The sequence below is a fragment of the Streptomyces sp. NPDC005722 genome (assembly GCF_040630935.1).
Classification (GTDB): Bacteria; Actinomycetota; Actinomycetes; order Streptomycetales; family Streptomycetaceae; genus Actinacidiphila.
Window position 1 is genome coordinate 1 of sequence record NZ_JBEXYN010000018.1, and the last position, 57,671, is coordinate 57,671.

45 protein-coding genes (1 of these 45 running past the window's edge) are annotated in these 57,671 nt (G+C 72.3%); 21 read left to right on the forward strand and 24 right to left on the reverse strand.

The genetic code is table 11. The features are described 5' to 3' along the window. Positions 1-61: 61 nt before the first annotated feature. The 3 genes from ABZ479_RS21480 to mce all read right to left on the reverse strand — a co-directional run bounded on the left by ABZ479_RS21480 (position 62) and on the right by mce (position 5,601). A complete protein-coding gene (locus ABZ479_RS21480; RefSeq protein ID WP_499602454.1) occupies positions 62-994 on the reverse strand; it encodes a cellulose-binding protein in 933 nt (310 codons plus the stop codon). A gap of 103 nt (positions 995-1,097) precedes the next feature. After that, positions 1,098-4,994: a polarized growth protein Scy gene (gene scy / locus ABZ479_RS21485; RefSeq protein WP_500463081.1), complete on the reverse strand. Its 3,897-nt coding sequence runs from the start codon at positions 4,992-4,994 to the stop codon at positions 1,098-1,100. A gap of 178 nt (positions 4,995-5,172) precedes the next feature. Continuing rightward, complete coding sequence (gene mce / locus ABZ479_RS21490; protein WP_499602451.1) at positions 5,173-5,601, reverse strand: methylmalonyl-CoA epimerase; 429 nt, start codon at positions 5,599-5,601, stop codon at positions 5,173-5,175. Between the two features lie 172 nt (positions 5,602-5,773). Between mce and ABZ479_RS21495 the strand changes: the two genes are divergently transcribed. Both ABZ479_RS21495 and meaB read left to right on the forward strand, forming a co-directional pair. Then, positions 5,774-6,949 (forward strand): acetyl-CoA C-acetyltransferase, encoded by a 1,176-nt coding sequence (locus ABZ479_RS21495; RefSeq protein WP_499602755.1) that lies wholly within the window; start codon positions 5,774-5,776, stop codon positions 6,947-6,949. A gap of 168 nt (positions 6,950-7,117) precedes the next feature. Next, a complete protein-coding gene (gene meaB / locus ABZ479_RS21500) occupies positions 7,118-8,074 on the forward strand; it encodes a methylmalonyl Co-A mutase-associated GTPase MeaB (protein WP_499602449.1) in 957 nt (318 codons plus the stop codon). Positions 8,075-8,109: 35 nt separating this feature from the next. On the opposite strand, the gene ABZ479_RS21505 is transcribed toward meaB, so the two are convergent. The 5 genes from ABZ479_RS21505 to ABZ479_RS21525 all read right to left on the reverse strand — a co-directional run bounded on the left by ABZ479_RS21505 (position 8,110) and on the right by ABZ479_RS21525 (position 11,546). Further along, the gene (locus ABZ479_RS21505; RefSeq protein WP_499602447.1) at positions 8,110-8,586 is read right to left on the reverse strand and encodes a MarR family winged helix-turn-helix transcriptional regulator; all 477 of its coding nucleotides are present in this window, start codon (positions 8,584-8,586) and stop codon (positions 8,110-8,112) included. Positions 8,587-8,650: 64 nt separating this feature from the next. Further along, on the reverse strand, positions 8,651-9,430 hold the full coding sequence (locus ABZ479_RS21510) for an AIM24 family protein (RefSeq protein ID WP_500463082.1): 780 nt from the start codon (positions 9,428-9,430) through the stop codon (positions 8,651-8,653). Then, complete coding sequence (locus ABZ479_RS21515) at positions 9,427-10,077, reverse strand: AIM24 family protein (RefSeq protein WP_499602445.1); 651 nt, start codon at positions 10,075-10,077, stop codon at positions 9,427-9,429. The genes ABZ479_RS21510 and ABZ479_RS21515 overlap by 4 nt, the downstream gene beginning before the upstream one ends. Next, complete coding sequence (locus ABZ479_RS21520) at positions 10,077-10,715, reverse strand: AIM24 family protein (RefSeq protein WP_500463083.1); 639 nt, start codon at positions 10,713-10,715, stop codon at positions 10,077-10,079. The genes ABZ479_RS21515 and ABZ479_RS21520 overlap by 1 nt, the downstream gene beginning before the upstream one ends. Before the next feature lie 3 nt (positions 10,716-10,718). Continuing rightward, positions 10,719-11,546 (reverse strand): DUF2127 domain-containing protein, encoded by an 828-nt coding sequence (locus ABZ479_RS21525; RefSeq protein ID WP_500463084.1) that lies wholly within the window; start codon positions 11,544-11,546, stop codon positions 10,719-10,721. Positions 11,547-11,757: 211 nt separating this feature from the next. On the opposite strand from ABZ479_RS21525, the gene ABZ479_RS21530 reads away from it, so the two are divergent. Beyond that, a complete protein-coding gene (locus ABZ479_RS21530) occupies positions 11,758-12,111 on the forward strand; it encodes a DUF3817 domain-containing protein (RefSeq protein WP_500463085.1) in 354 nt (117 codons plus the stop codon). Next, positions 12,108-12,401 (forward strand): MTH1187 family thiamine-binding protein, encoded by a 294-nt coding sequence (locus ABZ479_RS21535; RefSeq protein ID WP_500463086.1) that lies wholly within the window; start codon positions 12,108-12,110, stop codon positions 12,399-12,401. The genes ABZ479_RS21530 and ABZ479_RS21535 overlap by 4 nt, the downstream gene beginning before the upstream one ends. A gap of 685 nt (positions 12,402-13,086) precedes the next feature. Here the strand turns inward: ABZ479_RS21535 and ABZ479_RS21540 are convergent. Continuing rightward, positions 13,087-14,061, reverse strand: a complete 975-nt coding sequence (locus tag ABZ479_RS21540; protein WP_500463087.1) for an ArsR/SmtB family transcription factor — start codon at positions 14,059-14,061, stop codon at positions 13,087-13,089. Between the two features lie 109 nt (positions 14,062-14,170). Between ABZ479_RS21540 and ABZ479_RS21545 the strand changes: the two genes are divergently transcribed. Next, entirely contained in the window at positions 14,171-15,394 is a 1,224-nt protein-coding gene (locus ABZ479_RS21545; RefSeq protein WP_500463088.1) for an MFS transporter, read from the forward strand. Positions 15,395-15,495: 101 nt separating this feature from the next. Here the strand turns inward: ABZ479_RS21545 and ABZ479_RS21550 are convergent, their stop codons facing one another. Further along, a complete protein-coding gene (locus tag ABZ479_RS21550; RefSeq protein ID WP_500463089.1) occupies positions 15,496-17,121 on the reverse strand; it encodes a M4 family metallopeptidase in 1,626 nt (541 codons plus the stop codon). Positions 17,122-17,538: 417 nt separating this feature from the next. On the opposite strand from ABZ479_RS21550, the gene ABZ479_RS21555 reads away from it, so the two are divergent. The 3 genes from ABZ479_RS21555 to icmA all read left to right on the forward strand — a co-directional run bounded on the left by ABZ479_RS21555 (position 17,539) and on the right by icmA (position 20,293). Next, positions 17,539-18,045, forward strand: a complete 507-nt coding sequence (locus ABZ479_RS21555) for a MarR family winged helix-turn-helix transcriptional regulator (protein ID WP_089225095.1) — start codon at positions 17,539-17,541, stop codon at positions 18,043-18,045. Between the two features lie 59 nt (positions 18,046-18,104). Beyond that, positions 18,105-18,440 carry a DUF3817 domain-containing protein gene (locus tag ABZ479_RS21560; RefSeq protein ID WP_500463090.1) on the forward strand — a complete coding sequence of 112 codons (336 nt, stop codon included), beginning with the start codon at positions 18,105-18,107 and terminating at the stop codon, positions 18,438-18,440. Between the two features lie 152 nt (positions 18,441-18,592). Beyond that, entirely contained in the window at positions 18,593-20,293 is a 1,701-nt protein-coding gene (icmA, locus tag ABZ479_RS21565; RefSeq protein WP_500463091.1) for a coenzyme B12-dependent isobutyryl-CoA mutase large subunit, read from the forward strand. Positions 20,294-20,423: 130 nt separating this feature from the next. Here the strand turns inward: icmA and ABZ479_RS21570 are convergent, their stop codons facing one another. Next, positions 20,424-21,569 carry a DUF3103 family protein gene (locus ABZ479_RS21570; protein WP_500463092.1) on the reverse strand — a complete coding sequence of 382 codons (1,146 nt, stop codon included), beginning with the start codon at positions 21,567-21,569 and terminating at the stop codon, positions 20,424-20,426. 202 nt (positions 21,570-21,771) lie between these two features. Further along, the gene (locus tag ABZ479_RS21575) at positions 21,772-22,389 is read right to left on the reverse strand and encodes a TetR/AcrR family transcriptional regulator (protein ID WP_500463093.1); all 618 of its coding nucleotides are present in this window, start codon (positions 22,387-22,389) and stop codon (positions 21,772-21,774) included. Between the two features lie 189 nt (positions 22,390-22,578). Between ABZ479_RS21575 and ABZ479_RS21580 the strand changes: the two genes are divergently transcribed. The 4 genes from ABZ479_RS21580 (at position 22,579) to ABZ479_RS21595 (ending at position 26,763) form a co-directional block, all read left to right on the forward strand. Then, complete coding sequence (locus ABZ479_RS21580; RefSeq protein WP_500463094.1) at positions 22,579-23,538, forward strand: tetratricopeptide repeat protein; 960 nt, start codon at positions 22,579-22,581, stop codon at positions 23,536-23,538. A 618-nt stretch (positions 23,539-24,156) separates the two neighbouring features. Then, positions 24,157-24,780, forward strand: coding sequence for a DUF6230 family protein (locus ABZ479_RS21585; protein ID WP_500463095.1), 624 nt, complete (start codon positions 24,157-24,159; stop codon positions 24,778-24,780). Positions 24,781-24,872: 92 nt separating this feature from the next. Next, complete coding sequence (locus ABZ479_RS21590; RefSeq protein WP_499602422.1) at positions 24,873-25,496, forward strand: DUF6114 domain-containing protein; 624 nt, start codon at positions 24,873-24,875, stop codon at positions 25,494-25,496. Further along, a complete protein-coding gene (locus ABZ479_RS21595) occupies positions 25,486-26,763 on the forward strand; it encodes a hydrogenase expression protein HypF (protein WP_500463096.1) in 1,278 nt (425 codons plus the stop codon). Before ABZ479_RS21590 ends, ABZ479_RS21595 begins: the two co-directional genes overlap by 11 nt. Positions 26,764-26,890: 127 nt before the next feature. On the opposite strand, the gene pyk is transcribed toward ABZ479_RS21595, so the two are convergent. From pyk to pta, 3 genes are all read right to left on the reverse strand, one after another. Further along, on the reverse strand, positions 26,891-28,315 hold the full coding sequence (gene pyk / locus ABZ479_RS21600; protein ID WP_500463097.1) for a pyruvate kinase: 1,425 nt from the start codon (positions 28,313-28,315) through the stop codon (positions 26,891-26,893). Positions 28,316-28,424: 109 nt separating this feature from the next. Beyond that, positions 28,425-29,576: an acetate kinase gene (locus ABZ479_RS21605; RefSeq protein ID WP_500463098.1), complete on the reverse strand. Its 1,152-nt coding sequence runs from the start codon at positions 29,574-29,576 to the stop codon at positions 28,425-28,427. Positions 29,577-29,599: 23 nt separating this feature from the next. Beyond that, positions 29,600-31,678, reverse strand: a complete 2,079-nt coding sequence (pta, locus tag ABZ479_RS21610; RefSeq protein ID WP_500463099.1) for a phosphate acetyltransferase — start codon at positions 31,676-31,678, stop codon at positions 29,600-29,602. Positions 31,679-31,838: 160 nt separating this feature from the next. On the opposite strand from pta, the gene ABZ479_RS21615 reads away from it, so the two are divergent. Further along, positions 31,839-32,864, forward strand: coding sequence for an ATP-dependent 6-phosphofructokinase (locus ABZ479_RS21615; RefSeq protein WP_499602413.1), 1,026 nt, complete (start codon positions 31,839-31,841; stop codon positions 32,862-32,864). Between the two features lie 61 nt (positions 32,865-32,925). Here the strand turns inward: ABZ479_RS21615 and ABZ479_RS21620 are convergent, their stop codons facing one another. Continuing rightward, on the reverse strand, positions 32,926-33,609 hold the full coding sequence (locus ABZ479_RS21620; RefSeq protein ID WP_500463100.1) for a response regulator: 684 nt from the start codon (positions 33,607-33,609) through the stop codon (positions 32,926-32,928). After that, positions 33,606-35,240, reverse strand: coding sequence for a sensor histidine kinase (locus tag ABZ479_RS21625; RefSeq protein WP_500463101.1), 1,635 nt, complete (start codon positions 35,238-35,240; stop codon positions 33,606-33,608). The genes ABZ479_RS21620 and ABZ479_RS21625 overlap by 4 nt, the downstream gene beginning before the upstream one ends. 143 nt (positions 35,241-35,383) lie before the next feature. Between ABZ479_RS21625 and ABZ479_RS21630 the strand changes: the two genes are divergently transcribed. The 7 genes from ABZ479_RS21630 (at position 35,384) to fxsT (ending at position 46,655) form a co-directional block, all read left to right on the forward strand. Then, the gene (locus tag ABZ479_RS21630; protein WP_499602754.1) at positions 35,384-36,766 is read left to right on the forward strand and encodes a cation:dicarboxylate symporter family transporter; all 1,383 of its coding nucleotides are present in this window, start codon (positions 35,384-35,386) and stop codon (positions 36,764-36,766) included. 499 nt (positions 36,767-37,265) lie between these two features. Then, complete coding sequence (fxsA, locus tag ABZ479_RS21635) at positions 37,266-37,454, forward strand: FxSxx-COOH cyclophane-containing RiPP peptide (RefSeq protein WP_500463102.1); 189 nt, start codon at positions 37,266-37,268, stop codon at positions 37,452-37,454. Between the two features lie 517 nt (positions 37,455-37,971). Further along, positions 37,972-38,121, forward strand: a complete 150-nt coding sequence (gene fxsA, locus ABZ479_RS21640) for an FxSxx-COOH cyclophane-containing RiPP peptide (protein ID WP_500463181.1) — start codon at positions 37,972-37,974, stop codon at positions 38,119-38,121. Positions 38,122-38,159: 38 nt separating this feature from the next. Next, positions 38,160-40,511: an FxsB family cyclophane-forming radical SAM/SPASM peptide maturase gene (locus ABZ479_RS21645; RefSeq protein ID WP_500463103.1), complete on the forward strand. Its 2,352-nt coding sequence runs from the start codon at positions 38,160-38,162 to the stop codon at positions 40,509-40,511. Position 40,512: 1 nt separating this feature from the next. Beyond that, positions 40,513-41,298, forward strand: a complete 786-nt coding sequence (locus ABZ479_RS21650) for an AAC(3) family N-acetyltransferase (protein WP_500463104.1) — start codon at positions 40,513-40,515, stop codon at positions 41,296-41,298. Between the two features lie 121 nt (positions 41,299-41,419). After that, positions 41,420-42,754 carry a TIR-like protein FxsC gene (locus ABZ479_RS21655; RefSeq protein ID WP_500463105.1) on the forward strand — a complete coding sequence of 445 codons (1,335 nt, stop codon included), beginning with the start codon at positions 41,420-41,422 and terminating at the stop codon, positions 42,752-42,754. Then, on the forward strand, positions 42,738-46,655 hold the full coding sequence (gene fxsT, locus ABZ479_RS21660) for an FxSxx-COOH system tetratricopeptide repeat protein (RefSeq protein WP_500463106.1): 3,918 nt from the start codon (positions 42,738-42,740) through the stop codon (positions 46,653-46,655). The genes ABZ479_RS21655 and fxsT overlap by 17 nt, the downstream gene beginning before the upstream one ends. 7 nt (positions 46,656-46,662) lie before the next feature. Here the strand turns inward: fxsT and ABZ479_RS21665 are convergent, their stop codons facing one another. Then, a complete protein-coding gene (locus tag ABZ479_RS21665) occupies positions 46,663-47,553 on the reverse strand; it encodes an alpha/beta fold hydrolase (protein WP_500463107.1) in 891 nt (296 codons plus the stop codon). Between the two features lie 46 nt (positions 47,554-47,599). Then, the gene (locus ABZ479_RS21670) at positions 47,600-48,496 is read right to left on the reverse strand and encodes a DUF4231 domain-containing protein (RefSeq protein WP_499602398.1); all 897 of its coding nucleotides are present in this window, start codon (positions 48,494-48,496) and stop codon (positions 47,600-47,602) included. 183 nt (positions 48,497-48,679) lie between these two features. On the opposite strand from ABZ479_RS21670, the gene ABZ479_RS21675 reads away from it, so the two are divergent. After that, a complete protein-coding gene (locus ABZ479_RS21675; RefSeq protein ID WP_500463108.1) occupies positions 48,680-49,429 on the forward strand; it encodes a metallophosphoesterase family protein in 750 nt (249 codons plus the stop codon). A gap of 51 nt (positions 49,430-49,480) precedes the next feature. Here ABZ479_RS21675 and ABZ479_RS21680 read toward each other — a convergent pair whose 3' ends face one another. The 5 genes from ABZ479_RS21680 to ABZ479_RS21700 all read right to left on the reverse strand — a co-directional run. Further along, positions 49,481-49,969 carry a DUF1877 family protein gene (locus ABZ479_RS21680; RefSeq protein ID WP_500463109.1) on the reverse strand — a complete coding sequence of 163 codons (489 nt, stop codon included), beginning with the start codon at positions 49,967-49,969 and terminating at the stop codon, positions 49,481-49,483. Positions 49,970-50,100: 131 nt separating this feature from the next. Next, the gene (gene glgB / locus ABZ479_RS21685) at positions 50,101-52,728 is read right to left on the reverse strand and encodes a 1,4-alpha-glucan branching enzyme (RefSeq protein ID WP_500463110.1); all 2,628 of its coding nucleotides are present in this window, start codon (positions 52,726-52,728) and stop codon (positions 50,101-50,103) included. 38 nt (positions 52,729-52,766) lie between these two features. After that, positions 52,767-54,224 carry a maltokinase N-terminal cap-like domain-containing protein gene (locus ABZ479_RS21690; protein ID WP_500463111.1) on the reverse strand — a complete coding sequence of 486 codons (1,458 nt, stop codon included), beginning with the start codon at positions 54,222-54,224 and terminating at the stop codon, positions 52,767-52,769. Between the two features lie 253 nt (positions 54,225-54,477). Then, complete coding sequence (gene treS / locus ABZ479_RS21695) at positions 54,478-56,178, reverse strand: maltose alpha-D-glucosyltransferase (RefSeq protein WP_499602389.1); 1,701 nt, start codon at positions 56,176-56,178, stop codon at positions 54,478-54,480. Beyond that, positions 56,175-57,671 carry the 3' portion of an alpha-1,4-glucan--maltose-1-phosphate maltosyltransferase gene (locus ABZ479_RS21700; RefSeq protein WP_500463112.1) on the reverse strand. The gene runs 501 nt beyond the window's last position, so the window shows 1,497 of its 1,998 coding nt (coding positions 502-1,998); its start codon lies beyond the right edge, outside the window — the gene reads right to left on this strand; the stop codon is at positions 56,175-56,177. The genes treS and ABZ479_RS21700 overlap by 4 nt, the downstream gene beginning before the upstream one ends.

Here is a 57,671-nt window from a genome sequence, read left to right on the forward strand (position 1 = left end):
CGGCCTCGGTCGAGTTCGACCCGACCCTGTACGGCATGGCCGCGTCCTACGACGACCAGGCTCAGCGCTGGGCCGGGACGCCGCGCGAGACGGGCTCGTCGTCGGCGGGGGCGCCGGCCGCGGCGACCGCCGCACCGGTCAGCGTGGCCAGCATCTCGCGGACGTTGGTCAGCTGGGCGTTGATGCTGTCGCGGCGGTTGGTGAGCGCCGCCAGCTCGCGCTCGGATTCGCTGCGGATGCGGTCCGCCTTGGCGTTCGCGTCGGCCACGATGTCCTCGGCCTGGCGCTGCGCGGTCTCCACCGTCTGGCGGGCGCGGCGCTCGGCGTCGGTGCGCAGCTTCTCGGCCTCCAGGCGGAGCTGCTCGGCGCGGTGCTCGATCTCGGCGAGGCGCTTCTCGGCCTTGGCCTGACGGGACGCCAGGTCGCGCTCGGACTGCTCACGGCGCTTGGCCAGGTTGGTCTCGAAGTCGGCCGCGGCCTGGGCCGCCTTGGCGCGGGTCTCCTCGAAGAGGGCGTCCGCCTCCTCGCGCTTGGCCTGCGCGTCCTTCTGCGCGTCGGCGCGCAGCTGACCGGCCTCACCCTTGGCCTTCTCGACGATGCGCTCGCCCTCGTCCTCGGCCTTCGACTTCCGCTCGACGGCGTAGGACTCGGCGTCGTTGCGCACCTGGGTGGCGGCGGACTCGGCCAGTTCGCGGTGCTGCTCGGCGGCCCGGCGGGCCTCCTCGCGCAGGTCCTTCGCCTCCTCCTCGGCGAGGCGGAGGATCTTCTCGACGCGCGCGCCGAGACCGGCGTAGGACGGTTCGGCGTCGTTGACCTGGGCCTGCGCGTTCTGGGTCTCGAGGTGGAGCTCCTCGATGCGCTTCTCCAGCGCGTTGATCCGCGCCAGTGCGCTGTCACGGTCGGCGACGAGCTTGGTGATGCGGTCGTCCACCTGCCCGCGGTCGTATCCACGCCGCACGAGCTCGAAGCCGAAGGGGGAGGAAGTGTCGCTCATGGGGTTCCTGTCAATTCAGACCGGGTGGGGTGATAGGGGGAATCCTAGGGGCCCAAGCGGCGTGTCTTACAGTCACTGTCCAGTAACTGTGCACAATGACCGCTCAATCGAGTGGCGCATCATCGGACCGCTTGCTCCCTGTCCGGGTCGTACCGGCCGCTGCACCGGCAGTGACCGCGTTCTTACCGTTCTGTGTGGCGTTCTGACTGGTGCCCTTTCCACCGTCGACCGGCTGCTGGAATGACTCCAGTGCCTCGAGGACATCCTGCACGCGGGTGATCTCCGCGTTGATGTCCTGGCGGCGCCGGCTCAGCACCTCGAGCTCCTTCTTGCCCTCGGTCACGATGCGCTCGGCCTCGACGCGGGCCTCGCTCCGCACCCGCTCCGCCTCGCGCTCCGTGTCGTTCTTCTTCTGCTCGGCCCCCTTGAGCAGCTCCTCCGCCTTCTTCACCGCGGCGATGCGCACCTTGCTCGCCTCGGCGCTGGCGTTGGACCGCGTCTCCTCGGCCCTGGCCTCGGCGTCGGCGACCATCTCGCGGGCCTTCGTCTCCGCCTTCTCCAGCTGCTCCGTGGCGGCCTCGACCAGCTTGTCGACCCGCTCGCCGGCCGACTTCATCGTGGCGGCCGACTCGGTACGGGCCCGCTCGTGCAGCTCCTCGACCTCGGCCTCGACGCGCTGCCGCAGCTCCTGAGCGCGCTCGCGGATGGCGGTGGCGTCCCTGCGCGCCTCCTCCAGCAGGGTGTCGGCGTCCGTACGGGCGCGCTCCACCATGCCGTTGCTCTCCGCGGTGGCCTCGGCGACGATCCGGTCGGCCTCCTTGCGGGCCGCGCCGACCATCGTGTCGGCCTGCTCCTCCGCGGCCGTGCCGATCTTGAGGGCCTCGCTCTGCGCGCCGGAGACGAGCTCGTCCGCCTGCTCGGCGGCCTCGGCGCGGCGCTTGTTGGCGTCCTCGCGCGCCTCGTCGCGGATCCGGTCGGACTCCGTGCGGGCCGCCTCGGCGTCACGCTCGGCGGAGTCCAGGGCGTCCTTGGCCAGGATGCCGAGCCGCTCCGCCTCCGCCCGGGCCTTGGTGATCAGCTGGTCGGCCTGCTGGGCCGCCTCCGTACGGCGCTTGTTGGCCTCGTCGCGCGCCTCGTCCAGGATGCGGCGGGCCTCCGCCTCGGCGACACCCAGCGACTCCTCGGCCGCGCGGCGCCGCTCCTCGGCGTCGCGCTCGGCGGAGTCCAGGGCGTCCTTGGCGAGGATGCCCAGCCGCTCGGCGTCGCGCTGGGCCTTGCCCACGGCCTCCTCGGCCCGGACGGCGGCGTCGGCACGGAGCCGGTCGGCCTCCTCGATGGCCTCGGTGAGCAGCCGGTCGGCCTGCTCGGCGGCATCCACCCGCTGGCGGTTGGCCTCCTCGCGGGTCTCCGCCCGCAGCCGGTCGGCCTCGTCGATCGCCTCGCCGACCGTGCGGTCGGCCAGCTGGCGGGCCTCCTCGGCCTCCTCCTGCGCCTCGCGGCGCATGCGCTGGGCGTCCTCGGTGGCGCGCTCCCGCTCGGCGTTGGCGTCCGAGTGCAGCCGGTCCGCGGCGTCCTGGGCCTCGGACCGCAGTCGCTCCGCGGCATGCTCGGCCGCCGAGCGCAGCCCGGTGATCTCCTCCTCGGCCTGCTCGTGCAGCCCGTTGACCGAGTCCCGCACCTGCTGGGCGGTCTGCTCGGCAGCGCCGACCAGCTCGGCCGCGTGCCGCTCGGCCTCGGCGACCAGCCGCTCCGCCTCGGCGCCGGCCTCCTCGACCCGCTTGCGGGCGGCCGCCAGCAGCTCCTCGCCCTCGCGGCCGGCCTGCGCGCGCTCCTGCTCCGCCTCGCCGCGGGCCGCGCCCAGCAGCTCCTCGGCCTCCCGGCGCCGGCGCGTGGCCTCCTCCTGGGCGGCGGACAGCGCCTCGGCCGCCTCGGCCCGCAGTCGTCCCGCGGTCTCCTGGGCCTCGGCCCGGAGCCGGTCGGCGGTCTCCTGCGCCTCGGTGCGCAGCTGCTCGGCCTCGGCCGCGGCGTCGCCCCGCAGGCGTACGGCGAGCTGCTCGGCCTCGGCCCGGGTCCGCGACGCGTCGGCGGCGGCCTCGTCGCGCAGCCGCGTGGTCTCCTGCTCGGCCTGCTCCTGCAGCCCGCGGACCCGCTCGGCGACCTCGGTACGCAGCGTGGCCGCCTCCTCGGCGGTCTCGCGGCGCAGCCGCTCCGCCTCGGTGCGGGCCTCGCGCAGCGCCTCCTCGGCCGCGTCGATGCGGCGCTCGGCCTCCTCGCGCAGCCGGACCAGATCCGCCTCGGCCTCGTCGCGCAGCCGCTGGGCGGCCCGCTCGGCCTCCTCGCGCAGCAGCAGCCCGGCGCCCTCGGCGTCCTCCTTGACCTGCTCCGCCTGCTGCTCGGCCTCGGCACGGACCTGCTCGGCCTCGCCGCGGGCCCGCTCCAGCAGCTCGTCGGCCTGCTTGCGCAGGCCCGCGGCGCGCTCGATCGCCTCGGTGCGGACCTTCTCGGAGTCGGTGGTGGCCTTCTGCCGGTGCTCCGCGGCGTCGGCCTTCGCCTTGGTCAGCAGCTCCTCGGCGGACCGGGCCGCCTCCTCGATCTGCTGGACCGCCTCGCGCCGTGCCTCGCCGCGGATGCGCTCGCCCTCGGCGACCGCCTCGGCGCGCAGCTGCTCGGCCTCGCCCCGCAGCCTGCGGGCCTCCTCCTGCAGCTCGACCGTCTTGGCGCGGTACTCCTTGGTGTCGTCCTTGGCGGTGCCGAGCAGCTCCTCGGCCGACTCCTCGGCCTGGCCGCGCAGCCGGTCCGCCTCGGTCTCCGCCTCGCGGCGGATGCGCTCGGCCTCCTCGCTCGCCGCGCGGGTGGTGGCGCGGGCGTCCTCGGTGGCCTTGTTGAGGACCTCCTCGGCGGTGCGGGCCGCCTTGGCCAGCGCCGCGGCCGCGTCCTCGGCCGCCTCGGACTTGGCGGTCTCCTGCGCCTGGCTGCGCAGCCGCTCGGCCTCGGTGTTGGCGTCGGCGAGGATCTGCTCGGCCTCGGCCTTGGCGGTCTCGGCCTCCTTGGTCGCCTCGGCGACCAGCCGGGCCACCTCGGCCCTGGCCGTACGGGTGCGCTGCTCGTTGTCGGCGTCGACCGTGGCCAGCCGCTTGGCGGCGTTGGCCGAGGCCTCCTCGCGGAGCCGGTCGGCCTCGCTCTGCGCCTCGCGCAGCTTGTCCTCGGCCTCGCGCAGCTTCTCCTCGGCGGAACGGGACAGCTCGCCGGCCTGGGTGCGGGCGTTGTCCGCGTCGCTCTGCGTGGAGGCACGCAACTGCTCGGCCTGGGTGGTGGCCTCCTGGGCCTGGCTGGCCGCGGCGTTCAGCAGCCGCTCGGCGTCCGCCCGGGCCCGGCGCAGCAGTTGCTCGGCCTCGGCGCGGGCGGCCGTGGAGTCGGCCTCCAGCCGGTCGCGGGCGCCCTCGGCGATCCGCTGCGCCTCGGTGCGGGCGGCGGCCAGCGCGGCCTCCGACTCGGTGCGGGTCTCCTCCATGAGCCGGCGGGCCTGCGACTCGGCGCGGGCGCGCAACTGCTCGGCCCAGGCCACGTTCTCGTTGACGTGGCTCTCGACGTTGGTGCGGCGCTCGGCCAGCTCCTCGTCCAGCCGGCGGCGCCGGGCGACGGCCTCGGCGTGCCACTCGGCCTCGACGCGCGCCTGGTGCTCCGCCTGCTCCTGGAGGAGCCGCTGGGTGGCCGCACGGGCCTCGCGCAGCTCCCGCTCGGCGTCGGCGCGCAGCTGGTCGGCCTGGATCTGCGCGTTGCGCAGCAACTGGTCGGCCTGGTGGCCGAGGTTGTCGTAGGCAGGGCGAGTCGCGAGGTTGCGGCGCGCCTCGTGCAGCTTGGCGCGCAGCACCTCGACCTGGTAGCCGAGGTCTTCGGCATGCTGGACGACCTTGTCCCGCTCCTTACGAAGCCGCTCCATCTCGGCCTCGAACTGCGAGAGGTGGTCGTCCTCAACCTCGTAGCGGTCGTAGCCCCGCACTCCGCGGTCCCATCCGTCTCCTGGTGTACCCACCCGCCAACCGAGTGAGATTCCCCGGGGCCCCGTTCACCGCGGAGCCTTACGGAGAATTGTGTCCGATCCCACGCCGAGGCGCGGGCAGGTACCCCAGCCCACCCCGGGGTCGCCAGGCCACTCTACCGGGGCGAGTCGTCTCCGGTCAGTGGTCCTTGGCCGAGGTGACGAGCTCGGTCAGCACACCGTGGCAGTCCTTGGGGTGCAGGAAGGTGATCCGCGACCCCATGGAACCCTTGCGCGGGCTGTCGTAGAGCACCCGCACGCCCTTGTCGCGGACGGCGGCCGCGTCCGCGTCGACGTCCTCGGTGCCGAAGGCGATGTGGTGCACCCCTTCCCCGTTCTTGGCCAGCCACTTGGCCACCGTGGAGTCCTCACGGGTGGGTTCCAGGAGCTGGAGGTAGGAGGCCCCGCCGTCGGAGGTCTCGTTGATCTTGAGCATCGCCTCGCGCACGCCCTGTTCCTCGTTCACCTCGGTGTGGAACACCTCGAAGCCGTAGGTGGCACGGTAGAACTCGACGGTCTTGTCGAGGTCGAAGCAGGCGATGCCGATGTGGTCGATTCGCGTCAGCATGACTCCAGTGGACCGCCGGACGGCATGGTCACGCAACGTGCGCGCGATCACACCGTCTGCCGGGTGACCGCCGGCCGCACCCCTCAGTACATTGACAGCACCCTCGAAAACCATCGTTAACATTCCCTCCGTGCAAAGGGGCCGCGTCATGACCAGCCAGGCACGAACGTCCGTGATCGTCGCGGGTGCGCGCACCCCCATGGGCCGGCTGCTCGGCTCGCTGCGCACCTTCTCCGGCGCCGAACTCGGCGCCGTCGCCATCAAGGCCGCGCTGGACCGGGCCGGCATCGGCGGCGACCAGGTGCAGTACGTGATCATGGGCCAGGTGCTCCAGGCGGGTGCCGGGCAGATCCCCGCCCGCCAGGCCGCGGTCAAGGCCGGCATCCCGATGAGCGTCCCGGCGCTGACGATCAACAAGGTCTGCCTGTCCGGCCTGGACGCCATCGCGCTGGCCGACCAGTTGATCCGGGCGGGTGAGTTCGACGTCGTCGTGGCCGGCGGCCAGGAGTCGATGACCAACGCCCCGCACCTGCTGCCGAAGTCCCGCGAGGGCTTCAAGTACGGTGCCGTCCAGATGCTGGACGCCATGGCGCACGACGGCCTCACCGACGCCTTCGAGGACATCGCGATGGGCGAGTCGACCGAGAAGCACAACACACGCCTGGGCATCGGCCGCGCCGAGCAGGACGAGATCGCCGCGCTCTCCCACCAGCGGGCCGCCGCCGCGCAGAAGAACGGCCTGTTCGAGGCGGAGATCACCCCGGTGGAGATCCCGCAGCGCAAGGGCGAGCCGGTGGTCTTCGCCAAGGACGAGGGCATCCGCGCCGAGACCACGGTCGAGTCGCTGGCCAAGCTGCGCCCCGCCTTCAGCAGGGACGGCACGATCACCGCGGGCACCTCCTCGCAGATTTCCGACGGCGCCGCCGCGGTGGTCGTGATGAGCAAGGAGAAGGCCGAGGAACTGGGCCTGGAGTGGATCGCCGAGATCGGCGCCCACGGCAACGTGGCCGGCCCGGACAACTCGCTGCAGTCGCAGCCCTCCAACGCCATCGCGCACGCCCTGAAGAAGGACGGGCTGTCCGTGGGCGACCTGGACCTCATCGAGATCAACGAGGCCTTCGCCGCGGTCTCCGTGCAGTCCATGAAGGACCTGGGCGTGACACCTGAAAAGGTGAACGTCAACGGCGGTGCCATCGCCCTCGGTCACCCGATCGGCATGTCCGGCGCCCGCATCGTCCTGCACCTGGCCCTGGAGCTCAAGCGCCGCGGCGGCGGCGTGGGCGCGGCGGCCCTGTGCGGCGGCGGCGGCCAGGGCGACGCCCTGATCATCCGCGTGCCGGGCAAGTAGCCGCACACCGACAAGCAACGGAACGAATGGCGAGTGAGCCGAAGGGGAGCGGCCGGTGTCGAAAGGGAGAGCGCGCGGAGCCTGCGAGGAACGAGCAGGCGAGCACGGTCGACCGTCGACACCGGCTGAGCGAACCGGAGGCGAGCCGAGCCCGAGGAATGAGGAGTCATGGACGTCCCCACCCTGGTGGAGCAGGCGCGGCAGGGCCGCCCGCGGGCGGTCGCCCGGCTGATCTCACTGGTGGAGGGGGCGTCCCCGCAGCTCCGGGAGGTGATGGCCGCGCTCGCGCCGCTGACCGGCGGCGCGTACGTGGTCGGCCTGACCGGCTCGCCGGGGGTCGGCAAGTCGACGTCGACGTCCGCGCTGGTCGCGGCGTACCGGCGGGCCGGCAAGCGGGTCGGCGTTCTGGCCGTGGACCCCTCCTCGCCGTTCAGCGGGGGCGCGCTGCTCGGTGACCGGGTCCGGATGAGCGACCACGCCTCCGACCCCGGTGTCTACATCCGCTCCATGGCCACCCGTGGCCACCTGGGCGGTCTGGCCTGGGCCGCGCCCCAGGCCATCCGGGTGCTCGACGCGGCCGGCTGCGACGTGGTGCTGGTGGAGACCGTCGGCGTCGGCCAGTCCGAGGTGGAGATCGCCGCCCAGGCCGACACCTCCGTGGTGCTGCTGGCCCCGGGCATGGGCGACGGCATCCAGGCGGCGAAGGCGGGCATCCTGGAGATCGGCGACGTGTACGTCGTCAACAAGGCCGACCGGGACGGTGCCGACGCGACCGCCCGCGAGCTGAACCACATGCTGGGCCTGGGCGAGTCCCGCCTGCCGGGCGACTGGCGCCCCCCGATCGTCAAGACGGTCGCCGCACGCGGCGAGGGCGTCGACGAGGTGGTCGAGGCGCTGGAGAAGCACCGCGCCTGGATGGAGGAGCACGGCGTGCTCGCGGAGCGCCGGCTGCGCCGCGCGGCCCTGGAGGTCGAGCACATCGCCGTCACCACCCTGCGCGAGCGCATCGGCGACCTGCACGGCGACCGCCGTCTCGGCGCGCTCGCCGAACGCATCGTCGCCGGCGGGCTGGACCCGTACGCGGCCGCCGACGAGCTCGTCGCGGGCCTCACCGAGCAGGCCTGAGGCCCGCGCCGTCGGGCGCGGGCCGGCGGACGGCGTCAGGCCCTGCCGCGTACCGCGCGCAGATGGTCCGCGACCGGGTCGAGGGCCCTGCGCAGGGCCGCCAGGTCCGCGGCGGGGAGCAGGTCGATGAAGTGCTCCCGTACGGCTCCGACGTGGTGCGGGGCGACCTTGCGCATGGTCTCCCAGCCGTCATCGGTGAGGACGGCGTACAGCCCGCGCCGGTCGGACTCGCAGTTCTCGCGGCGGACCAGGCCCGCGGTCTCCATGCGGCTGATCTGGTGGGACAGCCGGCTCTTGGACTGCAGGGTGGCGCGGGCCAGGTCGCTCATCCGCATGCGGCGCTCGGGCGACTCCGAGAGGTTCACCAGGATCTCGTAGTCGTTGTAGGTCAGACCGTACGGCTGCAGGTCCCGTTCGAGCTGGTGCGTCAGCAACTTGCTGACCTCCAGGTGGATGCGCCAGGTGCGCTGCTCGTCGGCGGTCAGCCAAAGGGTGCCGGTCTCTGTCTCCATGCTGGAATTATACCCAGAAAGTTGAAATCCGGATTATTCGGGGTCCCGATACGTGTCGGTAGGGTCACAGACCGAAGCGGCGCTGCAGGTCCCCGAGCTGACCCGGGAGCCTCGGCGCGCCCTGCGGCATGCCCGGGGCGCCCGCCCCGCCGCCCGGGACGCCGGCCTCGTGCGGCACCGCGCCGGTGGCCTGTTCGGGCATGAGGACCTCGCTCGACTGGAGCAGCACCTGCCCCGCGCCCACGAACTCGAACTGGTGCTCCTCGCCCGAGGTGCCGCCGACGCCGGTCAGCGCCCGCAGCCCGCCCAGGACGCCGCGCATGTACCCGTGGTCGTAGTGGTGGCAGGGGGACGGGCAGTCCGCCCAGCCCACCAGGGCCTGCGGGTCGACGCGCACCGGCGGCTCGACGAAGTGCACCGCGCCGTTGGAGGCCGCCACGAACTTCCCGGTGCCGATCAGGGTCAGGAAGCCCGGGATGATCGACTGCTTGAGCGCCAGCCCCGGCTGGAAGGCCAGCAGGTTCCCCGACCGGATGGTGAGGTTGCCGTCCTCCAGGTCGTAGGAGTTCACGTCGAAGGCGCGGTCGGCGAGGATCATCTTGCCCTGGCCCTCGGCGACCACCCAGTCCGCGGCGTGCAGCGGGGAGTGGAAGTTGGCGCGGATCAGCCCGTCGAGAGCGCCGTGGCCGATGCCGTGGAAGCTGATCTGCCCGTAGTAGGCGATCATCTTCCCCTTCTGCAGGAACCACTGGCCCTTGAGGTCGACGCTGAAGGCGTACGGGTTGACGTTGTCGTCGACCGGCAGCGTGTAGGGGTCGTGGACGACCGGTCCGTTGGGGGTCACAGCTTCTCCTCGCTCGCCTGTACGTAGACCGTGCCGTGCCCCGACAGCTCCAGCTGGAACGCCTCGCCGGAGCCGCGGCCCACCATGTCGCGCCAGCCGAGCGCGGTGGACAGCTTGTTGCGCACGTCACCGCGGTGGGCGACGTACGCCTGGGGGTCGACGTGCACCGGGCGCTGCGGGGTGATCGGCAGCTCGATGACGCCGCCGTGCGCCATCACCGCGACCGCGCCCTGCCCCTGCAGGGTCGTCGTGAACAGCCCCTGGCCGGTGACCTGGCCGCGGATGACGCCCATCACGCCGCCCTGGGACCCCATGAACATCGTGCCCTGCCGCAGCGAGCCGTCGAAGGCCAGCAGCCGGTCCGCCTCGACGTACAGGGTGTCTCCGGTCAGGTCCACGCAGTGGACGTGGTGGCCGCCGTGCCCGAACATCACCGAGCCGTGGCCCTCGACGGTCATCAGCGGGGTCGCCTCGTTGGCGAGCCGGCGGCCGATCATCGAGCCGATGCCGCCCTGGCCGCCCTGCACGTTCGGCGTGAAGGTGACGTTGCCCCGGTAGGCCAGCATCGCGCCGCGCTGGCTGAACAGCCGTTGTCCCGGCAGCACCTGGGCCTCGACCATCTTCGAGTTGATGCGGGTGAACGGCATCAGACCTGCCCCCCGACGGTGTTGCGCTCGCTCGGCTGCACGTAGACCAGGCCGTCGCCCTCGAAGCGGATCTGGAAGGACTCGCCGCCCGACTCGCCGATCATCGTCCGCCAGCTGATGCCGGCCTGGAAGTGCTGCTGGAGGTTGCCGGTGTGCGCCACGTACGCGCCCGGGTCCACCTGGAGCGGCATCCCGGGGGCGACGCGGAGCACCACCGCCGGGCCGTCGGAGGTGATCGCCGCCTGGCCCATGCCCTCCACCGTGGTGGTGAACAGGCCGTTGCCCTGCGAGGCGCCGCGCAGCCCCGTGAAGGTGGTGCCGGTGCGCAGCGTCGCCTCGGTGGCCAGCAGGTTGCTGGCCTCGACGTAGAGCTTCTCGCCGTTCAGCCGTACGAGGTTGATCTCGCTCGCGCGGTCGGCGAAGAAGCAGGTGCCCTGCCCGCGCACCTCCATGACCTCCATCGACTCGCCGGTCAGCCGGCGGGTCACCATGCCGCGCAGACCCTCGCCGCCCCCGGACATCTTCTTGAAGCTCATCTGGCCGTCGTACGCGACCATCGAGCCGTTCTTCGCCTTCACGGCGTCGCCGGCCATGTCCACGGCGAGCACCTTGCTGCCCTGCAATCGAAACTGAGCCACGGGTCAGACCGTATCCGTCCGGGAGGAACCCGTCACCAGGGTCCTCGTCACTTGGTGTCCACCGGTTCCGTGCGGCGCCCCCGCCGCCTCCTCGACCTCCAGCAGCGAGGCGCCGCGGCGCTCGGCCTCGAAGGCCGCGTGGCCGCCGCGCAGCCCGAACAGCCGCTTCGCCAGCAGGATGTAGAGGACGGCGAGGACGTTGAGGACGAGTGTGCCGATCTTGAGGTAGCTCACCTTCTCGGTGAGCTCCCAGACCTCCAGCGGCAGGAAGGCCGCCGTCGCGACCACCGTCAGGTACTCCGCCCACCGCTCGGCCGCCCACAGCCCGACGGCCTCGACGATCTCGATCACCGCGTACGCGAGCAGCGCGCCCGCCACGATCAGCAGCGTCGAGTGCCGGTACTCGAAGGTGCGGCGGATGGTGTCCACGACGGGGGAGTGGTCGAGGTCGTAGTGGAAGTGCACGAAGACCGGGCGGAAGACGGTGAGGTACTCCTCGAAGAACCGGCGCACCGAGTCCTGCGAGTTGCTGAACCGCCACACCGCCCAGGCCGCGACGACGATGAACACCCCGCGCAGCAGCCGCTCGACCGCCAGGAAGCGCAGGATGAACAGGTCGCGCAGCGCCCGGCCGCGCGGCACCTCCGGCGCCCGGTCGGCCGGTCCCGAGCCGTGCGGCGCGCCCAGCGCGAAGTCGCCGCAGCGCAGGCAGCGCCAGACCTCGCCCAGCGCGGTGTCGGCACGCAGCCGCTCCCGCAGGTGCGCCTCGTCCGGCGCGTACGTGATGTGCCCGCGCCGGGCGCAGTGGCGGCGGTCCCAGTCCAGTTTCATCCCGCTTCTTCCTCGAGAGGGCGGTTCGTCGTCCGTCGAGGAGGGGGACGCGTTCGGCGCGCCGATGGTTCACCTGTTCCCCCGGAGGCCCCGGGGGCGGGGCGGCCGGAGGGCCGGGTGATAATGGGTGGACCACTTGTGATCACGTTCACAAGCGTCTCGGTCGCAGTGCCGAAGCCCGCCGCAGTCCCTGTCCCGATAGTGAGGTCCCGTGGACACCAAGACCGCCTCCGCCCTGAACCGGCTCCGCCTGGTCTCCGCCCCAGAGGCGGTGTCGTTCCTGCTCCTGCTGATCTGCTCGGTGCTCAAGCGCACGACGGACTTCGACGCGGTCCCCGTGATGGGGATGGTCCACGGCCTCCTCTTCGTCCTGTACGTCCTGTTCTGGCTGGACGCCTGGAACCGCGCCAAGTGGCCGCTCGGCCGCGCCGCGCTGTACTTCCTGCTCTCCGTCCTGCCCACCGGCGGCTTCTTCGCCGAGCGCAGGCTGCGCCGCGAGGCCGAGGACAGCGTCATCGCGGCCCGCGCGCGCAAGGAGCTCAAGGAAGGCGTGGTCGAGGCATGATCGTCGCCTTCTCCGTCACCCCGCTCGGCGTGGGCGAGGACGTCGGCGCGTACGTGGCCGACGCGGTCCGCGTGGTCCGCGAGTCGGGTCTGCCCCACCGCACCGACGCGATGTTCACCTCCGTCGAAGGCGAGTGGGACGAGGTCATGGACGTCGTCAAGCGCGCCGTGGCCGCCGTCGAGGCCCGGGCGCCGCGCGTTTCCGTCGTCCTCAAGGCCGACATCCGGCCCGGCGCCACGGACGGGCTCACCTCCAAGGTGGAGACCGTCGAGCGGTACCTCGCGCAGTAGGCCTGCCCCGCCCTTCGGGCGAAAAGACGCGGGCTGCGGGTGGGAGGGTGGCGGTCCGGGGCCGGTCGGCAGTCTGCGGCCCGGTGGATGGCCGGGGTTCAGGCGCCGGAGCGGGGCCGGTTGTTCGTCTGGTGCCGGTCTCGTTGCCGTCCGCGGGTGCAGATGGCCGGTGACCACGCCCACGGTCCGTGGGTGGCGCGCCTGCCGTAACCGGCGTCTGCGGGTGTTTTTCGACATCGGGCCCTCTTCCGACGCCTATGACGCTGAAAGCGAGCCCGATCTCCGTCCGCGCAAAGATCGGGCTCTGTTTCGACGTCCATACCGTCGAAACAGAGCCCGGTGTCGTTCCGCTCGCACGGCAGCACCTCGAAACACCCGCAGACGCGGGTTACGGCGGGCGCGCCCACCACCAGCAGTAGGCGTGGAAGCGGCCATCTATACCCGCGGACGGCAACGAGACCGACACCGCAGGAAAGGCAACCCGCTCCGGCGCCTGAACCCCGGCCACCCACCCGCCCGCACACTGCCGACAAGCCCCGGACCCCCACCCTCCCCTCCGCAGCCGGCGCTGTGCGCCCGAAGGGCGCGAGACGGCGCGACACCCGAACAACCCGCCACACCCGCCACACCCCCCACACCCCCCACACCCCCCACACCCCCCAACCGCCGTGGCCGGCAGCGCCGGTCAGTCGCCGGCGAGCGCGCTGCCCAGCGGGGTCCGCTCGTACAGCACCTGGTGCCCGTAGCGGCGCGAGGTGAGCAGGCCTGCCTCCCGCAGGACCGCCAGGTGCGCCGACACCGACGACAGGGCGAGGCCGTGCCGGTGGGCGAGCGCGGTCGTCGTGGCCGGTTCGCCCAGACCGCCGAGGATGGCGGCGCGGTTGGCCCCGATGAGCCGCACCAGGGCCTCCGAGGCGGCCTGCGGCGCCTGCCACAGCCCGCCGATGCCGCGCGCCGGGTAGACGACGGTGCCCTGCCAGGGCGGGTCGAAGCCCGCCGCGAGGTCCGGCCACACGAAGACGCTGGGTGCCAGGACCAGTCCGTCACCGCCCAGGTCCCGGTCGTGCTCGGTGGGCTTGTGCAGTGTGAGGGTGCCGTCGGCCCAGCTCAGCGACGGGTGCAGGTCGGCGAAGAGCCCGGTCAGCCCGCCGTCCGCGAGCCGGCGCGCGCGGAAGGCGATGTCCGCCTCCAGCACCGCGCGCAGCCGGGGCCAGTACGGGGCGATCAGTGCCTCCCAGGCCCGCTCGTACAACTCCGCCAGCTCCCGCACCGCACGTGCGGGGTCGGCCAGCATCGCCCGGCCCTGCGGGGTGTCGGCGGCGCCCTGGGTGTCCGCCAGTGAACGGGCCAGGTCCTGCCGGGCGACCTCCGGGTCGGTGGCCCGTACCCGGGCGAGCTCGTCCTCGATGGCCGCCGAGGGGCCCTGCGGGGGCGGGCAGAGGAAGTCCGGGCTGTGGCCGCGGCGGGGCATCAGAAGCCACAGCGGGGTGAGGTCCAGCGTCCGCGCCGCCTCACGGGTCTGCCGGAGCCAGGGCAGGTGGTACGCCTGCAGCCCGGGTTCCTTGAGGGTGCGCACCGCGCCCTCCGTCTCCCACAGCGGGGAGATCGCGAACCGGCAGCGCAGCAGGTCGTCCGGTCCGAAGCGCATGCGGAACGGCACGGCACACCTCCTGCTCCTCGGGACCGTCCGTGCCCCCGGCTGCGCCCCTGACTTTCGGCTGGAGCCGAAACACTACGGCGTGCCCCCTCCCGCCCGCCAGGCTGCGCCCATGACGCTGAACACCGACACCACCGCGGCCGGGCAGGCCGCCGGGCGCGGCTACCGCGCGGTCTTCGCCGTACGGGAGTTCCGGGCCGTCTTCGCGGCACACGTGCTGTCGCTCCAGGGCACCGTGGTCGCCGAGATCGCGCTGTCGGTGCTGGTGTTCCGGCTCACCGGCTCCCCGCTGCTGACCGCGCTCACCTTCGCGCTCGGCTTCGTGCCGTACGCGCTGAGCGGCACCCTGCTCGCCGGGATCGCCGACCGCTTCCCTCCGCGCCGGGTGCTCGTCGTCTGCGACCTGCTGTGCGCGGTGTGCGCCGCCGGGATGGTGCTGCCCGGGACGCCGATCGCCGTCCTGCTGGGGCTGCGGTGCGTGATGGCGATGATCGCCCCGGTGTTCACCGGCACGCGGGCCGCGAGCCTGGCCGACATCCTGCCCGGCGACACCTTCGTGCTGGGCCGGTCCCTGATCCGCATGGTGGCCCAGGGCGCGCAGATCGTGGGCTTCGGCATCGGCGGGTTCCTGCTGGTCGTCCTCCCGCCCCGGGCCGCGCTGGCGATCACCGTGGCGGCCTTCCTGGGCTCCGCCCTGCTGCTGCGCCTCGGTACGGCGCGGCGCCCGGCCCGCGGCGTCGACGCGGCGCGCTCCGCCGGCGGCAGCGGCCGCCTGATGCGGGACCCCCGGGTGCGGGCGCTCCTGCTGCTCTGCTGGGTCCAGCCGTTCTTCGTGGTGTTCCCCGAGGCGCTGGCCGCCCCGTACACCGACTCCATTGGCGCCGGCACGCCGGGTCTCGGCCTCTTCATGGCGGCGATGCCCGTCGGAACCGTCCTCGGCGAGCTCCTCGCGGGCGCCTTCCTGCGCCCGGCGGCGCGCGCCCGCATCACCGTCCCCCTTGCCGCGTGCTCCCTCCTGCCGTACGCCCTCTTCGCCTTCCGCCCCTCCCTGCCGCTGGCCGTCGCCGCGATGTTCACCACGGGCCTGACGGCCGCCTACACCCTCGGGCTCGACCAGTGGTTCGTGGCGGCGGTTCCGGAGGCGTTGCGGGGGCGGGCGATGACGTTGCAGTCGGCGGGGCTGATGACGATCCAGGGTCTGGGGATGGCGGTGGCGGGTGCGTCGGCGGAGTTCGTGCGGCCGCACGTGGTGACGGCGTCGGCGGCGGGGGTGGGTTCGGTGTGCGTGCTGGTGGTGCTGGCGCGGGTGCGGGGGACCGCCGCCGGCGGGAAGTGAGGGGCCGGGGGTGAACGCGTGCTCGTGGTGCCGCGGACCGTATGGGGCGGTCCGCGGCACCACGAGTGATGGGGGTGCCGGTCGGGTCAACCGGTCCTGGGTCAGCTGACGTTGACCCCGGTCCATACGGCGGCGACCGCGTTGTACTCGGCGGAGCCGCTGCCGTACAGGTCCTTGGCCGCGCTGAGGGTCGCGGTGCGGGCCTTGGCGTAGTTGGTGGACGAGGTGAAGTACACCGTCAGCGCGCGGTACCAGATCGCCGCGGCCTTGGCGCGGCCGATGCCGGTGACGGTGGAGCCGTTCTTCGTCGGGCTGTTGTAGCTGACGCCGTTGATGGTCTTGGCGCCGCTGCCCTCGGAGAGCAGGTAGAAGAAGTGGTTGGCGACGCCCGAGGAGTAGTGGACGTCGAGGTTCTTCACCGAGGACGACCAGTAGTCGGCGGAGGCGCCGTCCTTGGACGGCTTGTCCATGTACCGCAGCGGGCTGCCGTCACCGTTGATGTCGATCTTCTCGCCGATGAGGTAGTCGGGCGTGTCCGAGCGCAGGTTCTCGTAGAACTCCACCATGGTGCCGAAGATGTCGGAGGTGGCCTCGTTGAGGCCCCCGGACTCCCCGGCGTAGGTCAGGCCGGCCGTGGCACTGGTGACGCCGTGGGATATCTCGTGGCCCGCGACGTCGAGGGCGGTCAGCGGGTGCGTGTTGCCCGAGCCGTCGCCGTAGGTCATGCAGAAGCAGCTGTCGTCCCAGAAGGCGTTGACGTAGTTGCTGCCGTAGTGGGCGCGCGACAGGGAGCCCTTGCCGTCGTTGCGGATGCCGGAGCGGCTGAAGGTGTTCTTGTAGAAGTCCCAGGTCGCCGCCGCGCCGAACTGGGCGTCCACGCCGGCCGACTGGCGGTTGGTGGCGGCGCCGTTGCCCCAGACGTCGTCGGTGTCGGAGAAGGTGGTCCCGGTGCCGCTGGTGCGGTTGTTCAGGTCCGTGGTGTAGATGCCGCCGCGGCTCGCGTCCTTGAGCGTGTAGGTGCTGCCGGACTTCGTGGTGGTCAGCGGGACCGAGCCGACGTGGACGCCGGTGCCGCTGCCGGTCTGGATGCCCTCGTAGCGCTGGATCACGGCGCCGGTGGCGGCGTCGGTGATCACGTTGAGCGCGCTCGGGGTGCCGTCGGCCTGCGTGCCGTGGACCACGGTCCGGTAGGCCAGGCGCGGCGTGCCGCTGACGGCCCAGACGACCTCCTGCGGAGCCGCGGCCTCGCCCACCGCCTTCAGCGGCTCCTCGCCCTTGACGAGGGGGGTCTTCAGCAGGCCCTTGACCGTGGACGTGGCCTTCGCCCGGGCGGCGGCGGCCGTGACGGAGGGCGTGAGCGTGGCGGGAGCGATTCTCGTGGTGACCGCGCGCGAGACGGACCGGGTGGCGCCGTTCGCGTCCTGGTGCACCACCAGGTCGCCGCCGAGCACCTCCAGGCCGGCGTAGGTGCGGTCGTAGCGCAGGTGACGGGTGCCGTCCGGGTCGACGACGGCGTCCCTGACGGTCAGTTGCTCGCGGTCGCCCAGGCCGAGGCTCCCGGCGAGGCCGGCGGCCTGGCCGCGGGCGTCGGAGAGGGCCTGCGCGTGGGAGGCGGCGATGCCCTGGGCGGTGGGGGCGCTCTGGGCGGTCGCGGTGAAGGACTGGAGACCGCCGGCGAGGAGCGCCGAGGCGGCGGCGAGGGTGCCGATTGCCAGCTTCTTGCGCAATGTGACTCCTTGGGTCCCGTCGCGTGGGGGCGACGGGCGAGGACCCCGGTCGTGTGGGGGACCGGGGCGGTGTGGGGGTAGCGCGGTGTTCCGCGCGCCAAAGAGCCTCGCACCGAACGGCGGGTTGATGACAGGTGCATTTCATGTCTTGGCCGGTTCGCACGACGGCGGCCCCCGCCCATGCGGCCATCTCCCGGCCCAAAGGGTGACAACTCCGTCCGAGGAGTAGGGGAAACCCTCCCCGGGGAGGGCGGCTTTCCGGTCACGATCCGGGTCCGGGGTGGCCGAAACACCGCGGTAATACGTGTGACGGGAACCCGGCGTACGATCACCCGCACCATGGCGCCGGTGGACGGCGCCGTCCCGCCCCGCGAGACGCCGCTGCCCAGCATGTGACCGACGGGTAGGCTCGGGCCTGTGCCCAAGCCGCTGAGCCTGCCCTTCGACCCCATCGCCCGTGCCGACGAGATCTGGACCCGGCGCTGGGGGCGCGTGCCCTCGATGGTCGCGATCACGTCGATCATGCGGGCCCAGCAGATCCTGCTCTCCCAGGTCGACTCCGTCGTCAAGCCCTACGGGCTGACCTTCGCCCGCTACGAGGCCCTGGTGCTGCTGGCCTTCAGCAAGGAGGGCGAGCTGACGATGTCCAAGATCGGCGAACGGCTCATGGTGCACCCCACCTCGGTCACCAACACCGTCGACCGTCTGGTCGCCGCCGGCTTCGTCGCGAAGCGGCCCAACCCGAACGACGGCCGCGGCACGCTCGCCTCCATCACCGCCAAGGGCCGCGAGGTGTGCGAGGCCGCCACCGAGGACCTCATGGGGATGAAGTTCGGGCTCGGCGCGTACGACGACGAGGAGTGCGCGGAGATCTTCGACCTGCTGCGCCCGCTGCGGATAGCCGCGGGGGACTTCGAGGCGTGACGCGTGCCACGGCCGGGGCCGGGGGAGGCGCCGGCATCGCACCGGTTACGCTCGTCCGCATGAAGCAGAGTGTTCTGACCCGGTACCGCACGCTCGCCTACGTGACGGGTGTGCTGCTGGTGCTGCTGACCATCGGCGTGATCGCCAAGTACGTGCTGGAGGTCGACGGCGCCGCGGGCTTCACCAAGGTCGTCAGCATCGCCCACGGCTGGCTGTACGTCCTGTACCTGGTCTTCGCCTTCGACCTGGGCTCCAAGGCGAAGTGGCCGCTCGGCAAGCTGGCCTGGGTGCTGCTGGCCGGGACGATTCCCACCGCCGCGTTCTTCGTCGAGCGCAAGGTGAGCCGCGAGGTCGCCCCGCTGGTGGCCCCCGCGGGTGAACCCGTCAAGGTCTGACACCTTCCTGACCTGCGGTTCCCTCCCCTCCCTCGGCGGACGGGGGGATCCGCCGTCGACAGGTACTAGGACGTCCTAGTATTTTCGCCTTGTAGGGGTCATCCTCGTGGTACGGGGACCGGCCCGGTTGGCGAGAGAGGCGGAGACACGGCATGGACGCTGCAGCCATCGAGGAGGGGCGCAGCCGCTGGCAGGCGCGCTACGACGCCGCGCGCAAGCGCGAGGCCGACTTCAGCACGCTCTCCGGCGACCCGGTCGAGCCCGTGTACGGCCCGCCCGCGGGCGCCGACGTACCCGGCTTCGAGCGGATCGGCTGGCCCGGTGAGTACCCCTTCACCCGCGGACTGCACCCGACCGGCTACCGGGGCCGTACGTGGACGATCCGCCAGTTCGCCGGCTTCGGCAACGCCGAGCAGACCAACGAGCGCTACAAGATGATCCTCGAGGCGGGCGGCGGCGGCCTGTCGGTCGCCTTCGACATGCCGACCCTCATGGGCCGCGACTCCGACGACCCCCGCTCGCTGGGTGAGGTCGGCCACTGCGGCGTCGCCATCGACTCGGCCGCCGACATGGAGGTCCTCTTCAAGGACATCCCGCTCGGCGACGTCACCACCTCCATGACGATCTCCGGCCCCGCGGTGCCGGTCTTCTGCATGTACCTGGTGGCCGCCGAACGCCAGGGCGTCGACCCCGCGGTGCTCAACGGCACCCTGCAGACCGACATCTTCAAGGAGTACATCGCGCAGAAGGAGTGGCTCTTCGCCCCCGAGCCGCACCTGCGCCTGATCGGCGACCTGATGGAGCACTGCGCGGCGGGCATCCCGGCGTACAAGCCGCTGTCGGTCTCCGGCTACCACATCCGCGAGGCCGGCTCGACGGCCGCGCAGGAGCTCGCTTACACCCTCGCCGACGGCTTCGGCTACGTGGAGCTGGGCCTGTCCCGCGGGCTGGACGTCGACACCTTCGCGCCGGGCCTGTCCTTCTTCTTCGACGCGCACCTGGACTTCTTCGAGGAGATCGCCAAGTTCCGCGCCGCGCGCCGGATCTGGGCCCGCTGGATGCGCGACGTGTACGGCGCGAAGACCGACAAGGCGCAGTGGCTGCGCTTCCACACCCAGACCGCCGGCGTCTCGCTGACCGCCCAGCAGCCGTACAACAACGTGGTCCGCACCGCCGTGGAGGCGCTGGCCGCGGTCCTCGGCGGCACCAACTCGCTGCACACCAACGCCCTGGACGAGACCCTGGCGCTGCCCAGTGCCCAGGCGGCGGAGATCGCGCTGCGCACGCAGCAGGTGCTCATGGAGGAGACCGGCGTCGCCAACGTGGCCGACCCGCTGGGCGGCGCCTGGTACGTCGAGGCGCTGACCGACCGCATCGAGGCGGACGCGGAGAAGATCTTCGACAAGATCAGGGAGCTCGGCGCCCGCGCCGTGCCGGACGGCAGGCACCCGGTCGGGCCGATCACCTCGGGCATCCTGCGCGGCATCGAGGACGGCTACTTCACCGGCCGGATCGCCGAGGCCGCCTTCGAGTACCAGCGCGCCCTGGAGAAGGGCGACAAGAAGGTCGTCGGAGTCAACTGCCACACCGGCTCCGTGACGGGCGACCTGGAGATCCTGCGGGTCAGCCACGAGGTCGAGCGCGAGCAGGTCCGCGTGCTCGCCGGCCGCAAGGGCGAGCGCGACGACGCGGCCGTCCGCAAGGCGCTGGACGCGATGCTGACCGCCGCCAGGGACGGCAGCAACATGATCGAACCGATGCTGGACGCGGTGCGCGCCGAGGCCACCCTCGGCGAGATCTGCGGCGCCCTGCGCGACGAGTGGGGCAGCTACACGGAGCCCGCCCGCTTCTGAGGCGGCACGCGGCAGACGGCGCGCCGCACGCGACGAAGGACGCGGGGCCCGGCGGGAACACGCGCTGTTCCCGCCGGGCCCCGCTCCCGTGCCCGCCGCCCCCGGTGCCCGGGGGCGGCGGGCACACCGCTCAGAACTGCTCGACCCAGTACGGCTGCAGGGTCATCCAGCCGTTGCCGCGGGCGCCGTAGCGGGTGCCGTTGTCACTCTGCGCCAGCGTGTACCAGGAGTCGACGTAGTCCGGGTCGTCGGTCCACCAGTCGTCCGGGATGGCGTCCAGGACCGCGTTCACCAGCGGGATGTAGGTGCCCTGGTCGGCGATGGTCAGCAGGACCCCCGCGATGGCCTTCGCCAGGTCGCGGTAGTTGGTGCTGCCGTCGTCCTCCATCATCACGGCGTCGGCGAGGTTGTACTTGTACAGCGACCAGTTGACCAGGATCTGGTTGGGGCTGTACGTCGTCCCGTCGTTGTCCAGGTACGGCATGTCGACGGGGTCGACCCGCGCGACGCCGTCCTGGCCGAAGCCCGTGACGAGGGTGTAGATCTCGGCGTCGCCCTTGACCCACGGCTCCTCGTCGTCGGAGAGCCGGACCTGGGTGATGCGCGTGGTCCAGAAGCCGGCCCCGGCCGCCGAGGCCGAGGAGGACTTCGCCGCGGACCGCGGGGCGGCGGAGGTCAGGCCCTGCCGGTCCAGCTCGCCCTGGAGCACGTCCAGGCCCGCGGCCAGCGCCTTGGAGCCGTCGATGTCGACGACGTACACCGGGTGGGTGGGAGCGGTACGGGCGTCGAGCCGGTGGGCGCGGCCCCGGCTGTCGTAGGCGGTGACGGTGCGGACGTCCTCGTCCGAACTGGCCGCGGCCACCCAGGGGGTGACGCCGGAGGCCAGCGCACCGCGCATCGAGTCGTCCCCGAGGCGCAGCCGCAGCAGGGAACCGACGTCCGCGCCGAGGCCCTTGGCGGCGGCGATCCGCCGGTCGGCGTCGGCGAGCGTGGACCGCAGCCGCGGCCCGGCGAGTTCGGTGACGGCCACCTCGTCCGAGGCGAGTGCCGCGTGGCGGACACGGGTGCGCCACGAGGCGTCGGAGAGGGAGCCGGCGATGGCGCGTGCCGCCTGGTCCTCCGCCACGGTGACGGCGGACGACGGGGCGTGGGCGCGCGAGGTGGCGGTCGCCGGGAGCGCGGTGGCGCTCTGGGCGGCCGTCAGGGCGATCAGCGAGGCGGCGACGGTGGCCATGGTGGCGACGACGCCGCGCCGACCGGTGTGAGGGTGTCTCACGTGGATCGATCCTCCTGGGGGCGAGCGATCAATGGACGCGCTGACAAGGTGGAACGAGGGAACGCCGAGCAACGGCCATGCCTGACCGCCGGGTTGTCTATGCGAGTAGATGACCCGCCGGTAAGCATGACGATGACATGCCATGCGGGCAAGGGGTGTTGAGGCTTCCGTGGCGGAAGACCGGTCGAACTCCGGGCGACGGCTAGATCGCCGGGGCCGCCGCGAGGCCCCCCAGCAGGACCGTGGTGAAGCGGGCCGCCCAGTCGGCGTCCACCGGTTGGCAGCTGACGAGGGCGCGGTGCACCACGGCCCCCGCGATGACGTCGAAGATCAGGTCGACCTGCGGGGCGGGGTCGCCGTCGTCCGGCGGGATCTCCCCGCGTTCCTGCGCGCGCCGGCGGCCCTCGATGACCAGACGCTTCTGCCGGTCGACGATCGCCTCCCGGATCCGCTGCCGCAACGCCTCGTCATGGGTGGCCTCGGCGACCACCGCCATGAGCGCGGTCCGGGTGGCGGGCTGTTCCAGCAGGGCGGCGAACTGCAGGACGACGCCCTCCACATCGGCCCGCAGGCTGCCGCGGTCGGGCAGTTCCAGCTCGTCGAAGAGCGCGGCGACCGCGTCCACGACCAACTCGTTCTTGTTCGCCCAGCGCCGGTAGAGGGTGGTCTTGGCCACCCTTGCGCGGGCCGCGACGTCACCCATGGTGAGCTTGCCCCAGCCGAGCTCGACCAGGGCCTGCCGTGCGGCGTCCAGGATCGCCCGGTCGGCCTCCGCGCTGCGGGGACGTCCGGTCCTTCTGCCTGTTTCACGCGCGCACATGGCTGGGAACCCTATCCCCGTTGCGTGGGAAGCGACCGTACAGTTACGCTACGGGTCGTATCGAAATGATGGCGGCCACCGCGCGGACGGGGACCTCGCGCCGAGCGGTGCGTCATCGTTCCGCGCCGGAAGTGGCGCTTTCGGGGGGCGATTCCCCGGGAACCGCGACGAGGGGGGAGGATTGGTCTCATGCAGCCACGGAACATGTCCATGAGCGGCGTGGTCGACCTCGCCGCGGTGAAGGCGGCCGGAGAGGCCAAGGCGAAGGCCGAGCAGGCCCGCGCGGAAGCCGCCCGCCACGGGGGAGCGCCCGCCGCCCCCGCCCTGGTGACCGAGGTCACCGAGGCCACCTTCGAGAGCGATGTACTGCAGCGTTCCACCGAGGTCCCGGTCGTCGTCCACTTCTGGACCGACCGCGCGGACGCGAGTGTGCAGTTGCAGGAGACGCTGGAGCGGCTCGCCGGCTCCTACGCGGGCCGGGTCGTCGTCGCGAAGATCGACGTCTACGCCAACCAGCTGCTGGTGCAGCAGTTCGGTGTGCAGGGCATTCCCGCGGTGTTCGCGGTGCTGGCCGGCCAGGCCATGCCGCTCTTCCAGGGCGCCGCTCCCGAGGACCAGATCCGTGAGGTGCTGGACCAGCTGGTCGCCGTGGCCGAGCAGCGGTTCGGCATCACCGGTGTGCCGGTCGAGGAGGGCGCCGAGGTGCCGGTCGTCGAGGAGCGGCCGCCCAGCCCGCAGGAGATCGCGCTCTCGGCGGCGCACGACGCCCTGGACCAGGGCGACCTCGGTGGCGCGATCCAGGCGTACCGCAACGTCCTCTCGGACGACCCGGCCAACGCCGAGGCGAAGCTGGGCCTGGCGCAGGCCGAGTTGCTGCAGCGGGTGGAGGGCGCCGACGCGCAGGCCGCCCGCAAGGCCGCGGCCGACGCCCCGGGTGACGTGGCGGCGCAGATCGCCGTGGCCGATCTTGACCTGGTCGGCGGCCATGTCGAGGACGCCTTCGGCCGCCTGGTGGACACGGTGCGGCGCACCGTGGGCGAGGACCGCGACACCGTACGGCTGCGGCTGCTGGAGCTGTTCGAGGTGATCGGCGCCGATGACCCCCGGGTGACGGCCGCCCGTGCGGCCCTCGCGCGAGTGCTGTTCTGACCTGATCACATAAGGTGGCGGTGCCTCGAAAGCCATTTCGAGCCCGGTACAGGACCGGCCGCGCTTTACCAAATCTTGATGAAGCGCGGCCGCTGTTACTTCCGGTAAGAGAGTGACGGCACTCTGTCCGGAACTATCACCCGATGGGTGATTTTCACACCCTCATCGCAACTACTCAGTGTAGTGACTATGGTCTAGACCATATCTCCTGGGTTATCGCACCGTTACCCGCTAGTAACGACGCCCCTTGTGCAGCGGCGCCGAATGGACCACGATCGGCCAAGCCCGGTCCGTCGCCGAGAAGTCGGCATCCAGCCGTCCGATCGCGAGCGGGTCCCCACCGGGCCGGACCGCCGAAGCTGTGCCAGCAGCGGACGCGGACCGGGGACAGGGGGGTCTCTGCCGTCCGGCAGGGCCTGTCCAGCAGGTTGCGCGAGAGCGTGGCCATGTGGTTGTCGCTCGGGGGTGATCGCCGATTTTCGGACAGTGTCGTCCGCTCTTTCCCGCGTGACGGCCGTCGATACGGCGCTCTCCTTCCCGAGGACGTAGCACTTCTCCCATCCCGCCGCAATCCCCACGATTCCGGCCGGAGATGTACGTCCGAGAAGGAGGAAAGTCATGGAGTCGCTCATCCGCGGCGGTACCAGATGGAAGCGGTTCGCCGTTGTCATGGTCCCGAGTGTCGCCGCCACCGCGGCGATAGGCGTGGCCCTGGGTCAGGGCGCGCTCGCCGCGTCGTTCAGCGTTTCGGGCCAGCAGTTCAAGGTCGCCGCTCAGGACCTGCAGGGTGAGGGCTTCGTCCAGTACGGAGCCCTCGACATCCAGCACGGCGGCAAGCCGGTTCCGGTCGCGGTGTCCGCGTTCGACTCGGCCACGATCACCGGGCTGTGCCAGTCCGTGGTCGTGCCGACGCCGATCGGCGACGTCACGCTGAAGCTGGGCGCCGGCAACGGCGGCAAGAAGGTCGAGGCGAAGAACCTCTACATCGACCTCGACCAGCTCGACGCCGATGCGGAGTTCACCGACATCAACATCGGTGTCGCCGCCGGTGACACCCAGCAGGGCCCCGGCATCAAGGCCGGTGACAAGACCGACCCCGGTTCCTTCGCCCAGGAGGCCCGGAAGGCTCACCTCACCGGTGTGCAGCAGACCGCGTGGGCGACCAGCGCGGGCACCTTCAAGCTCAGCGGGCTGAGCATGTCGGTGAAGATGGGCTCCGGCCAGAAGCTCGAGTGCTTCTAGCCTGACCGGAGGGGGTGGGGGGCACGGGATGCCCCTCACCTACCTCACCCGTGACTCTTTCTAGAAACGCCAGTCCCAGGGAGCTGTTTTCCATGAGCGCCGAGACACACGGACTGAGGGGCCGGTTCGGCTATTGGCGGTTCCGCTTCCGCGTTTGGCGCGGACAGCGGCCGTTCTGGGCGGGTCTGCTGACACTGCTGGCCGGACTGCCCATCGCGTACTTCCCGTACGCCCATCTCTCGCTCGGCGCGCTGAGCCTGACCATGGCCACCACGGCCGGGTCCGGTTCGCTGATCATCGGCGTGCTGCTGGTCGTGCTCGGCCTGACCATGTGGTTCCAGTCGGCGGTGCGCGTCTTCTCGGGCGTCGCGTCGATCCTGCTGTCGCTGGTGTCGTTGGTGGTCTCCAACTTCGGCGGCTTCCTGATCGGCTTCCTGCTGGGCCTCGTCGGCGGTGCCCTCGCCGTCTCCTGGGCCCCGGGAGCACCGCCCGCCGAGGGCGGCGCGGACCCGGCGGAACTGCCCGGCAGCGGCACGGGCGACGACGGCGACACCGGCTACGTGCCGCCGCCCGGCTCCCCCTACGCGGCGGCCTACGGCGAGTACCCGGCGGACCCGGACGCCGGTCCGGCCGCCGACCAGGCAGGCACCGCGCCGCAGCACCCGGTGGACGGCGCCGAGACCGTAGACGCGAACGGGAGGCACAGTGCGGGGTGATGAGGTCCAGCCCGCTTCCGGGGTCGCCGCCGGCAGCGGCACCCGTGAGAGAACGGGGCCGCGGCACGCGGCACCGAGGAAGTCGCTGCTGACCAAGCTGCAGATGCCCGCGGGCAAGGCGATAGCCCTGGCCGCGATGCCGACGGCGGTCCTGATGGGCATGGGACTGACCCCGAGGCTGGCCTCTGCCGACGAACTGCCGAGGAACCCGTTCTCGGGCACGAAGTGCGTCGAGCAGCCCGACGAGCCGTCGCAGTCCGCGACGTCCGGCGCCACCCCGTCGAGCGGCGCCACCAAGACCCCGACCGCGACCCCGACCGCGACCCCGTCCGGGGACCCCTCGTCGCACGACCCCTCCACCGGTTCCGGTGACGGGGGCGGCAAGGGCGAGGAGGGCGGCGGCGGTTCCTCCGGCGGCCCGGGGACGACGGCGCCCGACCCGTCCGCCTCGCCGTCGGCGACGAAGCAGAGCGACCCGCTGGACCCGCTGGGCGTCGGCGACGCCCTCGGGGACCTGCTGGGCCTCGGCAAGAAGAGCGGGGAGGCCGCCACCGCGACCCCCACGCCGTCCACGACGCCCTCCCCGGGCGCCACGTCGGCCGCTCCCAAGCCGAGCGCCTCCACGGGCACGGTGAAGAAGAAGGCCGAGGACACCACCGAGGCGCTGAAGAAGACCGTGTCGGAGGCGGCCGACAAGCTCTCGGAGACCACCGGGAAGGCCGTGGACGCCCCGGACCCCGCCGAGAGCACCCCGGCGGTGTCCGAGGACGGCAAGACCCCGTTCCCGTGCCCGACCCACGACGCGCAGGCCCTGGCGGACGCCGCCTACCAGGAGACGCAGTCGCTGCTGCCGGACGACCCCTGGGTGCTGCGCAGCAGCCTGCTGACCCTGACCGGGCTCGACTACAAGGGCATCGTCGAGGTCAAGACCTGGAGCGGGAAGGTCAAGAAGGTCCTGAAGTTCACCGCCACCGGCGTGGACATCAAGGACCTGAAGCAGGAGGTCGTGGGGCCGAACGGCACCGTCGGGCACGTGGACGCCCGCAAGGGCAGCACCTCGACGATCCGCAACGGCACGGTGACGATGTACACCGAGTCGCTGAAGGGCAACCTCTTCGGGCTCATCCCGATCGAGTTCACCCCGGACACCCCGCCCCCGGTCAACGTGCCGGCCGCGTTCTTCACCAACGTCACGGTCGTGCAGGCCGGACAGTTCGGCGGCACGCTGAGGCTCCCCGGCATGCACGTGTACAACACCGCGGACTGAGTCCGCGAACGGCCCGGCCGCGTAAGACCCCTCCGGGAACCGCGCACGACGAAACGGCGGAGGGCGCCGTCCCCGCAGGGGGAGGTGCCCTCCGCCGTTCCCGTGTTCCGGGCGGCCCGGCGGCCGGTCAGACCGCGCGGTGGCCGAGGTGGTGGACCCGCACCAGGTTGGTGGTGCCGGGGACACCGGGAGGGGAACCGGCCGTGATGATCACGGTGTCGCCCTCGGTGTAGTCGCTGAGCTTCAGCATCTCCTGGTTGACGATCTCCACCATCTCGTCGGTGGTGTTGACGTGCGGGACGACGGTGGTCTGCACGCCCCAGGTGAGTGCCAGCATGTTGCGCGTCGACTCGTCGGTCGTGTACGCCACCACGGTCTGCGGCACGCGGTAGCGGGCCAGACGGCGGGCGGTGTCGCCGGACTTGGTGAAGGCGACCAGGGTCTTGGCGTCCAGGTAGTCCGCGAGCTCGGCGGCGGCCCGGGCGACGGCGCCGCCCTGGGTGCGCGGCTTGCGGCCGTTGAGCGGCCACATGCCCTGCTTGAGCAGTTCGACCTCGGCCGCCTCGATGATCCGCGACATGGTCTTGACGGTCTCGATCGGGTACTTGCCGACGCTGGACTCGGCGGACAGCATGACCGCGTCCGTGCCGTCCAGGATCGCGTTGGCGACGTCGGAGGCCTCGGCGCGGGTCGGACGGGAGTTGGTGATCATCGACTCCATCATCTGGGTCGCGACGATCACCGGCTTGGCGTTGCGGCGGCAGAGTTCGATCAGCCGCTTCTGCACCATCGGGACCTTCTCCAGCGGGTACTCCACCGCCAGGTCGCCACGGGCCACCATGACGCCGTCGAAGGCCGCGACGACGTCCTCCATGTTGTCGACCGCCTGCGGCTTCTCGACCTTGGCGATGACCGGCACGCGGCGGCCGACCTCGTCCATGACGCGGTGGACGTCGCGGACGTCCTTGGCGTCGCGGACGAAGGAGAGCGCCACCATGTCGACGCCCATGTGCAGGGCGAAGCGCAGGTCCTCGATGTCCTTCTCGGACAGCGCGGGCACGTTGACCGCGGCGCCGGGCAGGTTGATGCCCTTGTGGTCGGAGATGACGCCGCCCTCGACGACCAGGCAGCGGACCCGCGGGCCGTCGACGTCGATCACGCGCAGCGCGACGTTGCCGTCGTTGATCAGGACAGGGTCGCCGGCGCGCACGTCGGCGGGCAGGCCCTTGTAGGTGGTGCCGCAGATGGTCCTGTCACCGGGGACGTCCTCGGTGGTGATGACGAACTCGTCACCGGCGACCAGCTCCACGGGACCGTCCGCGAAGGTCTCCAGGCGGATCTTGGGGCCCTGGAGGTCGGCGAGCACGCCGATGGCACGTCCGGTCTCCACGGAGACCTTGCGCACCCGCTGGTAGCGCTCCTCGTGCTCGGCGTGGCTGCCGTGGCTGAAGTTGAAGCGGGCCACGTTCATACCGGCCTCGGCCAGCGTCTTCAGCTGGTCGTAGGAGTCGACGGCGGGACCCAGGGTGCAGACGATTTTCGCTCGGCGCATGACGACGATCCTATCGGGTTTGTTCCGCTCCGGAATTTTCCCGTGCGGGGGAGGCATGGACGGTGCGGACGGCGGCCATAGAGTAGAGCCTCCGGGTGGCCCCAACGAGTCACCGGCCCGTCACCAGCGAGTACGTCTGCTGTGCGATCTCCAGCTCCTCGTCGGTGGGGACGACCGCGACCGCCACCCGGCTGCCGCCGGCCGACACCACGCGGGCGGCGCTGCCGCGCACCGCGTTGCGCACCGGGTCCAGCTCGACGCCCAGGGCCTCCAGCCCGCCCATGGCGGCGGCCCGGACCGCGGCGGAGTTCTCGCCGACGCCCGCGGTGAAGGCGATCGCGTCGACCCGGCCCAGTACGGCGGTGTAGGCGCCCACGTACTTGCGCAGCCGGTGGACGTAGACGTCGAAGGCGAGCTGCGCGGCCTCGTCGCCCTCGGCCATCCGGCGGGCGATCTCCCGCATGTCGTTGTCGCCGCACAGGCCGAGCAGGCCCGAGCGCTTGTTGAGCAGCTCGTCGACCTCCGGCACCCCCATCCCCGCGACACGGGCCAGGTGGAAGACCACGGCCGGGTCCAGGTCCCCCGAACGGGTACCCATCACCAGGCCCTCCAGCGGGGTGAGCCCCATCGAGGTCTCCACGCACTCGCCCCCGCGCACGGCCGAGGCGGAGGCGCCGTTGCCCAGGTGCAGCACGATGACGTTGACCTCGGCCGGGTCCCGGCCGAGCAGCCGCGCGGTGGCGCGGGAGACGTAGGCGTGCGAGGTCCCGTGGAAGCCGTAGCGGCGCACCTGGTGGGCGTCGGCGGTCTCCCGGTCGACCGCGTAGCGGTACGCGTGCTCGGGGATCGTGGCGTGGAAGGCGGTGTCGAAGACGGCGACCTGCGGCAGGTCGGGGCGCAGTTCGCGGGCGACCCGGATGCCGGTGACGTTCGCCGGGTTGTGGAGCGGGGCGAGCGGCACGAGTTCCTCGACGGCGGCGAGCACCTCGTCGTCGACCAGCGTCGGCGCGGTGAAGCGCGTGCCGCCGTGCACCACCCGGTGGCCCACCGCGGCCAGTTCGGGGGAGTCCAGGCCGAGGCCCCGGGCGGCGAGCTCCGCCGCGACGGTCTTCAGCGCCTCGGTGTGGTCCGCGACCCCGCCCGGCTCGCCGATCCGCTCGACGATCCCGGCCGCCGGCCGGCTGCCGTCGGCCATGTCCAGCAGCTGGTACTTCAGCGACGAGGAACCGGAGTTGAGGACGAGGACGCGGGTGGCGGGCACGGTGCCTTCCTTGCTGTGGCCGGTCACCGGTCGCCCTGCGCCTGGATGGCCGTGATGGCGACGGTGTTGACGATGTCCTGGACCAGCGCGCCGCGCGACAGGTCGTTGACGGGCTTGCGCAGGCCCTGCAGCACGGGGCCGACCGCCACCGCACCCGCCGAACGCTGCACCGCCTTGTAGGTGTTGTTGCCGGTGTTGAGGTCGGGGAAGATCAGCACGGTGGCGTTGCCGGCGACCTTCGAGTCCGGCAGTTTGGTGGCCGCGACCTTGGCGTCGACCGCCGCGTCGTACTGGATCGGCCCCTCCACCAGCAGCTCCGGGCGCCGCTGCCGGACCAGTTCGGTGGCCCGGCGCACCTTGTCCACGTCGGCGCCCGAGCCGGAGGTGCCGGTGGAGTACGACAGCATCGCCACCCGCGGCTCGACCCCGAACTGGGCGGCGGTCTCGGCGGACTGGATCGCGATGTCGGCCAGTTGCTCGGCGTCCGGGTCCGGGTTCACCGCGCAGTCGCCGTACACCAGCACCCGGTCGGCCAGGCACATGAAGAAGACGGAGCTGACGATGGACGCGCCCGGCGCGGTCTTGATGACCTCGAAGGCCGGGCGGATCGTCGCCGCCGTGGAGTGGACGGCGCCGGAGACCATGCCGTCGGCGAGGCCCTGCTCCACCATCAGCGTGCCGAAGTAGGAGACGTCGGCGACGACGTCGTACGCGAGCTCGTAGCTGACGCCCCGGTGGGCGCGGAGCCGGGCGTAGAGCTCCGCGAAGTTCTCGCGCAGCGGCGAGGTCTGCGGGTCGGTCAGGGTGCAGCCGGGCACGTCGACGTTGACGCCGAGCTCGCCGGCCCGCTTGCGGATGGCGTCCTCGTCGCCGAGCAGGACGATGTCGCAGACGTCCCGGCGCAGCAGGACCTCGGCCGCGTGCAGGATGCGCTCCTCGGTCCCCTCGGGCAGGACCACCCGGCGGCGGCCGGAGCGGGCCCGCTCGATCAGCTCGTGCTCGAACATCATCGGGGTGACGCGCTCGCCGCGCACCACCGACAGCCGCTCGGTCAGCTCGGGACCGTCCACGTGCTTCTCGAAGAGCCCGAGCGCCGTCTCCGCCTTGCGCGGGGTGGCCGCGCCCAGGCGCGCCTCCAGGGCGAAGAGCTCGGCGGCGGTCGGGAAGCTGCCGGACGGCACCGACATCACCGGCGTGCCGGGGGCCAGCCGCGCCGCCAGGGCCATGATCTCCGGGCCGGGCACCTCGTCCAGGGTGAGCAGGATGCCGGCGATGGGCGGGGAGCCGGCGGAGTGCGCGGCCAGCGAGCCGATGATCAGGTCCGCCCGGTCGCCCGGGGTGATCACCATGCAGCCGGGGGTCAGCGCGCGGATGAAGGTCGGCAGCATCGCGCCGCCGAAGACGAAGCCCATCACGTCCCGGGACAGTCCGCCGTGGTCCCCGAGGAGCACCTCGGCGTGCAGCGTCTCGACGACCTGGGAGACCGTGGGGGCCGACAGCGCGGGCTCGTCGGGCAGCACGTACGCGGGCACCGGGAGCCGGCGCCGCAGCCGCTCCGCGGCCTCCTCCAGCACCTGCGGGGGCACCCGGTTGGCGATCATGGCGATGATGTCGCAGCCCAGCCCGCTGTACGCCTGGTGCGCGTTGCGGACCTCGTCCACCACCGAGTCGGCGCTCTGGTCGCGGCCGCCGACCACCGGGATCACCGAGGCGCCGAACTCGTTCGCCAGCCGGGCGTTGACGCCCAGCTCGCCGGGGAGGTTGGTCTCGTGGAAGTCCGAGCCGAGGACGAGCACGGTGGGGAACTCCGCGGCCACCAGGTGGTAGCGCTCCACCAGGCGCGCGATGAGCGCGTCCCGGCCCTGCTCGGCCTGGAGCGCGGCCGCCTCCTCGTAGCTCAGGCCGTGGGCGGTCGCCGGGTCCTGGGTGAGCCGGTAGCGGCTGCGCAGCAGCTCGAACATCCGGTCGGGCGTGTCGTGGACGAGCGGCCGGAACACCCCGACGCGGTCCACCTGCCGGGTCAGCAGCTCCATGACGCCCAGCTCGACGACCTGGCGGCCGTCCCCCCTGCCGATACCGGTTACGTACACGCTGCGCGTCACGCGCTCTCTCCGTTCCTGCCCGGCGTGATCCACCCGGACACGGGTGGCGGATACGTCTTGACATTACAGTTCGGCGTGCGTATGGCGCGCGGCGGGTGCGGTGCGGACCTACGATGCGAACAGGCGACCGTACACGCGACCGGAGGGAGCGTGGAGCGCCATGCGCATCGGAGTCCTCACCGCCGGCGGCGACTGCCCCGGACTCAACGCCGTGATCCGCTCGGTGACCCACCGCGCGCTGACCTACCACGACGACGAGGTCATCGGCTTCGAGGACGGCTTCAAGGGGCTGCTGGAGGGCCGCTACCGTCCGCTCGACCTGAACTCCGTCAGCGGCATCCTCGCCCGGGGCGGCACCATCCTGGGCTCCTCCCGGCTGGAACGCGCCCGCCTCCACGAGGCCGCCGACAACTGGCGCACCCTCTGCTCCGGCTACGACCTGGACGTCCTGATCCCCATCGGCGGCGAGGGCACGCTCACCGCGGCCCGGCTGCTCGCCGAGGCCGGCATGCCGGTGGTGGGCGTCCCCAAGACCATCGACAACGACATCTCCGCCACCGACCGCACCTTCGGCTTCGACACCGCCGTCACCGTGGCCACCGAGGCCATCGACCGGCTCAAGACCACCGCCGAGTCCCACCAGCGGGTCATGGTCGTCGAGGTCATGGGCCGGCACGCCGGCTGGATTGCCCTGGAGTCCGGCATGGCCGGCGGCGCACACGGCATCTGCCTGCCGGAACGGCCCTTCGACCCCGCCGACCTCGTCGCCATGGTCGAGGAGCGCTTCGCCCGCGGGAAGAAGTTCGCCGTCATCTGCGTCGCCGAGGGCGCCCACCCCGCCGAGGGCACCATGCCGTACGCCCACGGCGAGATCGACGCCTACGGCCACGAGCGCTTCGCCGGCATCGGCGCCCGGCTCGCCGCGGAACTGGAGCAGCGCATGGGCAAGGAGGCCCGCCCGGTCATCCTCGGCCACGTCCAGCGCGGCGGCGTGCCCACCGCGTACGACCGCGTGCTGGCGACCCGGTTCGGCTGGCACGCCGTGGAGGCCGCGCACAAGGGCGCCTTCGGCTGCATGACGGCGCTGCGCGGTACCGCGGTGGAACTGGTGCCGCTCGCCGACGCGGTGATGGTGCTCAAGCGGGTGCCCGAGGACCGCATGCAGGAAGCGGAGTCGGTGTTCTGACGAACCATCACTCACAGGCGGGTGAGCGGCGCTTGCGGTGAACGGCCGCGGGGCGCACGGCTCAGGGGCGGCGCTGCGTCGCCCAGCGGTAGGTGAGTTCGGGCCTGCCGACCTGGCCGTACTGCGGGGCGCGGACCGCGCGTCCGGTCTCCACCAGGTGCTCCAGGTAGCGGCGGGCCGTGATCCGCGAGACGCCCACCGACTGGGCCGCCGCGTTCGCCGACAGCCCGTCCGCCGCCTCGCGCAGCGCCGCGGTCACCGCCTCCAGGGTCGGCCCGCTCAGGCCCTTGGGGAGCACCGAGCTCTCCGGGCTGCGCAGCGCGGCCAGGGCGCGGTCCACCTCGTCCTGGCCCGAGGCCTCCCCGCCGGCGAGCTCGTCGCGGTAGCGCGCCCAGCGCTCCAGCCGGTCGCGCAGGGTGGGGAAGGTGAAGGGCTTCAGCAGGTACTGCACCACCCCGACCGAGACGGCCTGCCGCACCACCCCGAGGTCGCGGGCCGAGGTCACCGCCACCACGTCGGCGGTGTGCCCGGCCGCGCGCAGCGTGCGGACGACCTGCAGCCCGTGCCCGTCGGGCAGGTTGAGGTCGAGCAGGATCAGGTCCACCTGGTGGCGTTCCAGGGCGCGCAGCGCCGCGCCCCCGGAGTGGGCCACCGCGGCCACCGTGAACCCCGGCAGCCGTTCCACGTACAGCCGGTGGGCGTCCGCCGCCACCGGGTCGTCCTCGACGACCAGCACCCTGATCATGTCCGCACCTCCCCGCGCAGCGGCAACCGTACGGTGAAGGTGGCGCCGCCGCCCACCGCCCCGTCCAGGTCCACGGTGCCGCCCGCGCGCCGGGCGGTCTGCTCGACGAGGGCGAGCCCGAGGCCGTGCCCGTGGCTCTTGGTCGTCCAGCCGCGCCGGAAGACCTCGCGCACCACCGCCGGGTCCACCCCGCGCCCGCTGTCGGTGACCCGCAGCAGCAACTCGCCCTCGTCGGCCCGGGCGGTGACCTCGACGTGCGGGCGGGCGATCGTCTGCGCGGCCCCCTCGATCGCGGCGTCCAGGGCGTTGTCGATCAGGTTGCCCAGCAGGGTGACGAGGTCCCGGGAGGTGAGGGAGGCGGGCAGCACCCCGTCGTCGATGCGGCTGTCCTCGGTGACCGTCAGCTCCACACCGCGCTCGTGCGCCTCGGCCGCCTTGCCCAGCAGCAGCGCGGCCAGCACCGGTTCCGCCACCGCCGCCACCACGCGGTCGGTCAGCGCCTGGGCCAGCTCCAGTTCGGCGGTCGCGAACTCCACCGCGTCCTGGGTGCGGCCCAGTTCGATGAGCGAGACGACCGCGTGCAGGCGGTTGGACGCCTCGTGCGCCTGCGAGCGCAGCGCCTCGGCGAAGCCCCGCACGGAGTCCAGTTCGCCGGTGAGGGACTGCAGGTCGGTGTGGTCCCGAAGGGTCACCACGGTGCCGCGGCGCTCCCCGCCGCGCACCGGCGAGGTGTTGACCACCACCACCCGCTCCGCGGTCAGGTGCACCTCGTCCACCCGCGGTTCGGCCGCCAGCAGCGCGCCGGTCAGCGAGGTGGGCAGCCCGAGCCCGGCGACGTAGGAGCCGACCACGTCCTCGGGCAGGCCCAGCAGTTCGCGGGCGGCGTCGTTGCACAGCGCGACCCTGCGGTCGGCGTCCAGCAGGATCAGGCCCTCGCGCACCGCGTGCAGGGTCGCCTGGTGGTAGTCGTACATGCGGCTCAGCTCGTCCGCGGCCATTCCGTGCGTGTGGCGGCGCAGCCGGGCGTTGGCGAGGTAGGTGCCGACGCCGCCGACCGCCAGGGCCGCCGCGGCGATCCCGATGAGGACCGCCAGCTGTTCCCGGACCCGGTCGGTGATGGCCTCGACCGTGATGCCGACGCTGACCAGGCCGACGATCCGGCCGTCGTCGTGGACGGGGGTGACCACGCGCACGGACGCGCCCAGCGTGCCGGTGTAGGTCTCGGTGAAGGTGCCGCCGCGCTGGGCGGCCTCTATGTGCCCGAGGAAGCGGTGGCCTATCTGCCCAGTGTCGGGGTGCGTCCAGCGGATGCCGTCCGGGCTCATGATCGTGATGAAGGAGACGCCGGTGTCCCGCCTGACCTGCTCCGCGTACGGCTGGAGCGCGGCGGTGGGGTCCGCGCCGCGGATGGCCGCCGCGACCGAGGGGGCGTCGGCCACCGCCCGCGCGGCGGCCGTGACCCGGTCCTTCGCGGCGTCCTCCGCGCGCTCGGCGGCGTTGACGTAGACGAGCACCGCGATGCCCGCGACCACCATGGCCACGATGACCACCTGCATCGCGAACAACTGGCCCGCCAGGCTGCGCGCACGGCGGCGCGGCCGGGGGCGGAGGAGGCGGGTCGGGAGCAGCATGCCCACCAGTGTGCACAGGTGCCGCGAACACAATGAACGCAAACGTGACCTGGCTCACTGCGCGGGCGCATAGTCACCGGGACCTATCCAATCGCGGGCGTCCCGGGACGGCGTCCGGGTGGACCGAGGAGACGAAGGTGTCAGTGCCGGTACAGAGCCGTACCCAGGGTCGCAGGGACCGCACCCATTTCCTGTACATCGCGGTGCTCGTCGCCGCGGTCGCCGGCGCCGTGCTCGGGATGGTCGCGCCCGACGCGGCCGTCGAGCTGAAGCCCATAGGCACCGGCTTCGTGAACCTGATCAAGATGATGATCTCGCCGATCATCTTCTGCACGATCGTGCTCGGCGTGGGCTCGGTCCGCCAGGCCGCCAAGGTCGGCAGGGTCGGCGGCCTCGCCCTCGGCTACTTCGTGGTGATGTCCTTCGTGGCCCTCGCCATCGGCCTGGTGGTCGGCAACATCCTCCAGCCCGGCGACGGGCTGCACCTGACGAACGCGCTGGCGGACGCCGGCCAGGCGCAGGCCAAGGACGCCCCGGCCGAGACCCTGCCGGACTTCCTGCTGAGCATCATCCCGGTCACCCTGGTCTCCGCCTTCACCGAGGGCCAGGTGCTGCAGACCCTCCTGGTCGCCCTCCTGGTCGGCTTCGGCCTGCAGGCCATGGGGACGGCGGGCGAGCCGATCCTGCGCGGTGTCGGCCACATCCAGAAGCTGGTCTTCCGCGTGCTGTCCATGATCATGTGGGCGGCCCCGATCGGCGCCTTCGGCGCGATCGCGGCGGTCGTCGGCTCGGCGGGCGTGGACGCGCTCAAGGCGCTCGCCACGATCATGCTCGGCTTCTACGTCACGTGCCTGATCTTCGTCGTGGTCGTGCTCGGCCTGATGCTCCGCTTCTTCGCCGGGGTCAACCTCTTCCAGCTTCTGAAGTACCTCGGCCGGGAGTTCCTGCTGATCGTCTCCACCTCGTCCTCGGAGTCGGCGCTGCCCCGCCTCATCGCGAAGATGGAGCACCTGGGCGTCAGCCGTCCGGTCGTCGGCATCACCGTGCCGACCGGCTACTCCTTCAACCTCGACGGCACCATGATCTACCTGACCATGGCCTCGCTGTTCATCGCCGACTCGATGGGCCAGCCGCTCGCCCTCGGCCAGCAGATCACCCTGCTGCTCTTCATGATGGTCGCCTCCAAGGGCGCCGCCGGCGTCACCGGCGCGGGCCTGGCGACCCTCGCCGGTGCGCTCCAGTCGCACAAGCCGGCCCTGGTCGACGGCGTCGGCCTCATCGTCGGCATCGACCGCTTCATGAGCGAGGCGCGCGCCGTGACCAACTTCGCGGGCAACGCCGTCGCCACGGTGCTGATCGGCACGTGGACCAAGGAGTTCGACCGTGAGCAGGCCCAGCGCGTGTTCGCCGGCGAGCTGCCCTTCGACGAGACCACGCTCGTCGACGACGGCCACGGCGCGGCCCCCGAGCCCGCCGAGCCGGCCGAGCCGGCGGGCAGCGGCAAGGAGCCGGTGACGACGGCCTGACCGGCCGTCACCCCCGATACGGTCCCGCCGGGCGGATCCCCCCTCCGTCCGGCGGGACTTTTCCGTGCGGGGAAGGGGGAGTCACCCGATCGGCCGAGGACGCAGGGGTGAGTTCCGGAAAGTGCGCCGAGCGGCCCGGGGCCGGTCGGCGCGCGGGCGTACGGGGCTCGCGCGCCCCGCGCGCGGGACGTCGCGCGGGGCGCCGGAAGGCGTGCCGAGGGCGCGGTCGCCGTGCGGTGCGCGAAGGGCTTCAGAAAGTTCGTCTCGGTTCGTGGATATGGCCAATTCCCGTTCCACGTGAGGGAGATAATCGCACGGCCCGGCATTGGGGACAGGGGAGCGCAGGCGCCTGCTGCATTTGGCGTATTCGGCACCACTTGCAGCAGCGGTGACTCGTTGTCACTGCTGCGTCGCAATGTCCGGGGTGAGAGGATTTTTTTACCACATCCCGGGACATAGGGTGTGCGCCCCAATGCGCCTTACCGAACGAGGACTCGCCATGACCGCCACTCCCGCCCCGAAGATCGACACCGGCGTCCTGGCCGGACGTTCGCAGACGCCTCGGAGGTTGCCGCTGGCAGAACTTGCCACGCGTGGCAGCTCGATCGCCTCGCCCGCCCTTGGTCGGGTAATGCCGGCCTGTGCCGTCGTCAACGTCCGGGTGGCGGGCTTCCAATCCTTCGTGTGAGCGGCTGAGGCTGGGTCAAGTTCACGGCGCGTCAGTCCGATCAGGCTGCGCTCGTAAATCGTTCTGAAGTGTTGTACGGACGATGTGTTGGGCGTGCGATCGAAGCGCGCCCAAAACAGCTCGAAGTATTCGGTTCGAGGCCATCGCCGACGAGGTTGCCGTGCTGGTGGTGTATTGCCCATCCGGTCGGCTTCCGGATGGTGTTCCGCGGGGGAGTGTCCCTGCTCGCTGGTCCGGCACGTGACCGCCCTTCTGCCGCGGCGTGGCGTTGAGCAGGCGTTGGTGTTCGGTGCGCCGGGAGGCGTGACGTGGGGATGGGTGCCGCGCGCTTCGCGTCGGACCGCAATGAAGCTCGTCACGGTTGGGAGGTGGACGCCGCGATGGCTCCCTCGGTGGGGCTCTGTCGCCGCGCAAGTTGGGCTCTGCAATGGGGTAGTCGGCATATTTTGCCGCAAATAGCGCATGTCTCAGCACACTTGATGAATGAGGAACCGTGATGGTCTCACCCCTCTCAGCCATGCGTTCACAGACGCGGCGGAGGGCCCCGCTGGCCGAGTTGGCCTCTCGCGGCAGCTCCGCTGCCTCGCCGGCCCTGGTCCGCGTGTTGCCCGCCGCGTCCTCCGCTGGAACTGTTCCAGTGGCGATCTTCCAGTCCTTCATCAGTTGAGCCGGCGTACTCGGGGATCGGGGTACACAGTCGTGGAAGTGCCAGAGCAACCAAGGCCGTTGTCGCAGTTCGTGCTCAAGTTGCACAGCCGGTGCGACCTGGCGTGCGACCACTGCTACGTCTACGAGCACGCCGACACCAGCTGGAAGACGCGGGTCCGCGCCACGCCGGACGAGGTGGTCGGACGTGTGGCGGTGCGGATCGCGGAACATGCCGCGGCGCACCGGCTCCCCGCCGTCCAGGTGGTGTTCCACGGGGGGGAACCCCTGCTCGCCGGCCCGGCGCGGATCCGCCGCGCCGCCGCGGCACTGCGCGGGGCGCTGGACGGCGTGTGCGCCCTCGAACTCGGCATCCAGACCAACGCCGTCCTCCTGGACGAACGGTTCTGCGACGTCTTCGACGAGTTCGGCGTCTCGGTCGGCGTCTCCCTGGACGGCGGCAGGGCCGAGAACGACCGCCACCGCCGGTTCGCCGACGGACGCGGCAGCTACGACAAGGTGGTGGCCTCGATCGGGCTGCTCCGCGAGCCGCGCTACCGCCATCTGTTCGGCGGTCTGCTCTGCACCATCGACGTCGAGAACGACCCCGTGGCGGTGTACGAGGCGCTGATGGCGCTCGAACCGCCCCGCGTCGACTTCCTGCTGCCCCACGCCACCCACGACGCCCCGCCCGCGCGCCCCGGCGGCGCCCGGGCGCCCTACGCGCAGTGGCTGCTGACCGTCCACCGCCGCTGGACGGCCGAGGGCCGCCCGGTGCCCGTGCGGGTCTTCGACTCCGTGAGCCGCATGCTGCGCGGCGGCAGCAGCCTCGTCGAGTCGATCGGCACCGACCCGGTCGACCTCGTCGTGATCGAGACCGACGGCACCTTCGAGCAGGCCGACTCGCTCAAGACCGCCTACGACGGCGCCCCCGCCACCGGGATGGACGTGTTCGCCCACTCCCTGGACGAGGTCGCCGCCCACCCCGGCATCACGGCACGGCGGCAGGGCAAGGACGGGCTGTGCGACGAGTGCCGCCGCTGCCCGGTCGTCGACGTCTGCGGCGGGGGACTGTATGCGCATCGATACCGCGCGGGTTCCGGATTCGCGAACCCGTCCTCGTACTGCGCCGACCTGATGGAGTTGATCCTCGGCATCCGCGAGGCCGAGGAGACGGAACGGGAGAATCCGGTGAGCACCGCGTCGGGGCAGCAGCCCCAGTCCCCCTTGACGGAGGACCAGATCGATCAACTGGCCGCCGGCTACGGCGACGCCGCGACCGTCGCCGCGCTCGCCGCCGAGCAACTGGAGATCACCCGCGGCCTGCTCACCGCCGTCTGGGAGCGCGCTCCCCGGGGCGGCAGGACGGCCGCGGTCTGGCGGGTGCTCGCCGAGGTCGACGAGGCCGCGCCGCAGGCCCTGGACGAGGTGCTCGCCCACCCGTACGTCCGGCCCTGGGCCCGGCACTGCCTGGAGACGGGCGGCGACGGCGGGGCGGACGTGGCCGGGCTCGCCGAGGTGGCGGCCGCCTCCGTGGTGCGGGCCGCCGGCCGGTATCGCGCGACCGTACGGGTCCCGGTGCGCGACGGAGCGGTACGGCTGCCCGGCCTCGGCCGTGTCCTGGTCGGCGCCCCCGACGGCGAGGAGGCCGAAGTGACCGCGGACGCCGACGGGTTCGGCGTGCGCGCCGACGGCCGGACGCTGCGGATCGCCGCGCACGACCAGGGGGACGCGCGCTGGCACCCGGTACGGCGGGTCGGCCCGGCCGGCTGGAGCGTGGCGCTGGAGGACGCCGACCCCTACCGCAACGCCCACCAGTGGCCCCCGGTGCCCCGGCAGGACGAGGCCGAGGTCAAGGCCTGGCACGAGGACCTGGTCGCCGCCTGGGACTTCCTCGGCCGTGAACTGCCCCGCTACGCGCCGGGACTGGCCGCCGGACTCGGCACCGTCACCCCGCTGGTCCCGCCGGACGACGGCAGCGACGTCAGCGGCGCCGCCCGGCAGGCCTTCGGCGCGGTCGGCATCGCGCGGCCCGCGGCGCCGGTCACGCTGGCCCTGCTCCTGGCCCACGAGTTCCAGCACGTCAAGCTCGGTGCCGTACTGGACCTGATGGATCTGTACGACCCGCGGGACACCCGCCTCTTCCACGCCCCGTGGCGCCCCGACCCGCGCCCGCTGGAGGGGCTGCTCCAGGGGACGTACGCGCACGTCGCCGTCGCCGAGTACTGGCGTGCCCAGGCCCGCCGGGGCGCCCCCGGGGCGGCCGCGCCCTTCGCCCGCTGGACCCGCGAGACCGCGGAGGCGGTCGACCGGCTGGCCGGCAGCGGATCCCTCACCCCGCTCGGCGAACGGTTCGCGGACGGCATGGCCCGCACCGTCGCCCCCTGGCTCTCCGAACTGAACGGAATCTGACGTGCACACCCTGCAAAGCCTGACCCGGGACCTGCGCGCGCTGGGCGTCGAGCCGGGGGAGGTGCTGCTCGTCCAGGGCTCGCTGAAGTCGATCGGCCCCGTCGAGGGCGGCGCCCGCACCGTGATCGCGGCCCTGCGGGCGGCGCTCGGCGACCACGGCACCCTCGTGGCGTACGCGGCGACCCCGGAGAACTCGGTCACCTCCAGGGTCGACCGGCAGCACACCGAGGGCATGGACGAGGCGGAACTGGCCGCGTACCGCGCGGCGATGCCCGCCTTCGACCCGCTGACCACGCCCGTCTCGCCCAGCGTGGGACGGCTCGGCGAAGAGGTCCGGCTGCTCGCGGGCGCGCTGCGCAGCGCGCACCCGCACACCTCCTTCACCGCCTTCGGTCCGGCCGCGCGCTTCGTCACCGACGGCCACGCGCTGGAGAGCCCCCTGGGCGAGGACTCGCCCACCGCACGCCTCTACGACCTGCGGGCCCGAGCCCTGCTGATCGACGTGGACCCGTGGGTCTGCACCGCCTACCACCTCGCCGGCTACCGGGCGGTCCCGCCGCCAGACTGCCCCTACCAGGCCGTGGTGCGCACGGAGGACGGCGGCAAGGAGTGGGTGCACTTCGAGGCGCCCGACATCGACGACCGGCACTTCCCGGGGCCGGTCCCGGTGGTGGCGAGCGAGTGCACGGTGCTGGACGGTCCCCTCGGCGGCGCCGCCTGCCATCTGGTGCCGATCGCCGATGCCGTGGACGTCATCGCCAAATGGCGGCTGAGCAACGGCCGTTGACGAAATCCCGGCAACATTGATGGTCATGCGCTATTCCGCCGGAGAATTGGCGGTTCCTACACTGAGGTTCCCTCACGAGGGGTGGAGCGGAGTCGTGTAGGTCGGGCGGGGGAGATGGCGCATGGCATTACCCGTGGGGCAGGGCGACGTCTCGGACAAGCCGTACTTCTTCCTCAGCTATGCGCACACCCCCAGGAACGAGCCTTCCGACCCCGACCCCGACCTGTGGGTCGTCAAGCTCTACAACGACCTCTGCGCGCACATCCTGCAGATGACAACTCTCCCCGCCGGGGTGAGGGCAGGCTTCATGGACCGGGGGATGAACGTCGGCGAGGGCTGGCCGGAATCGCTCGCAGAGGCGCTCGCGCACTGCCGGGTCTTCGTCCCGCTCTATTCCCCCCGGTACTTCCGCAGTCCGCAGTGCGGAAAGGAGTGGTATGCCTTCTCGCTGCGTGCCCTCCACCACCGGTCCCGGTACGACCGCCCGATATCCGGCATCGTGCCCGCGCTGTGGGTGCCGGTCCCCACCCGCGACATGCCGGGCCCGGCGGAAGGACTGCAGTTCAACCACGCGGACTTCGGTGAGGACTACGCCGCCGAGGGCTTCTACGGGCTGATCAAGCTCAGTTATCTGAAGCACGAGTACGAACGGGCCGTGTACCGCCTGGCCCAGCGCATCGTGCAGGTCGTCGAGGACACCAAGATCACCACAGGTCGCCACCTCGACTACCACCACGTCCCCAGCGCCTTCGGGCCCCCGGGTGCCAGTCGGCCGCTGCGCGTGACCGTGCTCGCCTGCTGCGACACCGAGGAATTGCCCGCGGGCCGTAGCGCCACCTGCTACGGGTCCTCGCCGCGCGATTGGAATCCGTACTGCCCGCAGAGCAGCCGGCCGCTCGCCGACCACGCGGCCGACCTGGCGCGCAACCTCGACTACCGGGTCAGCGTCGGGGTGTTCGAGGAGGAAGTGGACCGCCTGCTGGACCCCACCCCCTCGGCTCCCGGCCTGCTGTTGCTCGACCGCTGGGCCCTGGAGTCGTCCGACCGACGGGAACTGCTGAGCCGCTTCGGCAGCGAGCGCCGACCGTGGGTCAGCGTACTGGTGCCGTGGAACCGCGCCGACCCGGAGTCCAACGGCCGCGAGGAGACACTACGGCGCCTCGCTGAAGATGCCCTCGACCCCGGCTCCGCCGATGGCCCGGGCGGGCGCTACATCCGCAACGGCATCCCGAGTCTCGAGGCGTTCAGCGACGACGTGGTCCGGGCTGTACGACACGCGGCCAAGCACTACGCCGCCCATGCTCCGGCAACCCCGCCACAGGGCCCGCAGGCCCAGCGCCCGAGGTTGCGGGGTCCGTCCGTGGGAGCGTACGGACCCGAGCGTTCCTCCTCGCACGACGGCCGCGGTATCACGGAACCCGACAAGCCGGAGGGCGAGGATGACCGAGAGCCGTAACGGACGTGTGATCACGTTCTATTCCTACAAGGGCGGAACCGGACGGACCATGGCCCTGGCGAACACCGCGTGGATCCTCGCCGCCAACGGCCACCGGGTGCTGACGGTCGACTGGGACCTGGAGGCCCCCGGCCTCTTCCGCTTCTTCCACCCCTTCCTCGACTCCTCCGCGCTCGCGGCCACCACCGGCATGATCGACCTGATCACCGAGTACCGCGAGGAGGCGCTGCGCGACGTGCCGCGGCCCCCCGACTGGCACCGTCAGTTCGCCCGGGTCCGCCCGCACGCCATATCCCTCAACTGGGCCTTTCCCGACGGCGGCAGCCTGGACTACCTGTCCGCCGGCCGGCAGGACCGCAACTACTCCACCGCGCTCACCGGCATCGACTGGGACGTCTTCTACGACCGCTTCGGCGGCGGCCAGTTCCTCGACGCCATGCGCGCGGACATGCGGCGCCACTACGACTACGTCCTCATCGACAGCCGCACCGGCCTCAGTGACATCGCCGACATCTGTACCGTCCACATGCCCGACGAACTGGTGGTCTGCTTCACCCTCAGCGACCAGAGCATCTACGGTGCCGCCGCCGTCGCCCGGGACATCCACGAGCGCTACAACGGCCGCGGCATCCGCATCTTCCCGGTGCCGATGCGCATCGACGACGGCGAGAAGGAGAAGGCGGACGCCGGGCGGGCGCTGGCCCGAGCCCAGTTCGAGGGCCTGCCGGCCGGGATGCGTCACGACGAACTCGTCGCGTACTGGGGGTCGGTGGAGATCCCGTACCGCCCCTTCTACGCCTACGAGGAGATCCTGGCGACCTTCGGGGACGCCCGGGGCCTGTCCAGCTCGATGCTGTCGGCCTGCGAACGCCTCACCTCCGTCGTCTCCGGCGGCTTGGTGACGTCGCTGCCCCCCATCGCGGAGTCCGAGAGGCTCCGCTGGGCAGCGGAGTTCACCCGGCGCAGGCCCGTCCCGCCGCTCTCCGTGGTGCTGGCGTACGTGCCCGAGGACCGCATGTGGGCGGACTGGATCGAGTGGATCCTGACCCGGGCCGGCTTCCGGGTCGTCCCCTGGGACGTGGAGACCCACACCGCCCCCGCGGAACAGCCTGCCGTGGCCGGGGCCTCCTCCCGCACCCTCGTCGTGCTCTCCGCCGCCTACCTGCGCTCCCGGCGGGCCGTGCGGGTGTGGGAGTCGAGCGCCGGCACCGACCCCTCGGGTCCGCAGCACCAACTGCTGCCGATCCGGGTCGGCGACGTGCGGCCGGGCCCGCCGCTGGCCCAGCGCAGCCCGGTCAGCCTGGTGCGGCTCGACCACGCCGCGGCCGCCGGCACGCTGCTGCGGGCCCTCGGACGTGACGAGGCGGACCTCGCCGGGACCGCCATGTCCGGCGGCCCGCGCTACCCCGTCGGCGACCCCAAGGTGTCCAACCTCAGGCCCCGCAACACCGTCTTCACCGGGCGCTCCACCGTCCTGGACCGGCTCCGCGACCGCCTGGGCGGCGGCAACCCGTCCGTCCAGCCGTTCCCGCAGACGCTCCACGGCCTCGGCGGCGTCGGCAAGACACAGGTGGCGCTGGAGTACGCGCACCGCTTCAAGGCCGACTACGACCTGGTGTGGTGGATCGAGGCGGAGCAGGAGGACCGGATCGCGCCCTCCCTCGCCGAACTGGCCCGCCGCCTGGAACTGCGCGTCGGCGACAGCGTCTCGGAGGCCGCCGAGGCGGCCCGCGACGAGCTGGCCACCGGCACCCGCTTCCCGCGCTGGCTGCTGGTCTTCGACAACGTCGACGACCCCGAGCGGGTGCGCCGCTTCTTCCCCGGGGGGCGCGGCCACATCGTCGTCACCGGCCGGAACAAGCCGCCGACGGGTGCCACCGAGCCCCTGGAGATCGAGGTCTTCAACCGTTCGGAGAGCGTGGAGCACCTGCGGCGCCGGGTCGGTGGCATGGGCCGGGAGGACGCCGGGCAGGTCGCCGAGGCCGTCGGTGACCTGCCCCTGGCCGTCGAGGTGGCCGCCGCGTGGCTCGCCGAGACCGCCACCCCCGTCGACGTGTACGTACACCAGCTCAAGGAGCAGACGACCAGGACGCTGTCGGTCAACACCGCCGCCGGCTACCCCCAGGAGTTGGGCGCGACCTGGAGGATTTCCATCAGCCGCCTGCGGGACCAGTCCAGGGCCGCCGCACGGCTGCTGGAGCTGTGCGCGTTCTTCGCGGCCGAGCCGATCTCGATGACCTTGATCACTGGCGACTTGATGATCCAGGCGCTGCTGCCCCATGACCCCGAACTGCGCGACCGCTACATGCTCGGCAAGGTCATCCAGGCGCTCAACCGCTTCGGCCTGGCCAAGGTCGACCCCGCCGACAACAGCATCCAGGTGCACCGGCTGGTGCAGGCCGCCGTGCGCTCGGAGATGTCGGAGGCGGACCGGCAGGACACGATGCACGAGGTCCACCGCATCCTCGCCGAGGCCCGGCCGCCGGAGGACGCCATCAACGACCCGGCGAACTGGCCCGGGTTCGAGCTGATCTGGCCGCACCTCGCCCCCTCGCAGGCCGAGGCTTGCCGGGAGGAGAAGCCGCGTCAGCTGCTGGTCGACCGCGTCCGCTACCTGTGGAAGAGCGGTGAGCTGGAGCAGGCCCGGCTGCTGGCCGAGCAACTGCTCGGCATGTGGAAGCAGTCCCTTGGTGAGGACGACCTGCAGACCCTCAACCTGCAGTTCGAGCTCGCCAATGTGCTGCGCTCGCAGGGCAGGTACCAGGAGGCCCGGCGGTACGACGAGGACACCCTGGCCCGGCAGAGCGCGTTGCTGTCCCCCGGCCACCCGTACACCCTGATCACCGGAGGCAGCCTCGCCGCCGACCTCCGGGGACTTGGCCTCTTCCAGGAGGCCAGGGAACGCGACGAGGAGATCCACGCCGGCTTCAAGGACATCTTCGGCGAGCAGCACCCGCGCTCGCTCGTCGCGGCCAACAACCTCGCCATCGACTACCGGCTCACCGGGGACTCCGAACTCGCCCGCCGCCTGGACCAGGAGACCGTGGACCGGCGCACCCCGATGCTAGGCGACCGGCATCCGTACACCCTGTCCACCAAGGCCAACCTCGCGCGCGACCTGCGGGAGATCGGCGACTACACCGGTTCCGTCGCGATGCTCGAGGAGGTGATGGACGTCTTCCAGGACGTCCTCAACCCCGACGTGCCCGAGATTCTCCGCAACGCCAAGAGCCTCGCGGTCTCGCTGCGCAAGGCGGGTCGTGCCCCCGAGGCGATGCGGCTCACCCAGGTGACCTACGACCGCTACCTGGAGCGGTACGGACCCGATATGCCCGACACGCTCGCCTGCGCCCTCAACCTCGCCGCCGACTACTCGGCCGCCGGCGACAAGCAGAAGGCCCGCGACCTGGCCACGGACGTCCTCGCCGCCTACCGGCGGATGCTCGGCGACGACCACCCGTTCACCCTGGCCTGCCGCAACAACCTCGCCATCTACCTGCGCGGCAGCGGCAACGCGGAGGAGGCGGTCGCGGTCGGCAACGACACCCTGGCCCGCCTGGAACGCGCCGTCGGCCCCCGCCACCCGTACACCCTCAACTGCACGATCAACCTGGGCAACGCGACGGGCGAACTGGGCGACAGCGACCGGGCCGTGACCCTCCTGGAGACCGCCCTGCGCGGGCTCACCGAGCGCTACGGCCCCGAGCACCCGGACGCCCTGGCCTGCGAGATCAACCTCGCCTACGCCCTGCGGCAGTCCGGCCGGCACGCCCGGGCGCAGGCGATCCGCGCCAAGGTGCTCCCCGAGTGTGCACGGCTGCTCGGCGAGGAGCACCCCCTCAGCCGCGCCGCCCGCGAGTGGTACCGGGTCAACCGGGACCTGGAACCGCAGCCGGTGTGAGCGGCGCTCAGGCGGGCACCGAACGCTCCCGGCCGCCCCCGGCGGCCGCCCACGCCAGCACCCGGGGCAGCACGGACAGGGCCGCGAAGTGCGCGGCCCCCGGCTGCACCACCATGGTCGCGCCGGGGATGTGCTCGGCCAGCCAGCGGGAGTGCGCCACCGGCGAGAACACGTCGTCCTCGCCGTGCCACAGCAGCACCGGCGCCGTGATGCGGTCCAGGCCGAACCCCCAGCCCCGGTTGAACGCCAGGGTGTCGTCGATCCAGCCGTCCGCCGAGGTGCGCAACGCCTCCGCGTAGGTGCGCAGCAGCATCGTGCGCAGACCCGCGTCGGCGATCACCCGCTGGTCCGGCACCGGCATCTCCTCCCGGAGCACGGCGAGCAGGCTGGCCGGGTCGTCGCGGATGGTGCGCGAGCGCAGTTCCAGCCGGGCGGCGAGCCGGCGCTGCGCGGCGTCGGCGGTCGTGTGGTCGCGGACGTTGGAACGGGTCATCCCCGCGTACCAGGCGAGCCCCTGCGCGTCCCGGGGCGCGAGCCCCACCAGCACCGCCACCCGCGTCACCCGGTCCGGCAGCAGAGCCGCGCACGCCAGCGAGTGCGGGCCGCCGCCCGAGCGGCCGACCACCGCGAAGGCGTCGAGGCCCATGGCGTCGGCGATCGTCGCGACGTCCGCCGCGGCATCCGCGACCCGTCGGCCGGGCAGCCGCTCCGAACCGCCGTACCCGGGACGGTCGAAGGAGATCAGCCGCACCCCCAGCCGGTACAGCACCGCACTGCGCGGCACCGGGCCGAGCCGGCTGCCGGGCGTTCCGTGCAGCAGGAACACGGGCCTGCCCCGCACGTCGCCCCGGGTCTCGACCGCCAGTTCCCGCCCGTCCCCCGCCCGCACCACACGCACCCGAGCGCCCCTCTCGTGTGTCCTCCGGCCCGTCCCGTCCCCGTCCTCACACCCGCATCTCGCGCCTCGCCTGCCAGGTGGTGTGCTCCCGGGACACGGCGTCCTCCGCGTCCCGGGTCAGCTGCGACCACAGGTGCTCGGCATGCGGGTCCTCCAGGTCCAGCGACGCCAGCTGCACCCGGATCAGCTCCAGTTCGTCCGCGGCCACCCGGTACGCCGCGGCCAGCGGGCTGTACTGGCGCAGCTGCGCCCAGGCCGCGACCGAGGCCGTGATGGCCGACACGAAGCCCAGGGTGTCGAAGGGGGACCAGCCGCCCGCCCGCAGGACCAGGAAGAGGACCCCGAGCAGCGGGAACGCCATCGCCAGGCGTCCCGCCCGGCGCCCGTTCACCTCGCAGCGGGCCGCCTTCATCGTGTACCACTCGTGCTGCACCCGGATGCGCTCCCGCAGGTACACGTCGTGCCGTACGCGCAGCGGCGCGTCCCGCAGCCGCCGCATCCCCGGGGTGATGCCCGTGTCGACGCGGGAGGGCAGGGCCCTGCTGCGGCGGAAGGTGTGCAGGACGTCGCCGAGCTGCAGCCGGTACAGGGCGTCGGGGTCGCGTTCGTCGCCGGGCGGCGTGAAGGGGTCGGCGCGCACCGAGTACTTCCAGGCGAGCGTCTTCATCGACTCCGCCAGCGCCCGGCCCTCGTACCAGAGGGCCTGCGGGTTCTGGCGGTGGATCACCCAGGTCGTCCACGCGGCGTACGCGAACAGCGCGGCCGCGAGCCACGAGGCCCAGTGCAGACGGCCCGCGGTGACGTCGAACGAGCTGAAGACGGAGGCCACCGTGAGCAGGCCGAGCTGCTGCCGCGACAGCCGTACGGTCTGCCACTGACCCCGCAGCGACGCCCGGTCGGCGGCCCAGAACAGGTCCGGCAGCAGATCCCGTTCGCTCACCATCGTCCGCGGCCCCCCGGTCCTCGCTGAATCCCGCAGTGACCCCAGTATGGGCGTGCCGGGGGCGGCCGCCCAGTAGGCGTCCGGCCGAACTCCCGCTCCCGGCGGGCCCCGCCGGTGCTCCGGCCGTCACGCCCTCGGCGAACGCGCGGCGCACCGCCCGGGACGACGGGCAGGGTGAGGGGTGTGCTGAGACGAGTCGCGGTCCTGTCCGACGTCCACGGCAACCTGCCGGCCCTGGAGGCGGTGCTCGCGGAGCCCGACGTCCGCGCCGCCGAGCGGGTGGTCCTCACCGGGGACCACGCGGCGGGGCCCATGCCGGTGCCCACGCTCGACGCGCTCCGCGGCCTCGGCGAGCGCGCCCTGTGGATCCGCGGCAACGCCGACCGGGAACTGGTCGAGCACCGCCGCACGGGTACGACCACCGGCCACCCGGAGTCGGACTGGGCGGCGGGGCGGCTCCGTGAGGACCAGGTGACCCTGCTGGCCGGACTCCCGGACACCGTGGAACTGGAGGTGGAGGGCGCGGGCCGGACGCTGTTCTGCCACGCCACCCCGCGCGACGACGAGGAGATCGTGCTCGTCGACTCCCGCGCCGGGCGCTGGGCCGAGGTGATGACCGGTGTCGCCCCGCAGGTGGAGACCGTCGTCTGCGGCCACACCCACATGCCCTACGCCCGGATCGCCCACGGCCGCCTGGTCGTCAACCCCGGCAGCGTCGGCATGCCGTACGGCCGCCCCGGCGCCCACTGGGTTCTCCTGGGCGCGGACGGCGTCCAGCTGCGGCGCACCCGCTACGACCGCGAGTCCGCGGCCGCCCGCATCGTCGCGGAGTCGGGCTTCGACGGCGCCGAGGAGTGGGTGGGGGAGTACGTCCTCGGCTGCCACCCGGCCGAGGCCGTGATCGACGCCTGGGGCCCGCGCGACGGTCGCTGACCCCGCCCCGGAGGACCGGTCCCCGGCAGGGGCGCGCCTGCCGGCGCCCGCTCAGTCCCACCACACGACGACGTACAGCCCGCGCCGCGAGGCCTCTTCGCAGAAGGCCCGCAGCGCGGTGAAGTGCTCCGTCAGGTATCCCCAGGGGTCCCGGACGCCCGGCATCCCGTGGTCCGCCCCGTGCGCCCGCACCGCGGCCCAGTCGATCGCCGCCAGGCCCTCCGCGACCAGGCCCACGCCCGCCGGGGCGGTCGCGGCGGGAGGCGGCCCGAACACGCCCACGGCGTTCGGGTGGTCCAGGAAGGCGACGTCGACGGCCGGATCGCCGTTCAGTGCGCGGTCCAGCGCGGCCAGGGCCGGCGCCGCGACGCCCGCGGCACGGCACACCTTCAGGAGCGTGGCCGGTGCCCAGTCGAGGTCGAGGAGGTCCTCCCGGGGCGGGTCCCACCCCGGGTCGGCGTCCGGGGACTCCCGGGCCGCGACACGGCACCGGGCCAGGAACTCCGCGGTCACCCGCGCGAGTTGCTGTGTCACTGCCATAGGAACCATGGTGTCCCGCCCGGCGCCTGTGGTGGGAACGCCGCCTGGACGCGGGGACGTTCACCGCGCCGGCCTGCCCGCACCTGGTGTGGTGCAGGCAGGCCGCGCGCGCCGCAGGCCGGGACGCCCGGTCAGGCGGGGCGCAGCCAGACCGTCGCCAGCGGGGGCAGCGTGAGCTGCACGCTCTGGCGCCGGCCGTTCCAGGCGACCGGTTCGGACTTCAGCGGCTCGGGGTTGGTGACGTCGCTCCCGCCGTACGCGGCGGCGTCGGTGTTGAGCACCTCCCGCAGCGCCTCCACCCCGTCGGGCACGCCGATCCGGTAGCCGTGCCGGACGACCGGCGAGAAGTTGCTGACCGCGACCAGCGGCTTCCCCCCGGCGTCCAGGCGCACGAAGGAGAAGACGTTGTCCTCGGCGGCGCCGCCGTCGAGCCAGGCGAAGCCGTCCGGGGTGGTGTCGCGCTGCCACAGCGGAGGCGTCGCCCGGTAGAGGGTGTTGAGGTCCCGGACGAGGTCCCGTACGCCGCGGTGGTCGCCCGCCGCGGAGTAGGTCTCGTCGAGCAGCCACCAGTCCGGGCCGTGGTCGTGGGACCACTCCGCGCCCTGGGCGAACTCCTGGCCCATGAAGAGCAGTTGCTTGCCCGGGTGGGCCCACATGAAGCCGAGATAGGCGCGGTGGGTGGCGCGCTGCTGCCACCAGTCGCCGGGCATCTTCGCCACCAGGGCGCCCTTGCCGTGGACGACCTCGTCGTGCGAGATCGGCAGGACGTAGTTCTCGCTGTAGGCGTACACCATCGAGAAGGTCATCTCGTTGTGGTGGTACTTGCGGTGCACCGGCTCGTGCTTGATGTACTCCAGCGAGTCGTGCATCCAGCCCATGTTCCACTTCAGGCCGAAGCCGAGCCCGCCGAAGCCGGCCGGGCCGACGTGGTGGGTGGGGCGCGTGACGCCGTCCCAGGCGGTGGACTCCTCCGCGATCGTGACGACGCCCGGGCAGCGCCGGTAGACGGTCGCGTTCATCTCCTGCAGGAAGGCGACGGCGTCCAGGTCCTCGCGGCCGCCGTAGGCGTTCGGCGCCCACTCGCCGTCCTCGCGCGAGTAGTCGAGGTAGAGCATCGAGGCGACCGCGTCGACCCGCAGGCCGTCGATGTGGAACTCCTCGCACCAGTAGACCGCGTTGGCCACCAGGAAGTTGCGGACCTCGGTGCGCCCGAAGTCGAACTCCAGCGTCCCCCAGTCGGGATGGTCCCCGCGCCAGGGGTGCTCGTAGAGGTTGGTGCCGTCGAAGTCCGCCAGTGCCCAGTCGTCCTTGGGGAAGTGGGCCGGCACCCAGTCCATGATGACGCCGATGCCCGCCCGGTGCAGTGCGTCCACCAGGTACCGGAAGTCGTCCGGGGTGCCCATCCGGGCGGTCGGCGCGTAGTACGAGGTGACCTGGTAGCCCCAGGAGCCGCCGAAGGGGTGCTCGGCGACCGGCATCAGCTCCACGTGCGTGAAGCCCAGGTCGCGCACGTACGCCGGGAGCTGCTCGGCCAGTTCGCGGTAGGACAGCCCCGGCCGCCAGGAGGCGAGGTGCACCTCGTACACCGAGAAGGGCGACTCGTGCACGGGCAGCCGGCCGCGCGAGGCCATCCACTCGGCGTCCTGCCACACGTACCGGGACGCGGTGACGACGGAGGCGGTGGCGGGCGGCTCTTCCGTGCGGCGGGCCATCGGGTCGGCCTTCAGCCGCCGTCCGCCGTCCGCGCCGCAGACCTCGAACTTGTAGCGCTGCCCCTCGCCGACCTCCGGCAGGAACAGCTCCCACACGCCGGACGAGCCCAGCGAGCGCATCGGGAAGGCGGTGCCGTCCCAGTAGGTGAAGTCGCCTACCACGCGCACACCGCGCGCGTTGGGCGCCCACACCGTGAACCGGGTGCCGGTGACGCCCTCGTGGGTCATGGGCTCGGCGCCCAGTGCCTGCCACAACTGCTCGTGCCGCCCCTCGTGCACGAGGTGCAGGTCGAACTCGCCGAGCGCGGGCAGGAAGCGGTACGGGTCGTCGACCTCGTGCTCGTCGCCGTCGTAGGCGACGGCCAGCCGGTACGCGGGGACCTCCGTCAGTGGCAGCACACCGCTGAACAGCCCGTCGCCCTCGTGGTTCAGCACCGTCCGCGTACCGCCGGTGAGGACGGCCACGCTGCGTGCGTACGGCCGCAGCGCCCGGAAGGCCAGGCCGTCCGCCACACGGTGGACGCCGAGCAGCCCGTGCGGGTCGTGGTGGGCGCCGTCCAGCAGCCGCCGGCGCTCGCCCGGGTCGAGTTCGGGGGCCGGTGGGACGTCGCCGGTCACGGGGCCCGCGACCGGAGCGACCTCGGGCGCGGGCGGCGGCGCCTGGTGGCCGACCCCCGCGGGGGGCGCGGTGCGCGGAGCGGTGCCCGAGGCGGGCGGGCGCTCGGACCCGGCGGGGTCGTAGCCCCGCGCGACGGCCTCGGAGGAGCCGGACGCGTCCGGCTGCGGGAGGTCCGCGGCGGCCGGGCTGCCGCCCTTCGCCGCGGGTCGCGCGCCGGCCGCCTTCCCCCCGCGTGCCGGTTTCGTGCCCGCGGCCTTCGGCGGCCGGGTGGCCGGGGCCGGCGGGGTCGGCGCGGCGGCGGGGGGCGGCGGGGGAGCCGAGCCCTCGGACCCGGTGCCGCGGGCGGGACGTTCGGTACGGGCCCTCCCGTTCCCGCCCGCGCCGGGGGTGCCGGGGGTGGCGTCGGGGAGCGGCTGGCGATCGGTCACGATCAGGTCCTCCTCGGATGGGGCGTGGGGGTGCCCGGTCAGGGGGTGCGGCCGTGCGGCGGCTGCGCCAGACGGCGCACCGCGGCCATGGGGATGGGGAGCCAGGCGGGCCGGTGCCTGGCCTCGTAGAGCACTTCGTAGACGGCCTTGTCCGTCTCGTGGGCTCGTATGACGACGGGCTCGTCCCGCGGATCGGTCCCGGCGGCCTCCGCGTAGCCCGCGCAGAAGGCGGCGCGTTGCGCCTGAGCCCATTCGGGCGCCCCGGAGGCGGACGGGTCGTGGTGCCGGGCGGCGTAGTCGAAGGAGCGCAGCATCCCGGCGACGTCCTGCACCGGGGGCGCGGGACGGCGGCGTTCGGGCAGCGGCCGGGCCGGCTCGCCCTCGAAGTCGATCAGCACCCACTCTCCGGGAGCCGTGCGCAGGGCCTGGCCGAGGTGGAGGTCGCCGTGGATGCGCTGCGCGGCCAGCGTGGTGCCGCGCGTGCCGAGGGCGGCGAGGTCGTCGTAGGCGGCCCGCAGCGCCGCGCGGTACGGCCGCAGGGCCGGCACCGCCGCCGCGGCGGCGTCCAGCCGTCCGGCCATCGCGGCCGCGAGCAGTTCGATCTGCGGACGGCGCAGGGTGCTCGTCGGCAGGGCGCGCGCCAGCGCGAGGTGGACCTCGGCGGTGGCGCGCCCCAGCGCGTGCGCCTCGCCGGAGAAGTCCGAGCCGTCCTCGACGGCCTGCAGGGCGAGTTCCCACGCCCCGGCGGAACCGGGCAGGAAACGCTGCAGCACCCCGAGCGTGGCGGGCTCGTCGTACAGGCCGAGCGCCTCGAACCAGGCGGAGGGCGCGGCCACGCGCCGCGACCCGGCCCGCGCCAGGGCGAGGGAGAGCTCCAGGTCCGGGTTGGGGCCGGGGGCGACCCGCCGGAACAGCTTGAGGATGAAGGCGTCGCCGTAGATGACCGAGCTGTTGGACTGCTCCGCGGTGGACAGCCGGGGCGCCAGCCCCGCCGGGATCGCCGCGCCCGGCTCGGAGCCGAAGCGCAGGTGCCCGGTACGGCCGGGCGCGCGTAGCCGTTCCAGCAGCAGGGACGTCAGACGCGGGTCGTGCAGCGCCTCGTAGATCGTCAGGCCGTCCAGCGGCCCGCCGACCGCGTGCCCGACGAGGGCGGGCGCGAGCGCGGGCGGCAGCAGCGCCCGGGTGCCCAGCAGCAACTGGTAGGTGTCGGCCGGCTGCCCGTGCCCGGTGCCGGGCATCCGCTGCTGCACGTCCTGGTGGACGTCGAGCAGCAGATGGAGCAGTCCCGGGGTGCCCAGCCGTCCGTCGGCGGGCAGCAGTTCGGTGGCCGAGACCAGTCCGAAGCCGCTGATCGGCCGCCCCTTCCCGGCGAACCACCGCTGCCGGGGCAGCCACTCCCGCAGCATCGGGACGAGCGCGGAGAGCAGCCCCGGCGCCGGGGGCACGGTGGTCCCCGACCGGACTGCGGAGGTGCGAAGCCACGAGGTGTCCGACATGACGTCCTTTCCTCGGGTGCCGGGCCTGCTGGTTCCCTAAGTGAAGGGGGGCGCTGCGGCGATGGTCCGACGAGTGGGACGTGTCGGACGAATATCATCCGAGCCGGTGGAGCAATTGGCGTACTTGGCGTACGAGGGACAAGGGCCCGTACAGCATCCGATATGACGCTGGATCCGGCAGGGGGAGCCTGCCCCCGCGGCCCGGCACGAAACCGTGCCGGGCCGCCGGGTCGCCGTCACCCGGCGGGTCCGCCTACACCGTTTCGCGGCGCAGCCGGAACCAGTAGAAGCCGTGACCGGCGAGGGTGAGCAGGTAGGGCCATTCGCCGACGGCCGGGAAACGCACCCCGCCGATCAGCTCGACGGGGTGCCGGCCGGTGAAGGCCCGCAGGTCGAGCTCGGTGGGCTGGGCGAAGCGCGAGAAGTTGTTGACGCACAGGACGAGGTCGTCCTTGTACTCGCGCAGGAAGGCCAGGACGGCCGGGTTGGTGGAGGGCAGCTCGGTGTACGAGCCGAGGCCGAAGGCCGGGTTCTGCTTGCGGATCTCGACCATCCGGCGGGTCCAGTGCAGCAGGGAGCTCGGGGAGCTCATCTGCGCCTCGACGTTGGTGACTTGGTAGCCGTAGACCGGGTCCATGATGGTCGGCAGGTAGAGCCGGCCCGGGTCGCAGGAGGAGAAGCCCGCGTTGCGGTCCGGGGTCCACTGCATGGGGGTGCGCACCGCGTCGCGGTCACCGAGCCAGATGTTGTCGCCCATGCCGATCTCGTCCCCGTAGTAGAGGATCGGCGAGCCCGGCAGGGAGAGCAGCAGGGCGGTGAACAGCTCGATCTGGTTGCGGTCGTTGTCCAGCAGCGGGGAGAGCCGGCGGCGGATGCCGATGTTGGCCCGCATCCGCGGGTCCTTGGCGTACTCCGCGTACATGTAGTCGCGCTCTTCGTCCGTCACCATCTCGAGCGTCAGCTCGTCGTGGTTGCGCAGGAAGATGCCCCACTGGCAGTTGCCCGGGATGGCCGGGGTCTTGGCCAGGATCTCCGAGACCGGGTAGCGCGACTCCCGGCGCACCGCCATGAAGATGCGCGGCATGACGGGGAAGTGGAAGGCCATGTGGCACTCGTCGCCGCCCTTGGCGTAGTCGCCGAAGTAGTCGACCACGTCCTCCGGCCACTGGTTGGCCTCGGCGAGCAGGACCGTGTCCGGGTAGTGGGCGTCGATCTCCTCGCGCACCATCTTCAGGAAGTCGTGGGTGCGCGGCAGGTTCTCGCAGTTGGTGCCTTCCTCCTGGTACAGGTACGGCACCGCGTCCAGCCGGAAGCCGTCGATGCCGAGGTCCAGCCAGAACCGCAGGGCGGCCAGGATCTCCTCCTGGACCTTGGGGTTCTCGTAGTTGAGGTCCGGCTGGTGCGAGAAGAAGCGGTGCCAGTAGTACTGCTTGCGCACCGGGTCGAACGTCCAGTTGGAGCTCTCGGTGTCCACGAAGATGATCCGGGCGTCCTGGTACTGCTTGTCGTCGTCCGCCCAGACGTAGTAGTCGCCGTAGGGGCCGTCCGGGTCCGTGCGGGACTGCTGGAACCATTCGTGCTGGTCGCTGGTGTGGTTGACGACGAAGTCGATGATCACCCGCATCCCGCGTTGGTGGGAGGCGTCCACGAATTCCACGAAGTCGGCCAGGTCGCCGAACTCCGGGAGTACGGCCGTGTAGTCGGCGACGTCGTAGCCCCCGTCCCGCAGCGGCGAGGCGAAGAACGGCGGCAGCCACAGGCAGTCGACGCCCAGCCACTGCAGATAGTCCAGTTTGGCGGTGAGTCCCTTGAGGTCGCCGATGCCGTCGCCGTTGCTGTCCTGGAAGGACCGTACGAGCACTTCGTAGAAGACGGCCCGCTTGAACCAGTCGGGGTCCCGGTCCTTGGCCGGGGTGTCTTCGAACGTGTCAGGTACGGGTTCGTTGACGATCAAGTGGGTGACCCTCCTGTCGATGGAGTAGGTCGCAGGGTGAGGATGTGCGCGGGCGCGCGGCCCGGCTCGAGGCGCACATAGTTGTCCCTGCCCCAGTGGTAGGTCTCGCCGGTGAGCTCGTCGCGCACCGGGATGGACTCGTGCCATGCGAGGCCGAGTTCCGGCATGTTCAACGAGACGGTCGCCTCCTGGGTGTGGTGCGGGTCCAGGTTGACGACCACCAGTACGACGTCGCTGCCGTCGCCCGAGCGCTTGGAGTACGCCAGCACCGCGTCGTTGTTCACGGGGTGGAAGCGCAGGTCGCGTAGCTGCTGGAGCGCGGGGTGGCGGCGTCGCAGCCGGTTCAGCGTGGTGAGCAGCGGAGCCAGCGAACGGCCGTCGGCCTCGGCTGCCGCCCAGTCGCGGGGCTTGAGCTCGTACTTCTCCGAGTGTAGGTACTCTTCGCTTCCCTCGCGCACCGGCGCGTTCTCACAGAGCTCATATCCGGCGTACACCCCCCATGTGGGGGAAAGGGTCGCCGCCAGGACCGCACGCGCCTCGAACGCCGGGCGGCCGCCGTGCTGCAGGTAGGCGTGCAGGATGTCCGGGGTGTTGACGAAGAAGTTGGGCCGCATGTAGCTCGCGGTCTCGCCGGACAGCTCCGTCAGGTACTCCGTCAGCTCCTGCTTGCCGTTGCGCCAGGTGAAGTACGTGTACGACTGCTGGAAGCCGATCTGGGCCAGCGTGTGCATCATGGCCGGACGGGTGAACGCCTCCGCCAGGAAGATGACGTCGGGGTCGGTGCGGTTGACCGCGGCGATGACCTTCTCCCAGAAGACCACCGGTTTGGTGTGCGGGTTGTCGACCCGGAAGATCCGCACCCCGTGGTCCATCCAGTGCCGCAGCACCCGCTCGGTCTCCTGGACGATGCCGGCGAAGTCGGCGTCGAAGGCGACCGGGTAGATGTCCTGGTACTTCTTCGGCGGGTTCTCGGCGTACGCGATCGAGCCGTCCGCCCGGGTGGTGAACCACTCGGGGTGCTTGCCGACCCACGGGTGGTCGGGCGAGCACTGCAGCGCGAAGTCCAGGGCGATCTCCAGCCGCAGCTCGCGTGCCCGCTCCACGAAGAAGTCGAAGTCCTCGATCGTCCCGAGGTCCGGGTGGACGGCGTCGTGACCGCCCTCCGCGGAGCCGATTGCCCAGGGCGAGCCCACGTCGTGGGGGCCGGCGTCGAGCGTGTTGTCCGGTCCCTTGCGGAACGCTGAGCCGATCGGGTGGACGGGCGGCAGGTAGACCACGTCGAAGCCCATCGCGGCGATCGCCGGCAGTCGCTCGGCGGCCGTGCGGAAGGTGCCGGACCTCGGTGGTCGCCGGCCCGTGGGGTCCACCACGGCGCCCTCGGACCGGGGGAACATCTCGTACCAGGACCCGAACAGCGCCCGCTGCCGCTCCACCTGGAGGGCGGCCGGACGGGAGGCGCTCACCAGGTCGCGCAGCGGGTGCCGGCCGAGGAC

Coding starts and splice junctions, on each gene's coding strand:
- ABZ479_RS21480 (WP_499602454.1), bottom strand. CDS start 994: ATGAGCGACACTTCCTCCCCCTTCGGCTTCGAGCTCGTGCGGCGTGGA.
- mce (WP_499602451.1), bottom strand. CDS start 5,601: ATGCTGACGCGAATCGACCACATCGGCATCGCCTGCTTCGACCTCGAC.
- meaB (WP_499602449.1), top strand. CDS start 7,118: ATGGACGTCCCCACCCTGGTGGAGCAGGCGCGGCAGGGCCGCCCGCGG.
- ABZ479_RS21505 (WP_499602447.1), bottom strand. CDS start 8,586: ATGGAGACAGAGACCGGCACCCTTTGGCTGACCGCCGACGAGCAGCGC.
- ABZ479_RS21515 (WP_499602445.1), bottom strand. CDS start 10,077: ATGCCGTTCACCCGCATCAACTCGAAGATGGTCGAGGCCCAGGTGCTG.
- ABZ479_RS21525 (WP_500463084.1), bottom strand. CDS start 11,546: ATGAAACTGGACTGGGACCGCCGCCACTGCGCCCGGCGCGGGCACATC.
- ABZ479_RS21535 (WP_500463086.1), top strand. CDS start 12,108: ATGATCGTCGCCTTCTCCGTCACCCCGCTCGGCGTGGGCGAGGACGTC.
- ABZ479_RS21545 (WP_500463088.1), top strand. CDS start 14,171: ATGACGCTGAACACCGACACCACCGCGGCCGGGCAGGCCGCCGGGCGC.
- ABZ479_RS21560 (WP_500463090.1), top strand. CDS start 18,105: ATGAAGCAGAGTGTTCTGACCCGGTACCGCACGCTCGCCTACGTGACG.
- icmA (WP_500463091.1), top strand. CDS start 18,593: ATGGACGCTGCAGCCATCGAGGAGGGGCGCAGCCGCTGGCAGGCGCGC.
- ABZ479_RS21575 (WP_500463093.1), bottom strand. CDS start 22,389: ATGTGCGCGCGTGAAACAGGCAGAAGGACCGGACGTCCCCGCAGCGCG.
- ABZ479_RS21580 (WP_500463094.1), top strand. CDS start 22,579: ATGCAGCCACGGAACATGTCCATGAGCGGCGTGGTCGACCTCGCCGCG.
- ABZ479_RS21585 (WP_500463095.1), top strand. CDS start 24,157: ATGGAGTCGCTCATCCGCGGCGGTACCAGATGGAAGCGGTTCGCCGTT.
- ABZ479_RS21590 (WP_499602422.1), top strand. CDS start 24,873: ATGAGCGCCGAGACACACGGACTGAGGGGCCGGTTCGGCTATTGGCGG.
- pyk (WP_500463097.1), bottom strand. CDS start 28,315: ATGCGCCGAGCGAAAATCGTCTGCACCCTGGGTCCCGCCGTCGACTCC.
- ABZ479_RS21615 (WP_499602413.1), top strand. CDS start 31,839: ATGCGCATCGGAGTCCTCACCGCCGGCGGCGACTGCCCCGGACTCAAC.
- ABZ479_RS21620 (WP_500463100.1), bottom strand. CDS start 33,609: ATGATCAGGGTGCTGGTCGTCGAGGACGACCCGGTGGCGGCGGACGCC.
- ABZ479_RS21625 (WP_500463101.1), bottom strand. CDS start 35,240: ATGCTGCTCCCGACCCGCCTCCTCCGCCCCCGGCCGCGCCGCCGTGCG.
- fxsA (WP_500463102.1), top strand. CDS start 37,266: ATGACCGCCACTCCCGCCCCGAAGATCGACACCGGCGTCCTGGCCGGA.
- fxsA (WP_500463181.1), top strand. CDS start 37,972: ATGCGTTCACAGACGCGGCGGAGGGCCCCGCTGGCCGAGTTGGCCTCT.
- ABZ479_RS21655 (WP_500463105.1), top strand. CDS start 41,420: ATGGCATTACCCGTGGGGCAGGGCGACGTCTCGGACAAGCCGTACTTC.
- fxsT (WP_500463106.1), top strand. CDS start 42,738: ATGACCGAGAGCCGTAACGGACGTGTGATCACGTTCTATTCCTACAAG.
- ABZ479_RS21670 (WP_499602398.1), bottom strand. CDS start 48,496: ATGGTGAGCGAACGGGATCTGCTGCCGGACCTGTTCTGGGCCGCCGAC.
- ABZ479_RS21680 (WP_500463109.1), bottom strand. CDS start 49,969: ATGGCAGTGACACAGCAACTCGCGCGGGTGACCGCGGAGTTCCTGGCC.
- ABZ479_RS21690 (WP_500463111.1), bottom strand. CDS start 54,224: ATGTCGGACACCTCGTGGCTTCGCACCTCCGCAGTCCGGTCGGGGACC.